Raw genomic sequence first — 56,166 nt, 5'->3', positions numbered from 1 at the left:
GCGGGGCATCGGTGCAGCCATCGCCGAGCGCCTGGCGAAAGACGGCTTCACGATCGTCGTCAACTATGCAGGCAGCGCGAAAGCGGCCGAGGATCTGGTGGCGAAGATCGAGGCGGCCGGTGGTCGCGCGGTCGCCGCCCTGGCCGATGTGAGCGACGCGAATGCGGTCGCCCGGATGTTCGACAGCGCCGAGGCCGCTTTCGGCGGCGTCGATGTGCTGGTCAACAATGCCGGGATCATGAAGTTGGCGAGCATCGCCGATAGCGACGACGCGCTGTTCGACAGCCAGGTTGCGATCAACCTCAAGGGCAGCTTCAACACGCTGCGCGAGGCCGGAAAGCGCCTGCGCGGCGGTGGCCGGATCGTCAATTTCTCGACCTCGGTCGTCGGCCTGCGCCTCGAAAATTACGGCGTCTATGTCGCGACCAAGGCGGCGGTCGAGGCAATGACCGCGGTGATGGCGAAGGAATTGCGCGGGCGTTCGATCACCGTCAACGCGGTCGCACCCGGGCCGACGGCGACCGCCTTGTTCCTCGACGGCAAGTCGCCCGAGCTGGTCGAGCGGATGGCGAAGATGAACCCGCTCGAACGGCTCGGCACCCCCGACGACATCGCCGCCGCAGTCGCCTTTCTCGTCGGCCCCGATGGTGGCTGGATCAACGGCCAGGTGCTGCGCGCCAATGGCGGCATGATCTGACGCCGATCTTCCCTTTCGCCTCTCTCCCCTAGATTCGAAGGATCATGTCATGACCAAGCAGATCATCGTCGTCACCGGTGCCTCGAGCGGCTTCGGTGCGCTCGCCGCCCGCCAGCTCGCGCTTGCCGGTCACACCGTCTATGCCGGAATGCGCGCCACCACCGGCCGTAATGCGCCGCAGGTCGAGGCCCTTGCCGCCTTCGCCGCCGAACATGGCGCCGACCTGCGCGCCGTCGAACTCGACGTCCAGTCGGACGCGTCGGTCGAGGCAGGCATCGCCCGGATCGTCGCCGAATCCGGCCGCCTCGACGTCGTCATCCACAATGCCGGCCATATGAGCTTTGGCCCGGCCGAGGCCTTCACCCCCGATCAGTTCGCCGAGCTCTACGACGTCAACGTGTTGTCGACCCAGCGGGTCAACCGCGCGGCACTCCCCCAGTTGCGCAAGCAGGGCAGGGGCCTCGTGCTGTGGGTGTCGTCGAGCAGCGCCCGCGGTGGAACCCCGCCCTATCTGTCGCCCTATTTCGCCGCCAAGGCGGCGATGGACAGCCTCGCCGTCAGCTATGCCGGCGAACTGGCGCGCTGGGGCATCGAAACCTCGATCATCGTGCCGGGCGCGTTCACCAAGGGGACGAACCATTTCACCCACAGCGGCAAGCCTGCCGACATGGCGCGCGCCGCCGAATATGAGGCCGGCCCCACCGCCGGAATGCCCGAAATCGCGTTGAAGGGCCTCGCGGCGCTCGAACCCGCCGACGCCGATGTCGCCGATGTCGCCCGCGCGATCGTCGCGGTGGTTGGCACCGACCATGGCAAGCGGCCGTTCCGCGTCCATATCGACCCGTCGCAGGACGGCGCCGAGATCGTCAACGCCATGGCCGACCGGGTCCGCGCCGAGATGTTTCGCCGGATCGGCCTCGAGGATCTGCTCACCGCACGGGTGAACTGACCGCGATACACGGACTGCAGATACCGCCGGACGGGTCGCCGTCCGGCGGTCTCGCGCGCGTCGCCCGGTCGTGCCAAGGCTTGGCCGACCTCGCCAGCCAAGGTCAGCCCTCGACCCGCTCCGACCGCGCGAAGGCATCGAGCTTCGCCAGGAAGCGGTCGCGTCGATCGGGGGCGATCCAGGCACCGTTGAAGGCGTTGCGTTCGATGCGGACCAGTTCGCTTTTGGTCAGCTTGTTCTGCGCCTGCGCCCGGATCATCACCGCGGTCAGATATTCGCTGCCCATATAGGCCGGGTCGTCCGAATTGATCGTCACGTTCAACCCGTTGTCGAGCATGCCGCGCACCACGTCGGTCGATCGGCCGCCGGTGCCGATCACCCCGGAGAAGGTCGGGCAGACGGTGAACATCAGCTTGCGCTCGCGCGCCAGCGCCATCAGCTCGGGCGACTGCAGGATGTTGCCGCCATGGTCGATCCGGTCGACCCCGATCTCCTCGATCACCTGGCGGATATTGGCGAGCGTGCCCTCCTGGTTGACGTCGCAATGCATGGTGAGCTTGAGCCCCGCCGCGCGCGCCTTGGCGAAGGTCGCCGCGAACTTGCCCGGCGGATTGCCATGCTCGTCCGAATCGAGCCCGACCCCGACCAGATATTGCTTCATCGGCAGCGCGGCCTCGAGCGTCTCGGCCGCCGACTCCGCGCTCAGGTCGCGCATGAAGCAGAGGATGAGCTGGGACTCGATCCCCAGCTTGCGCTGCGCATCGGCCTGCGCGCGGGCGATCCCGCCGATCACGGTCTCGATCCTGATCCCGCGGGTGGTGTGCGACTGCGGGTCGAAGAACATCTCGGCATAGACGATGTTCTGCGCCGCCGCCCTGGTCAGATAGGCGAAGGCGAGGTCGTAATAATCCTGCTCCTTCAGCAGGACGCTGTTGCCCTCATAATAGATCGCCAGGAAGCTCGGCAGGTCGTGATAGATATAGCTCTTCTTCATCGCCGCGACATCGGCATAAGGCAGGGTCAGCCCGTTGCGCTTCGCCAGCGCGAACTTCATCTCGGCCTCCAGCGTGCCTTCGAGATGGACATGATATTCGGCCTTGGGCAGCGCCGCGATGAACCGCGCCATGTCGGCGGCACCGTCTCCGCCAGGCGCCGCCGCCCGTGCGGGCCAGGATGCCAGCGCCGGCAGCAGCGGCGCCCACAATGCCGCACCCATCACGTCTCTTCTGCTGACCATGCTCGCCCCCTTTTGTCGTCCCCGAGAGGAGAGGCTAGCGCGGCGGGCGGGCGCTGGGAATGGCGGATTTCCGGGCGGGGCGGTTGGGTGCGGGGTAGACGCTACCCTGTCCCCGTCATGCTGACGGAGGTCAGCATCCAGACGCGCTACGCGGAGGATCAATTCGTGACCATCCGGCTGGAAACACAGCGTTGCGGATCTGGATCCTGATTTTCATCAGGATGACGAAGGATAGGTGGTCGCCTGTATTTCGTTGAGCGGTCACTTCGCTTGGAGGCCACAACCGGGACGCGCGCCCATGGAGCCCATCGGCGCGCGCCTGTTCGGTCCCGATCAATAGTCCCAGAAGCCCGCAACCCAGCGGAAGCCGTCGCCGTCCGCGGCCACCCGGCCGACCGACGGGAAGGGCAGATGCGTGGCGACGAGCAGCTCGCCGGTGGTCGCGGCATCCTGGAGCAGGCGGACGCGGACCCGGACCGACTCTTCGGGATCATGTTCGAAGCCGTTGTGCCAGTCGGGATGGTCGAAGCCGACCGGGAAGATCGCGTCGCCGGCGAAGGTCAGCCGCTCGCCGCCCGAGGTCAGGCGGACCACGCTGTGCCCCGGCGTGTGGCCGCCGGTCCGCCAGACGAGCACCCCGGGCGCGACCTCATATTCCTCGTCGAACGTCTGCAGCTGGCTGCGATACAGCTCGATGAACTGCGTCGCGGTCGCGCGCAGCACGTCGGGCACCGGCGACGGCATTTCGGTGTGCGAGAAATCGGGCGCGGCCCAGAAATCGACCTCGGTGGCGGAAACATGGATCCGCAGGTCGGGGCGCAGCCGCTTGTGCACATCGTCGACGAGCAGCCCGCCGACATGGTCCATATGCATATGGGTCAGCACCACGTCGGTGATCGCTCCGAGTTCGATGCCCGCGGCGGCGAGCCGCTGGGGAAATTGTCCGGCGCGCGGGAAGCCGGGAAACTGCCCGCCCAGCCCGGTATCGACCAGGATGACCCGGTCGCCGGTGCGCACCACCAGCACGTTGAGCGGCCAGTCGAACGCGTCGGGCGGCAGGAACATGCCCTCGAGCCAGGCGGCGCGCACCGCCGGATCGGCATTGGTCGCCATCGTCTCGGTCGGCAGCGGCAGCACGCCGTCGCTGACCACCAGCACGTCGATCTCGCCGACCCGCAGCGCGTAGCGCGACGGAACCAGCTCCTGGGAACCCGATCCACCGGGCTGCGCAATAGTGTCGAGCTTCATCTGTCCATCCTCCTGATCGCCGCTCCATCGCGACGTCATGAAGGCTAGGGGGAGGGCGGTGCGCGGTCGATTTGGGCCGCGGGATGGGATGCCCCATACAGGGGTATAGGTCCTGTCATGCTGAATGCGGATGGCGGTGGCGGCCGATTGGACGCGCACATTCGAGGTCTGCTCTGCGCGCAAAGTACCCCTTGCCCGTCACCCCGGATGTGCTCCCGCAGGCGCTAACTTGGCCGCGAGGGCGCCTCTTCTGCCCCTCTCCCGCTCTTTGCGGGAGAGGCCGGGTGAGGGTCTTCTTCTTCTTCTTCTTCTTCTTCTTCTTCTTCTTGCGCCGCGAGAAAGAAGAAGACCCTCATCCAAACCTTCTCCCGCAGGCGGGAGAAGGCTTCAGAAGAAGCTATCCGAATAAGAGAGCCGCAGGCCTTCCGGCCGTCGCCATGACGCCAGCCTACGCCGCATCCCGCGGCGGCAGGGTGAAGCGGAATTCGGCGCCGCCACCGGCGGGATTGGCCGCGGTGATGCAGCCGCCATGGGCGATGATGATCGACTGGCAGATGCCCAGGCCGATGCCCAGCCCACCCTCCTTGGTGGTGAAGAATCCCTCGAACACCCGGTCGAGATCGGCGGCGGCGATGCCGGGGCCGGTGTCACGGATCGCGAAATGCAGCACGCCGCCGGCGTCGCAGCCGGTCTCGAGGATGATCGCGTTCTCGGCGACGTTCGCGGCCTCGAGCGCCTGGATGCTGTTGATCAGCAGGTTGACGACGACCTGCTGCAACTGGATGCGGTCGCCGATCGCCCGGGGCAGGTCGCGGGCGAAGGCGGTGGTGATCCGGATGCTGCGGGTCTCGATCTCGTGGCGCAGGAACAGCATCGCCTCCTGCACCACCGCGTTGAGGTCGAGCGCGGTCTGTTCGGGCTGATGCTTGGCGGCCATGCCGCGGATCCGCTGGACGATGTCGTTGGCGCGGTTGGCGCTCGCGGCGATGCGCGTCGTCAGCTCCCGGACCTTGGGGAGGTTGGGCTCCTCGCGGCCGAGCCAGCGCAGGCTGGTTTCGGCGTTGGTGAGGATCGCGGCGAGCGGCTGGTTGACCTCGTGCGCGATTGAGGTCGTCAGTTCGCCCAGCGTCGAGATGCGCGCGGCATGGGTGAAATCGGCCTGCAGCTGGCGGAGCTGGGTCTCCATCTGCACCCGCGCGGTCACGTCCTCGAGGCTGAAGATCGTGATGTCCAGCTCGGCCGGCGGGATCGGATAGGTGACCGACAGTTGCACGTCGAGGATCCGGCCGTCGAAGGTCTGCACCTTGGTCAGCTCGCTATGGCTGGCCTGGCCGTTGGAGCGGCCGACCATCACGTTGCGCAAGGTCGCGCGATTGGCGAGGAACAGATAGCCGACCGGCCGGATCAGATCGAGCGCGCTGTCCCCCCCGAACAGCTCGACCGCCCGGCGATTGGCATCGGTCACCGCGACGGTCGTGGCGGCCAGGTCGATCAGTTCGGGATGATCGTCGAGATAGGCGCCGAAATCCTCGACGCCGTCGGCCCGCAGCCCCGCGTAGATCTTGCCCATATGGCTCGCATCGACCTGCAGCAGCGCGGTCGGCATATAATGGACCAGCTTGCGGTAGCGCGCCTCGCTGGCCCGCAGGAACAGATAGGAGCGGTCGTCGTCGGCGGTGCCGTTGACCGCCACGAAGATCCGGTCGGGCCGGTCGGCCAGCCACAAGGTCACCACCGGATCGCGCAATATCCCGTCGGAGGCGAGCTGCCGCCGATGGGTGGTGTCCGGCGTGGCGGCGACGACCGCCTCGACGATCAGATCGCCCAGGATCGCCCGGCTCTCGACCGGCCAGAATGTCGCGACTGACTGGCCGATCATCACCGCCCGGCCGCGATTGCCGCCGACGAGCCGCACGACCCGGTCGTTGACCTCGATCACCCGGCAGGCCTGGACCAGCGCGTGCAGCCGCGCGTCGCGTGCCGCCGGATTCTCGCCGGCGCCGGCAGCCCCGTCCTGCGCCAGCGCGGCGATCAATGGCCGCGCACCGGCGATGTCGATCTCCCAGCTCGCCGCCATCAGGCGGTCGGGAATATGCCAGTCGGTGCCCGGCTGCTCGCCGTCCGCGAGCGCGCGCCGTCCATATTCGACGATGTCGCGCGGGGTGCCGTCGCTGCGGAAGCGGACATATTGGCGGATGTCGACGATGACATGGCCGAAGAAGCTGCGCCGGCTGACCTGCCCCTGCCAGGTCCCCTCGCGCAGCAGCAACGGCCAATGATCGTCATCGTCAACGGTCGCTTTCGACCCGGCGGCTTTCGATATCGATTCGATCGTTCCGCCGATCATGCTGAGCGCCGGCCAGCCATAGAGCGCCTCGGAGGCGGCGTTCCAATATTCGACCTTGCCGGTCTTGTCGAAGATGACGACGCTTTCCGACGAGAGGTCGGCGATATGCAGGTCGGTGTTCACCGCCCCGGCGTCGGCTGCGCCCGGCGTCATTCCGCCGATCCTTCGGGGCGATCGGCGTCCCTGTCCCCGATCGCCCGGATCAGCTCGCTCAGCAGCACCTTGTCGGCGACCGGCTTGCCGAGCCAGGCGCGCGCGCCGAGCGCCAGCGACCGCGCGCGGCTATGTTCGTCGACCACCGAGGTCAGCACGATTGCCGGCAGATCCGATCCGCGCTCGCGCAGATGCTCGAGCAGCTCGAGCCCGCTCATCCCCGGCATGCGCATGTCGGTGATCAGGCAGTCGAACGGCGTCCGCCCGATCTCGGCGAGGAACGCCGATGCCTGTTCGAACGAATAGCAGGCAAAGCCTTCGAAACTCAGCAGGTCGGACAGGGCGTCGCGGATCGCCTCGTCGTCATCCACGATCGCTATGACGGGAACATGGGACAAGCGGCTCGATCCTCATATGGCGGCGGCCTTCGGCCCCCCATGCCGGTGTCGGCCAATAACCGGGGCCATGTAACCATACCAAGGTCTAGGCTCGGGGTGGGTGGCTGCCGCTCAAGATCCTCCCCAGCAGAGCTGGGGAGGGGGACCAGCGAAGCTGGTGGAGGGGCAGTGCAGAACCTCGCCGATCGCGATGGCGTCGAGGTCGGAAAGCCCCTCCACCAGCTTCGCTGGTCCCCCTCCCCCAACCTGTGGTTCAGGGAGGATTGGCAGGGCTCATCCGGTTGCGTGCATCCGCCCATCAGCTCCCCGGTGCCTGCCGCAGCTCCGCCGGCAATATCTCCCACGCCCGGATCAGCTCGCCGACCGTCGCCGCCTGCATCTTCTTCATGACGTTGCTGCGGTGGAGCTTGACGGTGATCTCGGCGATGCCGAGGTCGAAGGCGATCTGCTTGTTGAGGCGGCCGCGCGCGACTTCGCGCATGACCTGGCTCTCGCGCGGGGTCAGCGACGCGAAGCGGTCGACATGCTGCTGGACGATCTGCGCATCCGCGCGCTGCCGGGCGTCGCGCTCGACCCCGGCGACGACCGCGTCGATCAGGGTCTGGTCGCGGACCGGCTTGGTCAGGAAATCGATCGCGCCGGCCTTCATCGCCTGCACCGACATCGGGATGTCGCCATGTCCGGTCAGGAAGACGATCGGCCGCGATATTCCCGCGGCGGTCAGCCGCTGCTGCAGGTCGAGGCCGCTCGATCCGGGCATCCGCACGTCGAGGACGAGGCACGATGCCCGCTGCAGCAAGGGCGATTCGATCAGGTCGCGGGTCGATCCGAAGCCGCGCGCTTCCATCCCGACCGACAGCATCAGCTCCTCGATCGCCAGCCGCACCTCCTCATCGTCGTCGGCGATCAGGATGAGGGGCGTTTCCTCGGTCGTGGCGCTGCTGCTCATCCTCGGTTCCCCCTGATATCGTTGCTGGCGACCGCCCCGCCCGAAGGCCGTCTATCGGCGCTGCCGACCATCGGCCGGTACCAGCCACGGCGCCATCGTGATCGACAGCATCAGCGTCACTATCAAGGCGAACAGCGCATCGCCAAGATATTGTGCGAGCCAGCCGAACATCGCGGCGAGGATGCCACCGCCCAGCGCGGTGCCGCCGACCCGGCGCGCGATCACCGCGACCGGCAGCCGGGTCCGCTTTGCGTACGGCGAGCGACCGGCCATCACCGCCGCCGCGCGCGCGCGACCAGCGCGCCTGCTTCCTGGAGCGCGGCTTCGGAAAAGCACGCCGCCCGGACCCTGTCATATTCGTCGGCCGTGGGCGCCGCATCGCTCTCGCGGAGCAGGATGCAATAGCGCCGCAGCGCCTCGAGCCGGTCGTCGGCGAGCTGGTTGGGCGAACGGCTCCCCCCGATCCAGCTCAGCAACCGCACGACCCTGCCGGGCGCATCGATGCTGGCAGGGTGGTCGAACAGCGACAGCGCGACGACGCTCTGTTCGAGCACGGTGAGCAAGGGCCGCCTCGGCGCCGCGCTGCGGGCAGGGCAGTCGGGGAGAGTTTGCGGTTCGCAGACCGGTACCGCTTCGATCGTGTCGCCATGCGACCAGTTCTGATCATCGAGAAACATCGGACGCTCCTTCCATCGTGGAAATGGCAGTCGTTCCCCCGCCCGGATGATGGCGGGCCCATCGCCTCGCCATCATCCGGTTCGCCGCGGCCGGCTGTCGTCAGAAGTCGACGGTGCGCGCGGCGAGGACATTTTCGTAAGCCGCCAGGCGATCGGCGGCCGGCGGGTAGATCCAGACCTCGTTGATCTCCTTCTTGACCGCCTTGGCGTCGGCGCCGGTGATCTTGACCTGCGAGTCCCAGCCGCGGGTGAAGACCGCCGCGTCGGGGCCGAGGTCGAGGCAGGTCACATAGACCGGCTGGTCATAGGGCAGCGTGGCTTCGCCGAGCAGGTCGGCCGCGGCATTGTGCCCGGCAAAGGCGCCGAGCCGGCGCGCATGCTGGCACGACATCGGGGCGTAGTTCCCGGCCGCATCGGTCCGCGCCTTGGCGGTATCGCCGGTCGCGAAGATCGCGGGCGCACCGGGCACGCGCAGATCGGCCTCGACCACGATCCGGCCGAGATTGTCGCGCTCGGCCGGCAGTTGCGCGGTCAGCGGTGACGCGCGCATGCCGGCCGACCAGATCACCGTCGAGGCCTCGATCCGCTCGCCATCGCCGAGCGTCGCGCCGTCGCGGTCGAGCGCGGCGATACCGACGTTCAGCCGGGTCTCGATGCCCAGGTCGCGCAGCCGCGCCTCGATGAACGGGCGGGGTTCGGCGCCCATCGCCGGCGCCACATATTCGGAGCGATCGACGATGACGACGCGGATGCCGGCATCGTCGCCCAATATGCCGCGCAGGCGCGCGGGCAGCTCGGTCGCGAATTCGAGCCCGGTGAAGCCGGCGCCGCCGACCACCACCGTGTTGCGCGCTGCCGAGGCCGGCTGCTCCGCGAGCGCATGGAGGTGGCGATCGAGCGCGACCGCCTCGGCGAGCTGGGTGCCGGCGAAGCCGAACTCGGCCAGGCCCGGGATCGGCGGTGCGAAACCGTCGCTGCCCGCCGCGAGGATGAGCCGGTCATAGGCCAGGCTGATCCGGCTGCCGTCGGCCGCGACCACGCCGATCGTTGACGCGGCGCTGTCGATCGTCTCGACGCTGCCCTGGACATGGTTGATGTCGGTCGCGGCGAACAGGGCGCCGAGCGGGGCGACCATCTGCTCGGGATGGGGTTCGTAGAGCCGCGGGCGGATCACCATCTCCGGTGCGGGCGACACGACGGTGATCGTCAGCTCGTCCGGCGAAACGCCCTTGTCATGGCGCAGGCGCGACGCGCCCAGCGCCGCCATCATTCCGGCGAAACCCGAACCGATGATCACGATGTTCCTGGACATATATTCCTCCTCTTCATTGACATGGCTGTGAAGATCCGGTCCGCCGTTGCCGGCGCGGCGACGACCTGCCCGCAAGCGGGCATGGGCGATGCGCCGGCGAAGCCGGGCGGCGGATGGCGATGATGTGTTTCGGGTGACGCCCGACGCAGCGTCGGGCGTGCATTCGTCCGGGGTGCCGGGACGGTGCGGACTTCGTTGTCCGGCCGCCTCTTCGCCGCGATCGGTCGACCTACGCTGCCGACATGATCTTTATACGGAAAGCGGCGGCACGCTGTCGAGAATGGGACAGCCTATGCCAAGGTTCAGGTTATCCCACCGGGCGTATAGGCGCGCGTCTAATATTGACGGGGGAAATCCCTGACACCCCATTTCCGTTCGTGTCGAGCGAAGTCGAGACACGCTCCACCACCGTGAGGTGTCTCGACTTCGCTCGACACGAACGGGTAGGGATTTGCGGTCCTTGGAACAGGCGCCGCGATCAATAGACCCCGTTGATCTCGAGCGGCAGCCGCGCCTGGGGCGGTTCGAGCAGCAGTGGCGGGCCCTTGCCGAGCATCGATTCGTCGTAGCGGACCCGGGCATATTTGGCCTCGGTCGCCGCCGCCGCCGCCGCGCGGTCGCGCAGGATGGTCGGTTTCAGGAACACGAACAGCGTCCGCTTGACCTGGCTTTCCTTGCGCGACCGGAACAGCTCGCCTGCGATCGGGATGTCGCCGAGCACCGGCACCTGGCTGCGGCTGCGGATGCGGTCGTCGGTGATCAGCCCGCCGAGCACGATCGTCTGGCCGTCGTCGGCGAGCACCGTCGTCTGGATGCTGCGGCGGTTGGTGATCAGGTCGGCGGCGCCGGTCACCGCATCGACCAGCGACGACACCTCCTGCGCGACCTCGAGCCGGACGACATTGCCCTCATGGATGCGCGGCACGACCCGCAGCGTCAGGCCGACATCCTGGCGCTCGATCGTGGTGAAGGGGTTCACCGTGTTGCCGTCGGTCGCGAAACTGCCGGTGCGGAACGGGACATTCTGGCCGACGACGATCTCGGCGGGTTCATTGTCGAGCGTGGTCAGGCTCGGCGTCGACAGCAGGTTGGCGCGGGTCGACTGGCCGAGCGCCTGGACGAGGATGCTGAAATTGTCGCCGATCCGGATATTGGCCGAGGCGCCGTTGGGCAGCACCGCGCCCGCCGCCGGCGCGCCGATCGCCGCGAGGATCGTCGAGAGCGGCAGGCCGAGATTGCTGAACGAGGTCGCGCCGCCGCTCGCGCGGTCGAGCGCGGCGGCGCCGATGCCGAGCTGGATGCCGAGCTGTTCGGCCTGGTCGCCGCTGATCTCGACGATCGCCGCCTCGATCAGCACCTGCGGGCGCCGCACGTCGAGATCGGCGATCAGCGGCTCGATAGACTTGATCGCCGCCGGGGTGCCGCGCAGCACGATCGCGTTGAGCTCGGGCGCCGGCTGGACGGTCAGGTCCTCGGTCGAGAAACCTTTGGCGCCACCACCGCTCGAACTGCTGCTGCCGGTGCTGCCCGACAGGCCGCCGAGCGCTGCGCCGGCCGCCGCTGCGGTGTCGCTGCTGCTGCCGCCCAGGGTGGACGGGGTCGATCCCAGGCCGGTCATGCCGACGCTGCCGCTACCGGTGCCGCTGCCGCGGTTGAGCCGTGCCCGGCCGCCCGCGACCGCGCGCGCCGCCGGGTTGGAGACGCTCGACTGCTCGCCCATGATTCCGCGCAGCACCTCGGTCACCGCCTCGGCGTCGCCATTGTTGAGGCGGATCATCCGGGTGATCGGAACGCCGGCGCCGGGCTGGTCGATCGTCTTGGCGAGCCGCCGCGCCTCGGCGACCAGATTGGGCTGGCCGCGCACCAGCACGATGTTGCTGCGCTCGTCGGCGATCACCCGCGGGCCGCCGGTGGCGGTGCCGTCGCCCATCACCCCGGCGATCGCCGCGGCGACGTCGCGGGCATTGGCGAAGCGCAGCGAGATGCTGTCGAAGCTGGCGCCGCCGCCGCTGTCGAGCTGGCGGGCGAGCTGTTCGATCCGTCGGACATTCTCGGCATAGTCGGTGATCACGATCGCGTTCGGGGTCGGCAGCGATTCGATGCTGCCGAACTGCGCGACCAGCGGGCGGAACACCCGCGCCGCCTGCTCGCCCGAGACATTGTAGAGCCGCACCATCCGGGTGGTGACGTCCTGGCCGTTGAGCCGGCCGCCGGTGCCGGCGTCGCGCACCGCCGACGCCTGCGGGATGATCCGCCAGGCGCGGCCCGACTTGACCGCGGCGAAGCCATGGACCCGCAGCACCGACTGGAACAGGTCCCACACCCCGTCGACCGACAGCGGTTCCGCCGAGGTGACGTTGACCACGCCCTTGACCCCGGGATCGAGGATCAGGGTGCGGCCGGTGATCCGCGAGATCTGCTCGGCGACGTCGGAGATGTCGACCGCGCGCATGTTGACGACGACGTCGGCGGCTTGCGGCGCGCCGACCTGGGCGCCGATCGGCGCGCTCAGCAGCGAAGCCGCCATCAGGGCGGTCAGGGCAGGCCGCAAACGGCTGGGCGCGGGGATACGCACGGGGAAATTCCTCATCGCAAGGGGATGGTGAGAGAGACGCGCCGGTCGCCGCGGCGGACGTCGACCTGGACCGATCCGGTCGCCGCGGCCGCCGCCATCAGCTGGCGGTTGTTGGCGACCGCGCTGGCGGGATAGCCGTTGATCCGTTCGATCAGGTCGCCGGGCTCGAAGCCGGCGCGCCGGCTGTTGGCGGTGGCTTCGACCCCGACCCGATAGCCTTCGGGCGAGGGGGTGGCGCCGAGGCCCTCGAGCAGGGTCGGTAGCACATTGCCGGCGCTGGGTCCCGCACCCGGGCCAGGTGGCGGCGGGGGCGCGGCGACGATCGGCTGCATCGCCTGGATGCCCGATCCGTCGGACGGTCCGGTCGCGGGCACGCCGCTCGGCGGGGGCGGGGGCATCGACGATGCGGTCGAGGGCGCGGGGGAGGCGCTCGCGACCGAGACGCTCTGGAGGTCGAGCCGTTCGAGCCGGCCGTTGACGCGGAGCAGCACCCGGTCGAGCTCGATCGTCTCGACGGTCGCGCCACCGGGCACCGCCTGGCCGACGATATAGGTGACCGGCGCGCCGCCGGGGGCCGAGATCATCGCCGACGACGCCGCGCGGGGCACCGCGAGCATGACGCCGCGCAGCTGCAGCGGCAGGCTGGTCGGTTGCGCCGAATCGCCGCTCACCCGCCCGAACGGGGCGAGGGTCAGCGCGGGCCCGACATCGACCGCGACCGTCATCGGCGCCGCGGCCGCCGGCATCGGCGGGGTCTGGACCGAGCGCGTGCCCGCGAGCCGCCAGGTCAGCCCGGCCAGCGCGATGCCGACCGATCCGATCACGAGCAGCGTGAAGATGTCGACCGCGCGGTCGGCCTGGCGCGGGGTCATCGCGTCGTCGTCCCGAGATCGCGGAAGCCGTCGAGCGAGACCAAAGCGGTGGTCTCGCCCTCGCCGAACACCGACACCGTCAGCGCGCGCAGATCGGGGTCGTCGGTCGCCCGCTCGCTGGTCTTCACCGTCCAGCGTTCGCCGAGCATCTCGACAGTGTCGGGCGCCGGCGGCTGGCCGGGGAGCGCGAGTTCGACCAGCCGGTTCTGGGCGACGAGCTGCGCGCCGGCGCGCCGTTCGAGGTTGCGGATCGAATCGACATGCGCCTCGGCGGCGCGGATCAGCCCGGCCGAGGCGATCGCCAGCACCAGCAGCGCGACCAGCGCCTCGATCAGCGTGAAGCCGTCCTCGGCGGGCGATATGGGGTGATGGGAGGCGATCATGTCAGGGGCGCCGGCACCGGCGACACGGTGAGCCCGTCATAGACGATGACCCAGCGATCCTGCGGCGCGTTGAGGGTGACGATCGCCGGGATGCCGCTGCCCTCGACCCCGACCAGCATCGGCGGGGTCGCCTTGCCCATGTCGATCGTCATGCCGGCGGGCAGGCTGTGGCTGGCATGGCCCTCGTCCTCGCCGGGCTGCCAGGCGCGGCCGTCCCAGTGGAGGAAGCCATAGCTGTGCTTGTCCCAGGTCAGCGCCAGCGGATATTCGTCGACCATCGCCTCGTCGGCGGCCGATTGCAGGCGGGTGGCGAGGCGGCGCGCCTCGGCCTCGACGCTCGGGCCGCGGGTGGCGGCGCCCATGCCGAGCACGGTCGCCCCGGCCATGATCGCGATGATCGCGAGCACCACGATCATCTCGACCAGGGTCATCCCCAACTCGGCCCCCTGAACGCGCATCAGGGGGTGCGGTCGCTCAGATCCGCATCGACGCCCTCGCCGCCGGGCTTGCCGTCCTTGCCATAGCTCATCAGGTCGAATCCGCCCGCTGCCCCAGGGCTCTTATATATATAGGGATGGCCCCAGGCGTCGACCGGGGTCTCGGCGAGATAGCCCTCGCCCGACCAGTTGCGCGGCACGGGTTCGGTGGTCGGCTTCTTCGCCAGCGCGACCAGCCCCTGTTCGGTGGTCGGATAATCGCCATTGTCGAGCCGGTACATCTTGAGCGCCGCGGAGATGGTGCGCAGGTTGCTCTTGGTCGTGGTGACGCGCGCCTCGTCGGGGCGGCCGATGACGTTGGGGACGATCATCACCGCGACGATCGCGATGATCGCCAGCACCACGATCATCTCGATCAGGGTGAGGCCGGCCTCGCGGTCGCTGGCCGCGCAGGGGCGGCGAAGTTCGGAGCGAACTTCGGGCTCGTCATGAAATTGTTGCGAAACTATGATCATGGGCGCGCTATGAGGTCTTTCCATGAAAAGCATGTTACAGTCGCCTAGCATGAGATCATCGTTCGCGCGGCTGAAAAATATATGGGCTGCGAACGACGCGGGCATCCAGTGGATGTTGCGCAACAGTGGCGTGGTCGCGGTCGATACCGTGGCCGGAACACCGGGCGCGCCGCGCGATCTGCTGCTGGTGCCGTCCGAACACTTGTTGCTGCTCGCGGTGCCGCTGCCGCTGCCGACCCAGCGCAAGCGGATCGAGGCGCTGCCCTTCGCGATCGAGGATCGCATCGTCGACCGTCCCGAAACGATGCATCTCGCACTGGGGATCGCGGTGGGCGACGGCGTCCATCTCGCCGGCGTGGTCGATCCGGCGCGGATGGTCGAATGGATCCTGGCGGCCGAAGAGGCGGGTATTCCCGACGCCGCGATCGTTCCCGACGCGCTGGCGCTGCCGATCCCGGCCGCGGGCCGCTGGACCGTCTATCGCGACGGGCCCGATCGCTGTCTCGCCCGCACCCCCGACGGCGCGGGCTTCGCGACCGCGACCACGGCCTTCCCGGCGCTGTGGGCGGTGGCGGGCAAGCCGCCATGCGACGAGGTCGACCAGATCGATGCCGGCGCGATCGCGCTCGACCTGCGCCAGGGCGCCTTCGCCCGGCCGCGCCAGGGGATTTCGTCGGCCGCGCGCCGCGCCGCCATCGTCGCGGCGGCCGGGCTGCTCGCCCATGGCGCGATCGCCGCGGCCGACACCGTCGCGCTGCGCTCGATCGCGGCCAAGCGCGGCGCCGAGATGACCAGCCTGCTCGCGCAGGTCGCGCCCGGCGCCTATGGCGGCACCGATCCGCAGGAGGCCGCGGCGATCGCCGCCGATCGCCTGCCGACCGGCCAAGTCGCGGTCCCGGGACGGATGATGCCGCTGCTGGTGCGCGCCTCGCAGGCGATCGCGCCGTTCGGCGCCACCGTCGCCGTCCGCGCGATCCGCTATGACGATGCCGACGCCAGCCTCGCCTTCGACCTCGACGCCGCCGATCCCGAGGCGGCGCGGGGGCTGGCCAGCGCGGTGCGCAATGCCGGGCTCGCCGCGCGGCTCGACGGTTCGACTCTCATCGTTCGCCAGGGGACCGCACGCTGATGGCCTTCGACCTCGCCCGCCAGTTCCCGACCGCCGAGCGCGGCCGCCAGCAGGCGCTCATATTCTGGCAGGGGCGCAGCCGGCGCGAGCAGCTTCTGCTCGCCGGACTCGGCGCGATCCTGCTCGTCTGGCTGCTCGCGGTCTTCGTCGTCGGCCCGCTCCAGACGGCCCGTGCCGAGGCAAGTGCGAAAATCCGCACATATGAGAGTCTGAGCAATCGATTGCGGATGGCGGGGAGCCTGTCGAGCGTGCCGCAGCAGGCGAAAGGGCCACCCGCGACGATCCTGGCAAGCAGCGGGGCGCAATATGGAATTTCGCCGATGGTGACCCCCGACGGCGCCACTGTCCGGGTGGCGGTGGTCGATGCGTCCTATGACGGATTGCTGCGCTGGATCGCCGCATTCGAGCAGTCGAGCAACCTCAGAGTGGTCAAGATGCGGCTCGATCGCCGTCCGGCGACGGGCGTGGTGTCGGCCGACCTGACGGTGGCGTCATGAGCGCGCCGCGGCTGGCCTATGGTTTCGCGCGGCGCGGCGGGGTGCTGCTGCGCGAGGGCGTGGACGGCATGATCCATTGCCTTCACCGCCCCGGCGCCGGGATCGAGGCGCTGCTCGAGATGCAGCGGGTCCACGGCCCGGCGATCCGCTTCGACCCCGTCGACGAGGCGAGCTTCGACGCGGCGATCGCCGCCGATTATCGCGACACCGCCGCGGGCACGATGGATCTGTCCGAGACCGACGACCTGGCCGCGCTCGCCGACAGCGCGGCGGCGGTCGACGACCTGCTCGACAGCCGCGACGACAGCCCGGTGATCCGGCTGATCAACGCGCTGCTGCTCCAGGCGGTCAAGGACGGGGCCTCGGACATCCATGTCGAGACCCAGGAAAAAAGGCTGATCGTCCGCCTCCGCATCGACGGGGTGCTGCGCGACGTCGTCGAGCCCAAGCGCGCGCTGGCGCCGCTGCTGGTCAGCCGGATCAAGGTGATGGCGCGGCTCGACATCGCCGAGAAGCGCCTGCCGCAGGACGGTCGCGTCACCCTGCGGGTCGGTGGCTACGACATCGACGTGCGTGTCTCGACGATCCCGACCCAGCATGGCGAGCGGGTGGTGATGCGCCTGCTCGACCGCGGCTCGGCCGGGCTCGATATGGCGTCGCTGGGGATGAGCGAGCGCGACATCGACGCGTTCCGCACCCTGATCGAGCGGCCCAACGGCATGGTGCTGGTCACCGGCCCGACCGGATCGGGCAAGACCACCACCCTCTACACCGCGCTGACCTATCTCAACGACCGCAAGCGCAACATCATGACGGTCGAGGACCCGATCGAATATGAGCTGAGCGGGATCGGCCAGACCCAGGTCAACAGCAAGACCGGGCTGACCTTCGCGCGCGGCCTGCGCGCGATCCTTCGCCAGGACCCCGACGTGATCATGGTCGGCGAAATCCGCGACCAGGAGACCGCGGAGGTCGCGGTGCGATCGTCGATGACCGGCCATTTCGTGCTGTCGACGCTCCACACCAACAGCGCGATCGGATCGGTGACCCGGCTGATCGACATGGGGGTCGAGCGCTATCTGCTCGCGCCGATGGTGGTCGGGCTGATCGCCCAGCGGCTGGTGCGCAGATTGTGCGAGCATTGCCGCTGGCAGGACCGCGCGACCGAGACCGATTCGATCCTGCTCGGCCGCGCGCTCAAGGCGGGCAAGAAGATCTGGCGGTCGCGCGGCTGCGAACATTGCCATGGCGAGGGCTATCGCGGGCGGCTCGGCCTCTACGAGGTGGTGGTCGCCGACGACCGGCTGCGCGGGCTGATCCATGACGGCGCCTCCGAGGCGGCGTTGACCGCTGCGGCGCGCGAGGCCGGGCCCAGCCTGCTCGACGACGGCATCGCCAAGCTGCGCGCGGGGCTGACCTCGGTCGAGGAAGTCGCGCGCGTGGTGCGGGACGAGGCCTGATGCCGGCCTTCGCCTATCGCGCGGTCGACGCCAGCGGCGCCGCCAGCCGCGGCGTCGTCGAAGCGTCGAGCGCGGCCGCCGCGCGGCGGCTGCTGCGCGACCGCGACCTGCTGCCGACCCAGGTCGAGATCGCGGGCGATGCGGCGACGGGGCAGTCGCTCGGCGACCGGCTCAAGCGGCGCAAGATCAGCCCGCGCGCCCTGTCGACGGTGACCCGGCAGATCGCGACGCTGGTGACCAGCGACGTCAATATCGAGCATGCGCTCAAGATCGTCGCCGACCAGGCCGACGGCCAGGCGATGCGGTCGCTGCTGCTCGACCTGCGCGGCGCGATCCTCGACGGTCACAGCTTCGCCGCGGCGTTGCGCCGCCACCCCGGCACCTTCCCCGAATTCTACCGGGCGTCGGTCGCGGCGGGCGAGCAGGCGGGGCGGCTGGCGCAGGTGCTCGAGCATCTCGCCGACTTCGTCGAGAGCCGCCACCGCAACCAGCAAAAGGTCCAGCTCGCGTTGCTCTATCCGGCGCTGCTCGGGGTGGTGTCGTTCGGGATGATGGCGCTGTTGATGATCTATGTCGTCCCCGACATCGTGAAGGTGTTCGTGTCGCGCGGCGCGGCCTTGCCCTTCCTGACCCGCGCGCTGATCCTGATCTCGGACATCCTCCAGCATTATGGCCTCGCCATGCTGGTCGCGCTGCTGGTCGCGGGCTTCGCCTGGTCGCGCTGGGTGCGGGTGCCGGCCAACCGGCTGCGGGTCGACCATGCGCTGGCGACCACCCCGCCGATCGCGCGGTTCAGCCGCCAATATAATGCCGCGCGCTTCGCGGGCAGCCTCGCGACGCTGGTGCAGAGTTCGGTGCCGCTGGTCGACGCGCTGTCGGCCGCCGCCGCGGTCACCCCCAACCGCTATATCCGCGAGGAGGCGCTCGGCATCGCCCAGCGGGTGCGCGAGGGATCGAGCCTGCAGGCGGCGATGACCGCCTCGGGGATCTTCCCGTCGATGCTGGTCGCGATCGTCGCGAGCGGCGAGAATGGCGGCCAGCTCGGCCCCGCGCTCGGCCGCGCCGCCGCCGAACTCGAACGCGAGCTCGAGGCGATGGCGTCGATGCTGGTGTCGCTGGTCGAACCGGCGGTGCTGCTGATGATGGGTGGGCTGGTGCTGCTGATGGTGCTGGCGATCCTGCTGCCGATCATCAACCTCAACAATATCGTCGGGATGTGATGGGGGGCGGGCTTCCCAGATCCTCCCTAAATCGCAGATTTGGGGAGGGGGACCGCCGAAGGTGGTGGAGGGGGCGTAGCGCGTCGCCATGCCGGGGGCATGGCGAAAGCGCGAAGCCGGCTGCGCGGCAGCCGTGGGCCGCGCTATCCATGTCGCGCAAACCCCTCCACCATCCTGCGGATGGTCCCCCTCCCCACGCTTCGCGTAGGGAGGATTTTCTACAGATCCGTCTCGATCTTCATGCCGCTGCCCGGCACCGCGAAGGGCAGCACCGCGGCGCCCTGCTCGGTGGTCATCAGGCTCAGATGGCCGGCCGGATTCAGTCCGCCGACGAGCAGCGGCTGGCGCGTCTGGCCGGCGGCGGCGAGGTTGATCACCGCCATGCCGTCGGTCTGCTGCAGGTCGAGCGCGAGCGCGGGGACCGCGACCGCGGGCGCGCCGCCGGCGGCCTGGCAGACGCCGGGATCGCTGCGCACCCGGCCTTCGAGCCGCTGGTCGCTGCCGCCGAGCCTGATCTCCTTGATGTCGACCTGCAGCCGCATCGCGCAGGCGAAGCTGAAGCCGCCGACCCGCTGCAGCAGCCCGCCATCGGCGGTGCCGCTGACATCCTCGATCCGCTTGCTGCCGGGGCGCAGCAGCGCGCGGCCGGCGAGCGCCGACCCGGGGCCGGTCACCTCCCAGTCGACCGCGAAGCCGAAGGCGAACAGGCTGCGCAGCGGCGCCCAGCGCCATTCGATGCGGTTATTGGCGTCGACCGGCGCGGTTCCGTGCCACAGGGTGCCGCTGGCATCGGGCAGCGGCACCGCGACCTGCGCCGGGATCGTCGCGACCAGCGCCGCCAGCCAGGCGGCGACGCCGACGCCGGTGAGTATGAGAATGCGCCGGTTGCGCGCGTAGCGCGAGGGAACGGGCAATGAATCGGGATAGGCGTCAACTGCTGGCGGCGCTGCCGGCTGCGCTTCTGGCTGGTACGGCATCGATATTTCCATCCTCTTCGGCGTCGGCGCAGAAGGCGGCGCCCCGGATGAAGGTCAAGGCGGCGCTGCTCGCGCCGCTGACCGGCCCGGCGGCCGCGATCGGGCTGAGCATGCAGCGGGCGGCGCTGCTTGCGCAAGCGGCGGGTGCCAAGCCCGACGAATTGATCGTGCTCGACACCGGCGGCAGCGCCGACGGCGCGGCGGCGGCGGCGAAGCAGGCGGTCAAGCGCGGCGCGCGGATCATCATCGGGCCGCTCTACGCCGCCGAGACCAGCGCGGTGATCGCGACGGTCGGCGCGGGCTTCCCGCTGCTCAGCCTGAGCAACGACGAGCGGCTCGCGGGCAGCGGCGCCTTCCTGATGGGCATCACCGCCACCCAGAGCGTCAGCGCGATCCTGCGCTATGCGCGCAGCCGCGGGGTGCGGCGGGTCGCGATCCTCGGCGGCAGCTCGCCCTGGGCGGTCCAGGGCGCCGCGGCGGCGCAGGCCCAGCGTAGCGGGCTCGAGATGGTACTTGTCGCGCCCGATGCCCCCGATCTGCTCGCGGCGCTGCGCCGCGCCGGAAAAGGCGACCTGCCCGACGCGCTGCTGGTGACCGAAGGCGGCGACGCACTGTCGGCGGCGGCGCGCGCGATCCAGGGCAGCAATCTGCAACTGCTCGGCAGCCAGCAGGCGCTCGACCATCCCGCCCCCGGCGCGATCGGCGCCTGGGTCGCCGGACCCGATCCGCGCGCCGCCGGCGATTTCGCGACCCGCTACCAGGCCAAGGCCGCGGGCAGTTCGCCCGGCAGCATCGCGACGCTCGCCTTCGACGCCGCCAATATCGTCGAGCTGCTGCGCCGCGGCGGCACCGTCGACCGCGCCGCGCTGCTCGCCGCCACCGCCTTTCCCGCGGTCACCGGCCCGATCCGCTTCCAGACCGACGGCACCGCGCTGCGCGAACTGGCGATCCTCGTCGCCGGGCTCGACGGATTCACCGCCGTCGACCGTGCCTGAGCGGGTCGGCTCGTCCCTGATGATGTGGGGAATATCTTCTGAGCCTTCTCCCGCTTGCGGGAGAAGGTTGGATGAGGGTCTTCTTCCTTTTCTTCTGCACTTTTCCTGTCGCAGGCGCGAAAGGCAGAAGAAGACCCTCACCCGGCCTCTCCCGCAAGCGGGAGAGGGGCAGAAGGGGAAGACCTTCCGCGGGCACCAGCACGAAGCCGGCTTCACCCTGGTCGAACTGCTGATCTCGCTCGCCCTGTTCGCGCTGATCGCGATGGCGGGGCTGGCGCTGGTCGAGGGGCTGCTCGGGATCCAGCATCGCACCGAGGGGCGGCTCGACCGGCTCGCCGAGATCCAGCGGGCGATGTTCGTGCTCGACAATGATCTCGGACAGATCAGCGCCGGCCCGCTCGAAGGGCAGGGCGACCGGTTGAGCTTCAACCGGCCGGTCGCGGCGGTCGGCGGGCTGCCGGTGCGGGTCGGCTATGCGCTGGGCGGCGGGACGCTCGCGCGCAGCCTCGAAGGGCGCGGGCTGCCGGGCGGGGCGCAGCATCTGCTCGGCGGAGTCGCGTCGCTGCGCTGGAGCTTCTACGCCCCGGGGGTGGGCTGGGCCGACCATTGGCCGCCCAATCCCGACATGGACAAGAAATGGCCGACCGCGATCGCCGCCGATATCGCGCTGGCGCCGGGCGCCGGGCCGACCGGTTCGCTGCGGCGGGTCGTCGCGCTGCCGGCGCAGCCATGAGCAGAAAAGCGCCCGCGATGCGCGACGACGAACAGGGGATGATCCTGGTCAACGTGCTGCTGTTCGTCGCGATCGCCAGCGGCATCCTGCTGCTGATGATCTCGGTCGAAGACAGCGCGCTCGAACGCGGGCTCAAGATGCGCGAGGCGGCCCGCGCCCAGGCGGTCGCGCGCGGCGGCGAGGTGTCGGCGATCGTCGCGCTGCGCCGCGACGGGGTGGTCGCCCCCGACACCGACAGCCGCGCCGAACCCTGGGCGGCGCTCGCCGAGCGCAGCGCGCCGATCGACGGCGGCACCTTCGACCTGGCGATCGCCGACGCCCAGTCGCGTTTCAACATCAACGCGCTGATGACCGGTGACGCGACCTCGGTCGAGATGATGCGGCGGATCGCGGTGCTGGCGGGGATCCCCGAGACCGAGGTGCCGCGCGCGATCGGGCTGGTGCGGACGATGGGGCCGATCAGCGATTTGAGGCCGCTGCGGCTCGCCGGGCTGACCCCGGCGCAGATGGCGATCCTGTCGGGGCTGATCACCGCGCTGCCCTATACCGGCAAGATCAATCTCAACGCCGCAAGCGAGCCGATGCTCGCGCTGCTGATCAACGATCCGTTCAAGGCGCGCCGCCTCGTCGCGCTGCGCGACCGGCAGGGCTATGTCACCGCCGCCGACCTCGCCACGATGGAGATCACCGTCCCGGTCGGCACCGGCTTCACCTCGGACCTGTTCTGGGTCCGCACCCGGGTGCGGATCGGCGACACCAGCCAGCAGCTCACCAGCCTGATCGCGCGCAAGGATGCGCCGGGCGGGGGCAAGATCGTGACGGTTGTCGGGCGCTGGTGGGGGAGTTCGCCGCCCGATCAGGCGCCGGCCTTGCCATAAGCGCGGCATGATCGCCGGTATCAAGCGGCTTTGGCCGCAAGCCGCCGCTGCAGGAAAGCGAGCACGACCGCCTCTTCGGGCTTGAGCTCGGCGACGTCGTCGCGCAGCGCCTGCTCGACCTCAGCGCGCGCCTCGAGCACCAGCGCATCGCCGAGATAGCTCTCGAAGATTTCGGGATGGATATAGCATTTGCGGCAGACGGTCGGGGTGTTGCCGAGCCGGGCGGCGACCGACTCGATCGCGGTGCGGATGTTCTTCTTCGCGGCGGCCTCGCTGTCGACGGTCTCATATTCGGCGAGCGCCATCGCCGCGAGCACGGTGCCGGTCCAGGTCCGGAAATCCTTGGCGGTGATGTCCTTGCCCGAGATTTCCTTGAGATAGGCGTTGATGTCGCCCGAACTCACCTCATGCTGCTCGCCGGCATCGTCGACATATTGAAACAGATGCTGGCCGGGCAGGTCCTGGCTAGCCTTGACGATCTTCGCGACGCGGCGGTCCTTGATGCCGAGCTGCCACTGCTTGCCGCTCTTGCCCTTGAAGCGGAATTTCAGTTCGGATCCGACGACCGCGACATGGCGGTCGAGCAAAGTGGTGAGGCCATAGCTCTTGTTCGCTTTGGCATAATCCTCGTTGCCGACGCGGATCATGGTCGTTTCGAGCAGGCGCACGACGGTCGCCAGCACCTTCTCGCGGGGCAGACCCTTCAGCGCCATATGCGCGTCGACGCTCCTGCGGATCGCCGGCAGCGCCGCGGCGAAGTCGAGCATATGCTCATATTTGGTGCTGTCGCGGACCGCGCGAAAGGTCTCGTGATAGCGATATTGTTTGCGGCCCTTGGCGTCGCGGCCGGTCGCCTGGATATGGCCGCGCGCGCTCGGACAGATCCAGACGTCGGCATAAGCCGGCGGGATCGCGAGCTTGCGGATGCGGGCGAGCGCTTTCGGGTCGGTCACGGGCTTGCCGTTGGGCAGACGATAGCTGAAATTCTTGCCGCGCTTGTGGCGGCTGATGCCGCGCTGGGTGTCGCTGACATAGAGCAGCCCCGCCTGTTCGGCGGCCTCCTGCGGATCGACGATCGCGCCGGCTTCGGCGGCTTCGGGAAGGGCCGCAGTCATGCGTCGATCGCCTTGCGAAGAAGGGCGATCGGAGCGGGACCAGATTCAGTCAGCGTCATGTCGGTCCTTCGCCTGTGAAAGATGCGCGTGCGGCGCGTGCGGGACAGGCTCAACGCTGCGCGCGCGCTTCGGTCGCATGTCCATTTTCGTCGGTCGCAACGGGAACCCGATCGCCGCTGCAGGGTTGGAACATAACAAGAACATATGAGGCGAACATGAGCGAGACCCCGCATAATCCGAAGCTCGACGAGCATCCCGGCTCGAACACCGAAAAGGACCCCGACAACTGGGTATCGGGGGGCGATCCGATGACGGGTGCGCAGGAATCCTATCTGACGACCTTGTCCGAAGAGGCCGGGGTCGAACCGCCACCGGCGGATCTCAGCAAGGCCGATGCATCGAAACAAATCGATGCGCTCAAGGACAAGCTCGACCTGTAGGCGAATCTTCGAGAATGGAGGCCCGGCCGCTCGTGAGAGCGGTCGGGCCTCGCAGGCTCAGGCGCCCTGCCTGGTTTCGCCGACCTTCATGCCGGCCGGGCAGGCGCCGACATATTCGGCGTCGGCCGAGGACTTCACCGCCTGCTGGGCGGCAGGCGGGAGGTTGGGACCGCTCATCTTCGTCGTCAGCTCGGTCTTGTAGCGTGTCGAGAAATCGCCGCTGACCGTGCCCTGGATCGTCATGCCCATGCCGTTGGCGGTGCAGGCCATGTCGATCGTATAGCCGTCCGTGGTCGGCACGATCGAATTTTTCGAGCAGTCCTGGCCGGGCTGCGGCGGCGGGGCGAACGGATTGCTGCCCGGGGTGGGCTCGCCGAAGCAGGTGCGCATCGTCATCGGCTGCGGCATGCCCGCGGCGGTGACGGTCATCTTCCACAGCCCGGCTTTGGGCATGCGAGCGATCGCGGCTTCCTGGGTGGCCGGGACCGCGGTCGATCCGCCGGCGTTGCCGCCGGCCTGGTCGCCCTTGCCCGAGCAGGCACCCAGGGCGAGCAGCGCCGCGGCCGCCGTGCAGGTGGCCATCTTGTTGAAATACATTGTCGATCCCCTCGTTATTTCAGGCCCGCCAATGGTGTCGGCGAGCATGGGTGTAACCATCGGGGCATCGAAACGTGCCGCCCTCAAGATCCAGAGCGTGCGAACGAAAAAAAGGGCGGGCGACCTTTCGGTCCCCCGCCCTGCATTCGCGCTTCCGACGGGATCAGAAGTTCGCGGTGAGCCCCAGCGAGAAGCTGCGGCCGATGTCATATTTGTTGAGGTAGACGATGTTGCTGCCCGACTTCTGGAATTCCTTGTAACCGGTGCCGGTGAGGTTGCGGGCTTCGGCCTTGAGTTCGAATTCGGTGCCGAGCAGGGTGAAGCCCTGACGGGCGACGAAGTCGAGGCGGAAGCCGGGCTTTTCGGTGATGTCGGGCTGGCGCGCCTGGCCCTGGATCGGGCCGCGGTTGGTGACGCGCTCGCTGGCATAGTTGAGCAGCCAGGTGATCTGCGACAGCCGCTCGGTGTCCTCGAAGCTGAACTGCAGATTGGCGATATGGTCCGACTGGCCGGTGAGCGGCGCGCCGTCGCGGAACAGGGTGTTGGCCGCGACCGGCGACAGGTCGGGGCCGATCACCGTCGATCCGTCGACCTTCAGCTTCGACTTGGTGTAGGTGTAGTTGGCGATCAGCACGAGGCGCTTGGTCGAGAAGAAATCGCCCGAGATGAAATCGAGCGGGACATGCTTTTCGAGTTCGACCTCGGCGCCGTAGAGCTGGGCCTCGGGCGCATTGGCGAAACCGGTGCGCAGCACGCCGCCGCCGGCGAAGAAGGCCGCTGCCTCGATCGGATTGTCGAGCTTCTTGTAGAAGCCCGCCAGCGACACGCGCTGCCCGCGATCGAAATAATATTCGAAGCGCGCCTCGCCATTGTAGAGCTGGCTGTCGGTCAGGAACGGGTTGCCGGTGAACTGCCGGTCGCTGTCGAAATCCTGGTAGATCTGGCGCGCGAGCTCGCGGAACTGCGGCCGGGCCACCGTCTTCGACGCCGCGACGCGGAACTGCATGTTCTCGGCGAAATTATAGGTCAACGTCGCGGCGGGCAGGAAATAGCCCTTGGCGATCTTGGTGCCGCTGCCGGCATCGGGCGTGACCTGTTGGACCGCGTCCTCATAGCGGACGCCGGCCTGGAGCCGGAGGCCGCCACCGAGTTCGGCTTCGCCTTGCGCATAGGCCGCGTGAATCTCGAGCCCGGCGTCATAGGCGCGCGCGCCTTCGGCGCCCGACACGTCGCGCAGCTGGATGTTGTAGGTGTAGATATTATAGTCCGACACCAGATAGTCGGGCCGCTCCTGCGCCACCGCGAACGGCAGCGCGCCGGTCGGACGGAAATATTGGAACTGGTAGCGCGTCGACTGGCGCTTGGTGTTGGTATAGGCATAGCCGGTCGAATAGGTGCCGGTGATCGCGCCATCGAGCTTGTAGGCGAAGTCGATGCCGCCGGCATAGACATCCTCGTTGAGGTTGCTGAACGCGATATCGGCCGACTGCCCGCCCGAGGCGAGGTTGTTGACATAATCCTTGGCGACATCGCTGTACGCATAGCTGAAGCCGCGCTCATAAGGGCTTTCGCGCTGCGAATTGGCATAGGTCGCGCGCAGATCGATGCTGGCCGGGCCGAAACGCAGCTCGCCGACGAACTGGGTGTCGATCAGCTGGCGCTCGAACCAGTAGGTGTTCTGCTTGATCAGCTGGTCGGGCTGGCCGGCGACCGGATCGGCGACGCTGCGGTCATAGCCCGAGGCGAGGCGGCCCTGCTTGACGGTGTCGCGGATGAACAGGTTGGTCCAGCGGAACTTGTGGTCCTCGACTTCGGCGCCGAAGCCGAGCAGGCCGTTCACCGTGACATGGTTTTCGGTGATCACGGTCTCGAACTCGCGCTGCGGGATGCCGCCGAGATCGGGATCGAGCGAGGCCTGCTGGAGCACGTCGCGGGTGCGCCATTCATTGTCGAAGCCGAAGCCCGCGAGCACACCGATGCGGCCGCTGTCGGTGTCAAGCGAGGTGCCGGCGCTGATGTCGGCCGAGAAATTGGCCGGGATGTTGCGGTTGCGCTGGAGCAGGGTGGTGTCGGCGTTCTGCAGGCTTGCGGCGAAGCCCTGGAGGTCGGCGGCGCTGTAGGTCGATCCCTGGACGATCGGGACCGTCCCCGAATTCTTCAGCGCGCTCTTCAGCCCCTTCGGCACGTCGCGGGTGCCGTCGTCGAAGCCGAACCAGTCATAGTCGCTGCCATAATAGGTATAGCCGAGATTGCCGGTGGTCACGGTGTCGCCCGAGATCGAGCCGCCGATCGACAGGAAGGGCTCGTTCGGGATCGCCTTGGTGGTGAGGTTGATCACGCCGCCGCCGAACTCGCCGGGATAGTTCGCCGAATAGCTCTTCTGGACCAGCGACGAGGCGAGGATGCTGGTCGGGAAGATGTCGAGCGGGATGACGCGCTTGAGCGGCTCGGGGCTCGGCAGCGGCAGGCCGTTGAGCAGCGCCAGCGAGTAACGGTCGCCGAGGCCGCGGACATAGACGAAGCCATTGCCGACGACGCTGAGCCCGGTGACGCGCTGGAGCGCGCCCGCGATGTCGCCGTCGCCGGTACGGGCGATGTCGGCTGCCGACAGCACCGAGATGACCTGCGGGGTCGCCTTGATCGAATTCGGGATGTTGCGCCCGGTCACGACGATCTCGCTGCCGTCGCCGGCGCCGCCGGTGGTCGAGATCTCGACCTGTTCCTGTGGGTCGTCGGTCGTCGATGCGTCAGGGATAGCGCCGGCCGGCTTGGCGGCGGGCGGCGTTGCGGGCGCGGCGTTCTGGGCGAAGATCGCCGCAGGCGACAGCAGCGCCGTCGACATCAGCAGGATACGCCCGAGGGCGAGAGGATTGGTCATCGAATGTCCCCGTTCGGAAATGAGCGAACGGGCGGCGAGCGCTTTCGCGACCGCCGCCCGTCAAATCAGGCAAGCGCCGGTCAGTTGGTCGGGATCGCCGTGCAGGCCGCGCTGGTGCTGCCGAACGAAGCGGTTACCGAGTTGCACGCCCAGCCGGCGTACCAGGTGTCGGATGCGTCACGGACTGCACCGATATAGGTGGTGGCGACCATGAAGCTGCCGAGCGTCGAGGCGTTGAACGGGGTCACCGCACGCTCGTTGGCACCGTCGACGAAGACGTTGGTCAGGGTCGAGGTGAAGGCCGGGTTGTTGTTGGTGCCGGCGGTGAAGATCGTCTGCACCGCCGCTTCGTTGCCGTCGGCGCGGTAGGGCGCGGTGGCGCACGCCAGCACGACCGAGTTGAACACCGGCGGGCCGACATCGTCGAGGCCGGTATTGGCCGCGCGGGTGGTGGTGGTGCCGGTCTCGTCGATGTCGAGGCAGCTGCCGGTGCCGGTGACGACGCCGTTGACCATCGTATAGTCGGTGCCGCCGCGCAGCAGCATGACGTTGCCGCCCTGGACCGTCGAGCGCTGGACGAAGGTGAAGTTGGCGAGGCGGGTGTTCTGGCGCGGCAGCGCGTCTTCGTTGCCGTTCGAGTCCGCTTCGATCATCGAGTCGCCGTTCTGGGCGTCGCGCTGGACCGCGATCACGAACTGGACGAAGCCCTTATAACCGAGATCGGTATCGAGCGCGTCGTCGTCGGCGGCGGTCATGATCAGATATTTCAGATTGGCGCGGCCGCCGAAGATCTCGATGCCGTCATCCGAGCTGTTGTGGACCTGGATATGGTCGAGGGTGGTGCCGCTGCCGACGCCGCCCAGGGTCAGGCCCTGCAGTTCGTTGCCCGGGGCGATCGCGAAGCCCGAATAGCGGATCTGGACATATTGCAGCGTGCCGCTGTTGTCGTCGGCGACGGCGCCGCCATAGAGCGAGCTGGTGGTGCCTTCGATCACATTCTGGCACTGCGCGCTGCCGCCGGCGACCGCGGTGTTGCAGTCGGAGATCGGGGCGCGGCCGAGCAGGATGATCCCGCCCCACAGGCCCTGGCTGCTGTCGGTGGCGGTGCCGAGGATATTGTCGCGGGCGGTGAAGATGATCGGGCTCGATGCCGATCCGATCGCGTTGAGGCGCGAGCCGCGGTTGACGACCAGATAGTCGTTGCCGGCCGAGGCGAAGATCACGACGCCGGGCTGGATCGTCAGGGTCGCGCGGCTGCCGCCGGCGGCGGCGCCGTCACCGCCGATGTCGGTGCCGACATTGACCGGGCCGGCGAGCGAATAGACGACGCCGGGGAGCTTCTGGACGGTGTAGTCGGCGTTGATGCGGCCCGACAGTTCGCAGTTGCGCAGCGCGGCGGTGATGGTGCCGCGGTCGATCGTGCCGGTCGGGCAGCTTGCGGCCGCCTGGCCCGGGGTGGGCGTCGGGGTCGGGGTGGGGGTCGGAGTGGGCGTCGGGGTCGGCGTCGGCGTGATGATCGTGCCTTCGCCGGGCGAAGCGACATCGTCGGCGCCGCCGCAGGCCGTCAGCGCGAGCGCGCTGCCGAGCATCAGGATGGTGCGGAAATAGTTCATGATAGCCCCTTTGCTTGTCCGGGGGGCGTGCCGATTCGTCGGCCGCACCCGTCGAGGCATGCAGTTAGGGGCGGCTCATGGCCGATTTGTTACAACAGGCTTACGTCATTGTGACATACGCCGCGATCGCAATTTAGATTGGCGTTATGTGGGCCATCGTCGCTCGCGATACCATTTGGTGATCACATATTTCGCGCCGCGGCGCACCTTCATCCCGGCATGGAGGGTGAGCGGATTGGGGGCGCCGTCGCGAGCGATGTTCGCCCAGACGACGAGCTTGCCGATTTCGGGCTGGATGGTGCGGTCAAGATGGCGGAAGCGGGTGGCGCCGCCCGCGCCGGGGACGTTGAGATAGAGCATCGCCGTCCAGGTCCGCTGTCCGCTGTCGGCGCAATATTGGAGATAGTCGAAGCCGTTGGGCTCGAAATAGTCGGTATGGTCGCGAAACTCGTTGCCGACCTCGTATTTCTGGCCCTGGAGCGGTTCGCCGAAGGCGGGGTCGATGCCGAGCAGCGCCGACAGCATATCATCGAGCTCGACGGTCCGCGGATCGGACGGGGCGAGGTCGCAGGTCTTGCTGGTGCGGAAGCCGGATTCGCCACGGTCGTCGGCAATCGTCGACGGGCGGTTGTCGCGGTCGATCAGCGCGACCAGCGCGGCGCAGCGTTCGGGATCGAGGAAGTCGCGCAGCACGAACAATTCGGCCCGGGCATTGGGCAGGCGCTGCGCACCCCGGCGCAGCATCGCGTCCACCACCGGACCGATCGGATCGGATATCGTCGCCATTGCGCCGGACTCTCTATGATCGGACGCGGCCGCGCGCCATCGGCGATTTCATACGCCTGTCATAATTTGGCGACATAAACGCAAACATCGGCGCCAGAGAAATCCAACCGTTCGCGGCGCATTCCACATCGCAGGCTAGCGTTCACACAGCGTGATGAAGCAGATTCTCGTCCTCGATCAAAGCCATAAAGTCATGCGCGCGATCCAGTCGTGCAAGTCCGCGACGCCGGAGGATTATGTCGAGGTCGCCGATCTCGACGAGATCGAGCAGCGGCTCGCGGGGCATCCGGTCGACGCGATCATCATCGGACGGCTGCCGCGCGACATCGCCCGGGCCGACGCCTGCGCGCGGATCCGGCGCTCGGCGCGGGCGCGCCGGACGCAGCTGATCGTCGCGGTACCGCGCAGCGCGCCGCGCACCCGGGCGCGCTGTTTCGAGGAGGGCGCCGACGCGGTGATCGACGAACCGGTGAGCGGCGAGGTGATCGTCTCGCTGCTCGGCGAACGCCGACGGCGCTCGGATCATCGCCGGACGATGCTCGCCTTCGGCGATCTCGTGATGCGCCCCGACGAGCGCAAGGTCAGCGCGCGGGGGCTGCCGCTGGCGCTCACCCCGGCGGCTTACGGGCTGCTCCACATCTTCCTCGAAAATCCGCGCCAGGCGCTCAGCCGGCACGAACTGATCGACCGGTTGGGCCGCGGCGGGATCACCAGCGGCCGGACGATCGACTCGCTCGTCCGCCGGGTGCGCGCGGCGCTGTCCGAGGTTGGTTTCCCCGATCCGTTCGTGGCGGTGCCGCGGGTCGGCTACAGCCTGGGCATGCCGCACTGATTGCAGGGACATGGCGTAATTGAGGTTGCCACGTCCCTGCAACGGCAATCAGTTGCCGTCGGCGTCGACCATGAACCACATCGGCTTGCCGCGAGACTCCGGGTCCCATCCGGCGGCCACCGCGGCGCGAATGCCGCGGGCGAGGATGGCGTCGTTGATCTGGAGCCGGCCGCGCTGCAATCCTTTCAGCAGGCGTTTCGGCGGGGGAAATTCGAGCAAGGCTCCGCGCTGGGTGTCCTTCTGGAGCAGGGCGACGGTCATGCCCTGCCAGCCTTCGGACTCGCTCCATTGCGGCTCGCGCCGGACTTCCCATTCATAGGTGAGTCCTTCGACATCGACGGTGCCGGACAGTTTGTGGGTGTTTGACATGCGGCGTGCCTAGCATGGTTGCGGCCGCAAACCACCCCAGGCTGCCGTTCGTGCGTGTAACGCGGGGACGCTATATCGATTTGAATAGGTATAGTGTCCCCGCAATAGGCGTTCGCGATCAGGTGCGCATGAGGGGGTCGCTGATGCCGTCGAGGCCGCGTTCGAGGCGGCCGGCGAGGCGGGTTTCGAGGCCGGGAAGGACGATCGTCAGGTCGTACCAGTCGTGGCTGTCCTGCACGCTCCACAGATGGCCGACGGTCTTGCCGCCAGCGACCGCGAGCCGGAGCGGGGCGGCCTTGCCATAGAGGTCGCGGTCGAGCAGCGCTTCGGCCGGGGCGGTCGCGCGGTTGTCGAGCGCGATCGCGAGCGCGGGCCGCCTGCCGTCCTGGCGGACCTCGATCCGCGGGGCGGCGGCGGCGCGAACGACGTCGCCGGCGAAGCTGCGCAGGAAGCCGTTATGGCCGAGCACCCACAGGTCGAAGGCCCCGTCGGCATCGGCGGCCCAGACATCGTCGAGCGCCTTGCCGGCCTCGACGGTGTAGCGGCGCGGGATGCGGTCGAGGTGGCGCTTGTCGTAGACGTGGAACACCGCCGCGGCGCTGCCCTGGTTGGCGAAGGCGAGGGTGACGCTGCGCGCACCGGCATCGAAGCGGGCGTCGACCTGCTGGACATAGGGCAAGGCGCGCGAGCGGCGGATGCCGGCTTCCTGGAACAGATCCTCGGGCGCGCGCGGTGGCAGCGCCTTCGGGCGCTTGAGATGTGCGGCGAGGATGTCGACCGAATGGCTGACGTCGGGCAGCGCCGGGAAGCGGGCATCCTCGCGGCCGGCGAAATCGAAGCAGCTCGTCATGTCGCCACACACCGCGCGGTGCCACGGGCTGATCGCCGGAATCGTCACCCCGAAGCGCTTTTCGAGGAACTGGCCGACCGAGGTGTGATCGAAGGTCTCGCTGCTGACCCAGCCGCCCTTGCTCCACGGCGAGACGACGTACATCGGCACCCGCGGGCCGAGCCCCCAGGGGCGGGTGGTGCCCGAGGTCGCGTCGTCGCGCGACAGATACTGGTCCTTGTGGTCGTCGAAATATTCGCCGGCGAGGTTCATCGTCGCCTTGCCGGCCAGCGTCCCGTCGGGGTTGTAGGAGGGCGGGGCCGCGGGCGGCAAATGGTCGAACTGGCCGTCATTCTCGTCGAAGGTCTGGAAGAAGACGGTGCCGCTCCAGACGTCGGGATTGGCGGTCAGCGCGTCGAGCACGCGCGCGGTGAACTCGGCGCCCTCGATCGGGGTCGAGGTGGAGGGATGTTCGGACCATGTCATCGGCGGCAGCACCCAGGAGACCGCGGGCAGGGTGCCGTCGCGGACGTCCTTGGCGAGTTGTTCGAGCGAGAAATGGCGCATGCCCTTTTCATAGAGCGGCGAGCCCGGCTTGGCCTCGCGGAAGCCCTTGAATGCCAGCCCGCCATGCATCGCCCCGGTCCAGTTGTCGTTGGGGTCCTGGTAGATCTTCCAGTCGACCCCCGCCGCCTCGAGCACTTCGGGGATGGTATCCCACTCGAGCGCATTGCCGGCATAGCTGTAGCCGGGCTCGGGCAGCGCCCCCTTGATCCAGCAGCGCAGATTATTGGGCTCGGACCTGTCGTCGCGGCAATTGGCGCCGGTCGCCTGGACCGCCGGATCGAAATTGGAGCCCGACCAGAAGACGATGCGGTTGGGATCGGTGCCGGTGGTGACCGAGCAATGATAGGCGTCGCAGATGGTGAAGGCCTCGGCGAGCGCGAACTGGAAGGGGATGTCCTCGCGGCGATAATAGCCCATCGCATAGTCGGTCTTGAATTTGGGCCATTTGCCGAACTTGCCCTGGTTCCACGCCGCCTGCGCGTCGGCGAAGCTGTGCGGCGTGCCGGGCACCTTGAGGCCGTTGGTGTGGGCGGTGTCGAGATGGAAGGGTGGCAGGTCGCGCGCGCCGTTGCTCTGCCACCAGACCGGCCGGTCGCCTTCGAGCGGGATCGGATGGCGGTCGCCGAAGCCGCGCACCCCCTTCATCGTGCCGAAATAATGGTCGAAGGAGCGGTTCTCCTGCATCAGGATCACGACATGGCGGACATCCCTGATCGTGCCGGTGGTGCGCTTCGCCGGGATCGCCAGCGCGCGGTCGATGCTCGTCGGCAGCAGCCCGGCCGAGCCGGCGATACCGGCGGTCTTCAGGAAATCGCGTCTCGACGTCGACATGATCTTGGGCTCCGGTCGGAAGGGAGGAAAGCGGGTCAAAGCCAGGTGCGCCGCAGCCGCGCCGCGCTGTGATCGAGCAGCAGCACGACGACGAGGATCGCGATCAGGATCGTGCCGACATGGCCATATTCATACATGTCGTAGCGGCCCTTGAGCTCCTGGCCGATGCCGCCGGCGCCGACGAGGCCGATCACCGTCGCCATCCGCACGCTGCGGTCGAGGATGTAGAGGGTGTAGGCAATGAACTGCGGCATCACCTGCGGCAGGATCGCGAAGCGCCAGATCAGCAGCCGTCCCGCGCCGATCGCCTCGAGCGCCTCCTGCGGCTTGGGGTCGGCGCTCTCCATGTCCTCGGCGTAGAATTTGCCGAGGAAGCCGGCGCCGTGCAGCCCGAGCGCGAGCACGCCGGCGATCGGGCCGAAGCCATAAGCGACGACCAGGAACAGCGCGCTGATCAGCTCGGGGATCGTCCGCAGCACGCTCACCACCCCGCGCGCGGCGGTGCGGACCAGCGGGTGCGGGGCGATGTTGCGCGCGCCGAGCAGGCCGAGCGGCAGCCCCATGAGCACCGAGAACAAGGTGCCCCACAAGGCGATCTCGAGCGTTTCGAGCATCTTGACCGCGACATGGCCGAGATAGCCGAACGGCCGCACGAGCATGGTCGCGCGCTCGACATGGCCCGTCATCCGCAGGGTCGCCGGGTCGAGCCGCTCGACGCGTCTCTCGACGGTTTCGAGATGGGCGAACAGCGGCAGGTGATCGGGGTCGAAACCGGCGATGCGGCCGATATCCTCGCGGTCGGAGATCTGGATCGGCACGAGCTGGCCGACGACCCGGCCGAGCCCGTCGGCGACCTGCGACCGTTCGACGAGCCCGAGCGGGGCGAGGACCGCCTCGCCGGTCAGCAGCGCCATCCGGCCCATGTCGAGCCGCGCGCCGGTGAACCACAGCAGCGCCAGCCCGAGCAGCAGGATCGCGACATGGCGCCCGCGATACGGGCTGGGGAAGTTCCAGTCGGCGGCGGCCTTCATTCCGCCGCCTCGCATGCGCCGGGCGTTTCGACCGGCATGCCGACCGCTTCGAGGCGCGGCGCGCCATAGACGCGTTGCGCGACATCGCCATGGAAGGCGTCGGGCGTGCCGTCGAACACCACCCGGCCGGCGGCGAGCGCGACGATGCGATCGGCGAAGGCGCGGGCGAGGTCGAGTTGGTGGAGGCTGCACAGCACGGTGGCGCCCCGCGATCGCGCCTGGCCGCGCAGCAGATCGAGGATCTCGTGCGCGCTGCGCGGATCGAGGCTGGCGACGGGCTCGTCGGCGAGGATCAGCGCCGGATCGCGCATGAAGGCGCGGGCGATGCCGACCCGCTGCTGCTGGCCGCCCGACAGCCGGTCGGCGCGGCGCGCGAGATGCGCCTCGTCGAGGCCGACCGCGGCGAGCAGCGCACAGGCCCTGGCGCGGTGCGCCGCCGGCCAGGCGCCCGACAATGCCCGCCACAAGGGCATGTCGGGGGCGATGCCGGCGATCAGGTTGGTGGCGACGCTGGCGCGCTGGGCGAGCCCGAAATGCTGGTGGATCATGCCGATCCGGGCGCGCAGCGCGGCGAGGGTGGCGCGTTCGACGATCGTCCCGCCGATCAGGACGCGGCCTTCGGAGGGCCGCACCAGCCCGTTGACGGTGCGCAGCAGGGTCGACTTGCCCGCGCCCGAGGCGCCGAGGATGACGCAGAACTGCCCGGCGGGGATGGCGATCGACACGCCGTCGATCGCGCGGGCGCCGCTGGCGAAGCGGACGGTCACGCCCTCGATGCGCAGGTCGACTCCTGTGCTCATCGCTCGGCGGCCTTGCGCAATATCTCGCCCTTCAGCGCATCGTCGACCACCGCCATCTTGCGGGTGGCGGCGGCGAAGCGTTCGGGCGGGAAATGGCCGTCATAACCGTCGACCTGGCCGCCGCCATAGCCGCGGATCATCTCGGGGGTGATGCCGGGGGCCTTGGCGATATTTTCGAACGCGGCCTTGAGCGCCTCGCGCTGCGTCGCCGGCAGCCGGCTGTTGACGATCAGCGGCGGGTAGGGGATCGCTTCGCTGCGCGCGATCACCCTGACCGCGCGCACCCCGGGGGCGTTTTCGCGGACCGCCTTGTCATAGCTGTCGAACGAGAGCGCGGCGGCGTCGACCTGGCCCTGGAGCAGGGCCGCGAGGCTGCCGGCATGGCTGCCGGTCATGCGGATCGCGGCGAGGTCCTTCACCGGATCGATCCCGGCATCGATCAGCATCGTCAGCGGGAAGACGAAGGACGAGGTCGAGTTGACGTCGCCGAACGCGACCCGCTTGCCGCGCAGCTGGGCGATCGTCGCGGGCCCGCCGGGTCTGGCGAACAGGCCGGCATAATAGATCGACTGGCCGTCCTTGACCGCGACCGCGAGCAGCTCGGCGCAGTGGCGATCCTTCGCCTGGAGATAGGTGGTCGGGCCGACGAAGGCGATGTCGGCGGTGCCGTTGCACATCGCCTCGACCACCGCGCCATAGGATTGGGCGACCTTGAGGTCGAAGGCGATGCCGGTGCTGCGGGCGACCGCGTCGAACAGCGGGGTATAGTCGGCGAGCGTCCCGCTTTCGGTGCCGCCGTCGGCGGGAATCAGCAGGACGTGGAGCGCGGCCGGTTTGGGCGCGCACGCCGTTGCCCCCACCATGGCGAGCGCCATCAATCCCGCGATGAACCACCGTCGCATGCTCAACCCTCCTTCGATCGCAAACCCAGCGCGGTACGATCGTCATGTGACAGGCTCGCGTCGCAGCCCCGAAGGGGCGAGCGAGGGACGGAGCGACGCGAGCCCATGGCGTCAAAAGGTCGTGGTGTAGGAGACGTAGAGGCTCTGCGGCTTGCCCTCGAATTCATAGCCGTAGAAATAGGCCGGGCTGTTCAGCGCGATCTCGCCGCGGTTGAAGGCCGAGCCGAAGCGCTGGTTGCCATAGCCGTAGCGCTCGGCATATTTCTCGTCGAACAGGTTGACCACGCGCAGCTGGAAACGGTGCTGCTGCTTGTCGCCGAGCCACAGCGCGAGCGAGGCGTTGACCACCAGATAATTGCCGAAATTGTGGCGCAGCGCGTTGTTGACGCCGCCGGTCGCATATTCGGGCCCCTGGTAGCGCGGATAGAGGGTGGCGTGGAACATCTGGTTCGAACTGTGCCAGGCGACATTGCCGCCGATCATATATTCGGGGGTCTCGTTGATCTGCAGTTTCGATCCGGCGAGCCGGGCCTTCTGCTTGGTGTAGTTGACGTTCATCGAGAAATTCTTGCCGAGGATGACGTCGAGATCGGCGGCGATGCCGCGGATCTGCGTCGTCGCGTCATTGTTGAAATAGGTGTTCGGGGTCAGGCCCGAGGTGCTCTGGATGCGGTTGGTGATGTCGGTGCGGAACAGCCCGGCCTCGGCGTTGATCTGGACCCCGCCGAAATCGCGGCTGAAGCCGACCGCGCCATTATAGGTCTCGGTCTCTTCGGTCTTGAGGTCGGGGTTGCCGACCTGGGTCGGGCTGACCGCGAACAGTTCGTTGGTGCGCGGCAGGCTGTACGAGGTGCCGCCATTGCCGCGGATATAGAAGTCGCCGATCGGCTGGCGGAAACCGAATTTCCAGATCGTCTTCGAGTTGAAGCTCTTGGCGAAATCGGTGCGGACCGCGAGCGAGATCTTGGTGTCGGGGCTGAACGGCAGCACCGGCCGGGCATCGAGATAGACCCCGGTGATCGTCGTGCTGGTGTTGGCGATGTTGAACGCCGGATCGGAGTCGTTCTTGTACGACACCACCTGGACGCCGCCGACCAGCTCGACGATGTTCGGAAAGTTCAGGGTGTTGCGGGCGTTCAGGCCGATCTCGCGGAAGCCGCCGACCTTCGAATCCTTGCCGAAGCCCTTGTTGGGATAGGGGATCGAGCGACCGGTGGCGCTGCCGAAGGCGATCGTCCTGCCGGTCTGGCTGTCGACGCAGTTCGGCCTGATCTTGCAGATCTCGGCGAAGGTCTCGGTGTTGTTGAGCTTGGGGTTGCTCCAATAGCCGGTCAGTTCGGAAAACACATTGTCCGACCAGCGCCGGTCGATGCTCGCATCGACGATCGGGTAGCGCACCCGGTTGGGCGAGTAGGTCTCGTTGTCGGGGAAGGGATCCTGGAACTCGATCTGGGTATATTGGCCGTTGACCCGGAAATTGGTGTCCTCGTCGACCTTCCACAGATATTTGATGCCCAGATTGCCGCGGTTGAGCGGATATTTCTGGATGCCGCCGGCGGCGGCGACATTGTCGACGATGATCGCCGGATCGAAGATGCGCGGTCCGTCGGTCTGGATCGATCCGCCATAGACCATCACGCTGTGGTTGCCGTCGGCGTCGAGCGGGAAGCTGGCATTGCCCCAGATTTCGCGGGTGTTGAACGCGCCATATTGCGCGCCGAATTCGAAGCGCTTGTTGCCGTCGGGCTTCTTGGTGACGAGGCTGATCACGCCGATGCCGCCGTTCGAGCCGAAGAACAGGCTGTTGCCGCCGCGGAACACCTCGACCCGCTCGATCATGTGCGGGTCGATCGTGGTCGATCCCCAGATATCCTCGAGCGCGGGGCCGCGATCGTAGAGCGGGACGCCGTCGAGCACGACCAGCGTGTCGCGATCGCCGCCGCCGTCGAGCCGGATCGTATATTCGCCCTCGTCGGGCGAATAGCCGATATTGGCGCCCTTGATCAGGAACTGGGCGATTTCGGCGAAGTTGGTGGCGCCGGTGCTGGCGATATCCTGCGCATCGACGATCTGGACATTGTTGCCGAAGGTGATCGCCTCGGCGGCGAGTTCGGTGGTCTTCACGGTACGGCCGGTGACGAGGATCGTCGCCTCCTCGTCGGCCGCGGCGGCATCGCCCCCGGCTTCGGCGGCGATCGCCATCGAGGGCAAAGCGCTCGCCGACAGCAGGAGCGCGGTGACGACGGCACATATGTTCGAACGAGGCTGCACTTCTCGGTCCCCCCTGGGCGTGGATGCGGTTGCCATGGGCATCGGGTCGGTCCGACTCGATGCTGCGCCGCGGCAACCGCTGACGAGCCGCAGATAGGAGAGGCGTGTGACATTTGAGTGAATATCACTCAATAATATTATTACATAAAATGAGATTTATATATTGCCTCCTCACGAATCGGCTTTCCCCGGACCGTGCGAGTGAATAAAGCGCATTCCTACGACAGCAGGAGAGACGGCGTGGCCGGCGAGAAGACCAGGAACGGCGATCTGCGCCCCGTCGAAAATGCGCTGGTGCGCATCCGCATCGCCCAGCCGGGCATGGCCAAGGGCGCGCGTCGCATCGCCGACCATATCCTGGCCGATCCCGGCGCGGTCGTCGGCATGTCGGTGACCGAGCTGGCCGAGGCGGTCGGGGTCAGCGAAGGCAGCATCATCAATTTCTGTCGCGGTATCGGCTTGTCGGGCTTCCAGCATCTCAAGCTCAGCCTGGCGCAGGAGACCGTCCAGCCGGTGCAGTTCATCCATGAGGATGTCGGCCGCGACGACGACATGGACACGATCTGCCGCAAGATATTCCATTCGGGGATCCAGGCGCTGCGCGATTCGCTGTCGGTGCTCGACCCGCCGTCGCTGAGCCGCGCGGTCGATGCGGTGCGCGCGGCGAAGCGGATCGAGATCTACGGCATCGGATCGTCGGCGCCGATCGCCGAGGACACCCATTATCGGATGTTGCGGATCGGGCTCGACGCGCGGGTCGTCACCGACAGCCATATCCAGGCGATCAGCGCGTCGCGCTGCGACCCCGATGTCGCGGTGCTGACGATCTCGCACAGCGGCGCGACCCACGAGACCGTCGCCGCGACCAGGCTCGCCAAGGAGGCGGGGGCGACGACGATGGTGATCACCAACTATGCGCGGTCGCCGATCCAGGCCTATGCCGACATCGTGCTGTTCACGATGGCGCGCGAGACCCGGTTCCGCACCGAGGCGATGGCGAGCCGGATCGCCCAGCTGTGCGTCGTCGACGCGCTGATCGCCGCGCTCGCGCTCGCCGATTACGAGCGGTCGACCGAAGCGCTCAGGCAGACGTTCGACGTTCTTTCGATCAAAAGATTTTGATCGGCCCTCAAACGCCGGGCGGGGCGCATCCGCGCCCCTGGGCTTCCTCGCAATAAGCTCGGGCGCGCGTTCGCGCTTGCGGACCCTGCGGGTCCGTTGTTCGCGCTATCTCGTACGGGCTTTTTAGGGTCAGCGCACGAGATCGCCGAGGTCGAGGCCGCTGGCGCCGCCGATCAGGATCGACGCCATCCCGAACGCCTCGGCGCCGGCGCGGTCGGTGTCGGGGTTGTCGCCGATCATCACCGCCTGGTCGGGCCGCACGCCGAGCGTCGCGCAGGCCTTTTCGAACAGCAGCGGGCCGGGCTTGCCGAGGATCAGCGGGTCGACCCGGGGCAGGCAGGCGGTGATCGCCGCGAGCAGCGCCCCGGTCTCGGGAACCGGCCGGCCGGCGCGTCCGGGGTGGGTGCGATCGCCATTGGCGACGACGAGCTGCGCGCCGCCGGCCAGCGCGGCGATCGCGCGATCGAGCTTGGCATAGCTGAAGCGGGTGTCGCGCAGCAGCAGCAGCGTCCGGGCGGCCTCGTCGACCAGATCGAGCCCCTGCGTCCGGGCGAAGGCGAGCATCGGATTCGACGCGAACATCATCACCCGCGGCGCGCGCCGTCCGGCGGCCCAGCGGATGGTCTCGGTGCCCGCGAGCAATATCCGCTCGCGGGCGATCGCCAGCCCGGCATCGGCGAGCAGCGCGGCGATGGCGTCGGGCATATGGGTCGAATTGTTCGACAGGATCGCCACCCGGTCGCCGAAGGCGGCGATGAACCGCCGGGCCCCGGGCAGGATCCGGTTGCCGATCGCGACGCAGCCGTCCCAGTCGAGCAATATCCCGCGGGCATCGGCCAGCAGCTGCGGGTCGACCGTCGGGGCAGGCCTCGATCGGGGCTGCAAACCTGCCCGAATCACCGTCATTCAATTCTCAACCATCATGCCGTCGTTATATATTTCTCATTATTATGACATATCAAAGTGAGCTTTACATAGTTTTTGAAGATGGGTCGGTGGTGGCCATGCTATCGGTCCGGCCCTTGCGAATGCAGTGCAGCAGACGCCGAAAATAATTTCGAAAATCGGCCTTCGATGTCATAATCTCGTAATAATAGACAAAACGAATCGGAGATTGCGATGCGTGGATATCTGCTTTCGGGGCTGCTCATGGCGGTGGCGGCGCCTGCTCTGGCCGGCCCTTCGCCGTCGCCGACGCTGGCCGATCCCTATGGCGCGGGATCGATCGTGCGCGGTCATTATTCGGGGGTCGAGCAGCGGCTGCAGGCCGCCTATGCGCGCGGCGACCGCGATGTCGAGCTGCTGCTCAATCTCGCGGCGATCCGGCTGAAGGAGCGCGACATGGCGAGTGCGCGGGCGCTCTACGATCAGGTGCTGGCGCAGCCCAATATCGACATGGCGACGCTGACCGGGAATGCGTGGTCGCACGATATCGCGCGCCGGGCGACGGCGACGGCGTTCGCCGCCAACTGAGATCGGCTTGGGAGGGGAGGGCGCGCACCCGGCAACGGGTGCGCGCCCATTCCGGTTCGTGTTACTTCAGTTCGGCGAAGTTGAGCGGGGTCAGCGTCTTGGCGATCCGGGCTGCCTTGGCGCGGACCGGGTCGGGCGAGGCGATCAGGCCGCGCTGGGCGAGATAGCCGGTCTTGTTCCAGGCCGCTTCCTTGGTGAATTCGGCCAGATAGGGCGCGATCGCCGGGATCGCGCGGACATGGGCGAGCTTCACATAGAGGTAGAGCGGACGCGCGCCCGGATATTTGAAGCTGGCGATGCTGCTATAGGTCGGGACGACGCCGTTGATCGCGATGCCCTTGATCTGCGCGACATTGGCCTCGAGATAGCTGTAGCCGAACAGGCCGACGGTGCCGGGGTTCGCTTCGAGCTTCGAGACGATCAGATTGTCGTTCTCGCCGGCTTCGATATAGCCGCCATCCTCGCGCACCGCGGTGCAGATCGCCTTGAACTTGCCCTCGTCGCTCTTCTTGAGCGCGGCCATCGCCGGATCCTTTTCGCAGGCGCCGGTCATGATCAGCTCGCCGAAAGCGTCGCGGGTGCCCGAGGTCGGCGGCGGGCCGTAGACCTGGATCTTGAGCGCGGGCAGCTTCGGATTGACGTCCTTCCAGGTCTTGGCGGTGTTGGGCTTGCCATAAGGGGTCTTGGCGAGCGCCTTGTAGATGTCGACGTCGCTCATGCCCGACAGCGGCGAGGCCTTGGCGGTGGCGACGACGATGCCGTCGAGACCGACCTGGATCTCGGCGACCTTCGACACGCCATTGGCGGCGCAGCCCTTGGCCTCCGACGCCTTCATCCGGCGCGAGGCGTTCTCGATGTCGGGGAACTGCTCGCCGACGCCGGCGCAGAACAGCTTCATGCCGCCGCCGGTGCCGGTCGATTCGACGATCGGCGCACCATATTTCGGGTTGGCGCGCGCGAAGCGCTCGGCAACCGCGGTCGCGAACGGATAGACGGTCGACGATCCGACCGCGCGGATCTGGGTGCGCGCCATCGCCTGCACCGGCAGCATCGCCGCGCCGAGCGCCGCGCCGGCGAGGATGAGATTACGAAGATTCATGGATGATGTCCTCTGGCTGAAGCTCATGCTCCTGTCCGCGCTGCTATCGGTCGCGCGCGCCAGATCGATGACGTTCATATGACAGATCGATGACGGCTTGTTTGCTGCGGGGCGATCGCCGGTGCGCCGGGCGAGGGCGGCATCAAAAAGCTTTCGCGGCGGGCATGGTCATGCCACCTGATGTGGTTGATAGAGAAGCCGAAAGCGGGAACTGACATGCGGATCGCCGTCTTCGCCACCAAAGCCTATGACCGTCGCTTCCTCGACGCCGCCAATGCCGGTTTCGGCCATGAGCTGACCTATTTCGAGCCGCGGCTGGCGGCGGACACCGCGCTGCTGGCGGCGGGGCACGATGCGGTCTGCATCTTCGTCAACGATCGGGTCGACGCCGCGGTGATCGATATCCTCGCCGATGCCGGGGTGCGCGCCGTTGCGTTGCGCTGCGCGGGCTACAACAATGTCGACCTGCGCGCGGCCGAGGCGCGCGGCATCGCGGTGATGCGGGTGCCGGCCTATTCGCCCGAGGCGGTCGCCGAGTTCACGATCGGGCTGCTGCTCGCGCTCGACCGCAAGATCCCGCGCGCCTGGGCACGGGTGCGCGAGAATAATTTCGCGCTCGACGGGCTGATCGGCCGCAATCTGGGCGGCCGGGTGGCGGGCGTGGTCGGCACCGGCCGGATCGGCGCGCTGGTCGCGCGGACGCTGCGGCTGGGCTTCGGCTGCACGGTGCTGGCCTGCGATCCGATCGAGGATCCGGCGCTGATCGCGATCGGGGTGCGCTATGTGGCGCGCGCCGAACTGCTGGCGCAGGCCGATATCGTCAGCCTCCATTGCCCGCTGACCCCGGATTCGCATCATCTGATCGACGCGGCGATGATCGCCGCGGCACGGCCGGGGGTGCAGATCGTCAACACCAGCCGCGGCGCGCTGATCGACACCGCGGCGCTGATCGAGGGGCTGAAGACGCGGCGGATCGGCGGGGTCGCGCTCGACGTCTACGAGCAGGAGGCCGACCTGTTCTTCGAGGATCTGTCGAGCGAGATCATCGGCGACGACATCTTCCAGCGGCTGCTGACCTTCCCCAATGTGCTGATCACCGGGCACCAGGCCTTCCTGACCGAGGAGGCGCTGACCGCGATCGCGCAGACGACGCTGGCGAGCCTGGCCGATGCGGAGGCCGGGCGGCCGCTCGTGAATCGGGTGACCGTCGAGGCGGTCACGCCGCGCTGAGGTCTGTCGAGATCGTCTCATGCCGGGCTGCAAATGGCGCCGCTCTGCGCTTCCGGTGCTCACGTACATGAAGTACGCTGCGCTCCGGGTCTTGAGCGACACCATTTTCGCCGCGGCCTGAGCCCGATCTCTACAGACCTTGGAAGCGGTCTCAGGCGGCGAGCGAGGCGTTGTCGATGACGAAGCGATATTTGACGTCGCTGCGCTGCATCCGGCCATAAGCGTCGTTGATCTCGTCGATCGCGATCATCTCGATGTCCGAGACGATGCCCTTTTCGGCGCAGAAATCGAGCATCTCCTGGGTTTCGGCGATGCCGCCGATCAGCGATCCGGCGATCGCCTTGCGGCCGAAGATCAGCCCGCCGACATTGGGCGAGGGGTGGGGCTGGTCGGGCACGCCGAGCATGCACAGCGTCCCGTCGCGCTTGAGCAGGGCGGTCAGCGCGTCGAGATCGTGGCTGGCGGCGACGCTGTCGAGGATGAAGTCGAAGCTGCGCGTGTGCGCCTTCATCTGGTCGGCGTCGCGCGAGACCACCACCTCGTCGGCGCCGAGATCGAGCGCGTCCTGGCGCTTGCTCTCCGACGTCGTGAAGGCGACGGCATGCGCGCCCAGCGCATGGGCGATCTTGATGCCCATATGGCCGAGGCCGCCAATGCCGACGATACCGACCTTGGTGCCCGGGCCGACCTTCCAGTGGCGCAGCGGCGAATAGGTGGTGATGCCCGCACACAGCAGCGGCGCGACCGCGGCGAGCTGTTCGACGGGGTGGCTGATCCGGAGGACGAACTTGTCGTCGACGACGATGCTCTGCGAATAGCCGCCCAGCGTGTGGCCGGGGGCCTCGTGCGACGGGCCGTTATAGGTGCCGACGAAGCCCTTCTCGCAATATTGCTCGAGCCCCTCGTCGCACGAGGCGCAATGCTGGCAGCTGCCGACCATGCAGCCGACGCCGACGGTGTCGCCGACCTTGAACTTCGTCACCGCGCCGCCGACCGCGCGGACATGGCCGACGATCTCATGGCCGGGGACGCACGGATAGAGCGTGCCGGCCCATTCGCTGCGCGCCTGGTGGAGGTCCGAATGGCAGACCCCGCAAAAGGCGATGTCGATCTGGACGTCGTGCGGGCCGGGTTCGCGGCGGACGATGTCCATCGGCGCGAGCGGGGTGTGGGCGTCGGTGGCGCCATAGGCTTTGACCATGTGCGGGCTCCTCGAAGGGGGAAGACGATGCGCCGGGAGTGGCGGACGCCGCGGGAGATAGCGCTTATTGCGGTGCGGCATTAGCCCGGCGGCGTTGCACGGAGCGATGCATGAAATTCATCGTCGGGTGGAGGGGATGGACGTCGGCGCCTGCCCTTCTCCCGCCATTCCGGCGCCCGGATCGAGGCTTTGCCCCGTCCGAGGACAGGCATCGCCCGGAATCTCGTGCGGATAAGGCGCGGCCTTGCCTCCTGAGATCCCGGCCTCCGCCGGGATGACGATTGTTGCGCGCGAGCGCGATGCGCGTTGCTCAAAGGCCCAGCGGGCGCAGTTCGCGGAGCAGGTCGATGAGCAGCCGCAGGCCGGTCGGCACCTGCCGCCGGCTCGAATAATAGACATGATAAGCGGGGCCCGGCGAGGTCCAGTCGTCGAGCACGGTGCGCAGCGTGCCCGCCGCGAGCTCGGCGGCAATGCTCGGTTCGGCGGCGTACATCAGCCCCGCGCCGGCCAGCGCGAGGATGCGGGTGACCTTGTTTTCGCCGAGCGTGATCGGGCCGGGCACCGCCAGCGCGATCGTCTCGCCATCCTTGTCGAATTCCCAGCGATAGATGCTGTCGTCGCCGAGCCGGATCCGCAGGCAGCGATGGTCGAGCAGGTCGTTGGGGTGGCGCGGGGTGCCGAAGCGGTCGAGATAGGCGGGGGCGGCGGCGACCACCCAGCGTATGTCGGCCGACACACGCTGCGCGACCATGTCCTCGGGCACCGTCCCGCCGAAGCGGATGCCGGCGTCGAAGCCCTGGTCGATCACGTCGACCAGCCGGTTGCTGACCTCTAGTTCGATCTCGATATCGGGGTAGCGGTCGATGAAGACCGGCAGCACCGGCGCGAGCAGCAGGGTCGCGGCATCCTCGGAGATGTTGAGCCGGATCCGCCCGGCGGGCGCGTCGCGAAAGCCATTGAGGACGTCGACCGCGCGGCCGATCGCGTCGAACGGTTCGGTGATCGCCGCGCGCAGCCCCTCGCCGGCGGCGGTCAGGGTGACGCTGCGGTTGGTGCGGTTGAGCAGCCGGACGCCGAGCCGTTCCTCGAGACTCTTGAGGGCATGGCTGAGCGCCGAGGCGCTGACCCCGAGTTCGATCCCGGCGCGGCGGAAGCTGCGGTGGCGGGCGATCGCCAGGAAATAGCTGAAGTCCGCGAGATCGGAGCGGCTGAAGGACATGCGCCCTTGTGCGCCGGTTGGCCGGGGGCGGCAAGCAGGGGCGGGCATTCGATCGCTTGAGCAGGACGCGGCGAACGGGCATGGAATTGTGAGCCACTATATATCGCTTCAAGAGGACGCGATGGGCGGGGAGAGCACGATGGGCGACAGGCTGCAGGGCAAGGTGATCGTGGTGGCGGGGGCAGGCGGGATCGGCGACGAACTGGCGCGCCATTATGCCGGCGAGGGGGCGTCGGTGGTGCTCGGCGATCTCGACGGGGCGGCGGCGCGGGCGGTGGCCGCCGATATCGCCGCCGCCGGGGGCATCGCGACCGGGGTCGATCTCGACGGCGCCGACGACGGATCGATCAGGGCGGCGGTCGATCTGGCGGTCGCGACCTATGGCGGGCTCGACGGCTTCCACGCCAATTTCGCGCATTTCGCCGACGGCGCGACCGGGGCCGACGTGCTCGGGCTGCCGATCGACGTCTATGACGACGTCATGCGGGTCAATGCGCGCGGCTTCGTGCTGTGCACCCGCCATGCGGTACCGGCGATGATCGCGCGGGGCGGTGGATCGATCGTCTATACGAGTTCGGGGGCGGCCCATATGGGCGAGCCGCTGCGGGTCGCCTATGCGATGAGCAAGGCGGCGGGGCATGCGCTGATGCGCCATGTCGCCAATCGCTTCGGCGGCGACGGCATCCGCGCCAATGTGATCGCGCCCGGGGTGATCGCCCACAAGCGCTTCGAGGCGGTGGTCAGCCCCGATTTCGCCAAGGCCGCCGCGGCGCGCACCGCGATCAAGGGCCGGTTGGGCAAGCCGATCGACATCGCCGCGATGGGCGCGCTGCTGATGTCCGACGACGGCAGCTACATCACCGGACAGGTCATCAGCGTCGACGGCGGCGGCTCGATGCGGAGCTGATCGGCGAAAATACCGATCGTCACGACATGACGGCACCGTTGCGGCCGTTCGGCGTTGGGCATGTCGATCGGGATTTCGACAGGGGCGCATGAGCATCATTCCGCAGGACAGCCTCGAGGCGATCTTTCCCGGCGACAGCGAGATGAGCCGGGCGATGCGCGTGCATGACTGGGCCGCCACCCCGCTCGGCGCGCCGCAGGGCTGGCCCGAGGGGCTCAAGGTGCCGCTGGGGATGATGCTGACCTCGCGCTTCGAGATGTGGCTCGGCTGGGGCGACGATCTCTGCTTCTTCTACAACGACGCCTATGCGCCGACGATGGGGATCAAGCATCCGATGGTCGGCAGGCCGTTCCGCGAGGTGTGGGCCGAGGTCTATGACGATGTCGCCGAGCAGGTCGCGTCGGTGCGCGCGGGCACCCCGACCTGGAACAAGGCGCTGCTGCTGCTGCTCGAACGCAGCGGTTTCCCCGAGGAAACCTATCATACATTCTCGTACAGCCCGTTGCGCGGCATCGGCGGCGCGGTCGACGGGCTGATGTGCGTGGTCACCGAAGAGACCGAGCGGGTGATCAGCGAGCGGCGGCTGGCGATGCTCGGCGCGCTCGGCGACGTGCTGGTCGGGGCGGACGATCGCGACGCGGTGCGCGGCGCGATCTGCGCGGTGTTCGGCGACAATCGCCGCGATTTCCCGTTCAGCCTGCTCTATCTGCAGGATAGCGAGCGATGCTGGAACGGCTGGGCGGCCAGCGACGATGCCGCCGCTCTGGTCGGCCATCGCTGGCCGTTCGATCGGTTCGAAGAAGATCCCGCCGCCTTCCGCACGGCGATCGATCCCGGCCTGTCGCCGCCGGGCGGCAGCTGGGACCGGCCGCCGGCCGAGGTGCTGCTGGTGCCGATCGTGCGCACCGCCGGCGACCGGCCGTTCGGGGCGCTCGTGCTCGGGCTCAACCCCTATCGGCCGCACGACCGCGAGATCGAGGGCTTCGCACAACTGCTCGCGGCGCAGATCGGCGGCGCGCTGGCCAATGTCGCCACGCTCGACAGCGCCCGCCGCCGCGCCGAACGGCTGTGGACCCATTCGCGCGACCTGATGGTGGTGGTCGGCCCCGACGGCATCTTCCGGTCGATCAGCCCGTCGTGGACGCGGATATTGGGGCACCCGGTCGAGGAGGTCGTCGGCCGGAGTTTCGAGGCCTTTCTCCATCCCGAGGACCGCGCGGGCACCGAAGCGGCGCTGGGCGAGGCGTCGGACGGGCATGATCTCACCCGGTTCGAAAATCGCTATCTCACCAGCACCGGCGAGACACGCTGGCTGTCGTGGCACAGCAGCTTCGAGGATGGGCTGGTCTATGGCTATGGCCGCGACATCACCGACGAGAAGAGCGGCGCCCAGGCGCTGGCCGTGGCCGAGGACGCGCTGCGCCAGGCGCAGAAGATGGAGGCGGTCGGCCAGCTCACCGGCGGCATCGCCCATGATTTCAACAATCTGCTGACCGGTATCCTCGGTTCGCTCGAGATGATGCAGCGCAAGGCCGCGCAGGGGCGCGCCGCCGATGTCGAGCGCTATGCCGCGGCGGCGGCGGCGTCGGCCAACCGCGCGGCGGCGTTGACCCAGCGGCTGCTCGCCTTTTCGCGCCGCCAGTCGCTCAACCCCAAGCCGGTCGATGCCAACGCGCTGGTGCGCGGGATGGAGGAGCTGATCCGCCGGTCGATCGGCGAGACCGTGCGACTGGAGATCGTCGCGTCGGGCGGGCTGTGGCGGACGCGCTGCGATCCGCACCAGCTCGAAAATGCGATCCTCAACCTCGCGATCAACGCGCGCGACGCGATGCCCGACGGCGGACGGCTGACGATCGAGACCGGCAACGCCTCGATCGATGCCGGTTTCGCTTCGCGCAACCGCTTCGCCAGCCCCGGCCAATATGTCACCGTGTCGGTGACCGACACCGGCACCGGGATGAGTGCCGACGTGATCGCCAAGGCGTTCGATCCGTTCTTCACCACCAAGCCGATCGGCCAGGGCACCGGGCTGGGCCTGTCGATGATCTACGGTTTCGCGCGCCAGTCCGAAGGCTTCGTCACCATCTATTCGGAGGTCGGCAGTGGCAGCACCCTGCGTATCTATCTGCCGCGCCATTATGGCGATGCCGGCGAGGATGCCCCCATTGCGGCAACGGCCGAGGGCGGCCGCGCGGGCGAGGGCGAAGTGGTGCTGGTGGTCGACGACGAGGCCGCGGTCCGCGCGCTGGTCGTCGATGTGCTCGAGGAGCTCGGCTATCATCCGGTCGAGGCGGTCGACGGCCCGAGCGGGCTCGAACAGCTGCGCACGCTGCCGCATGTCGACCTGCTGGTGACCGATGTCGGGCTGCCGGGGCTCAACGGCCGCCAGCTCGCCGATGCCGGCCGCGAATTGCGGCCGGGGCTCAAGATATTGTTCCTGACCGGCTATGCCCACAATGCCGCGGTCGGCAACGGCCTGCTCGAACCGGGCATGGACATCGTCACCAAGCCGTTCGCGATCGACCAGCTCGCCGACCGGATCCGCGCGATCATCGAGGGGTAAGTCTCAGACTCCGGCTGGCTTTCTGCGTCGCCTGCAGGTAGCGACAACCCGGAAATTTCCTGTCTGGAGCAGCTTGTGGCCGGCGAGCCGATCGATGCCTTCGCCCTTTTTCCGCGCATGGCGAGCCGGATCGCCGGGCTGGGGCAGGCAGACGGCGAACCGGTCGCCGACATCGCCTTCCATTCGCATTATCTGCATTTCCGCCCCGGGCGCGTGCGGATATCGGTCGCCTTCGACGATCTGCGCGCCGCGCGGGGCACCATCCTGATCATGGTCAATGCGATGCCGGCCTATGATGGCGGCGCGACCAGGCCGGCTTTTGCCCGGCGGTTCGACCTGGCGGCGCTGGCGGCGCGGGGCGAGCCGATCCGGCTGTCGTTCGATGCGAGCGAGCGCTATCGCTATGCCGTCGTCGGCACGCTCAAGGACGAGGACGCGGTTTCGGCATTGGCGGTGCGGGTCGAGGGAAGCGGGCTAGCCGGGATGAACGATCCCGGCCGGCTGCGCGACGACGATCTTGTGGCGTTGCTGCTGGCGCCGCGGGCGACGGGGCCGATCGCCCGGCTGTTCGGGCGCGCCGCGCCCGACGACGGGCTGGTCATGTCCGGGCGGGCGACGCTGGCCGATCCGGTCTCGCAATTCTGCACCTCGGACCAGATCGACGAACCGGTCTATGGCGACTGGCTGGCGATATTGCACCAGCAGCGCGGCTATCACCGCAAGCAGTGGGAGCTGATCTACATCCTGCGCTGCCTCGACCATTTCGGCATGATGCGACCGGGGATGCGCGGGCTGGGTTTCGGGGTCGGGGCGGAGCCGGTTTCGGCGGTGCTGGCGGCGCGCGGCTGTTCGGTGGTCGCGACCGATCTCGATGCCGCGGACGCGCGCGCGACCGGCTGGAAGGCGACCGGCCAGCATGGCGAGACGCTCGCGGCGCTCCACCATCCCGCGATCTGCCCGGCCGATGCTTTTTTCGAGCGCGTGCAGTTCCGGCCGGTCGACATGAACGCGATCCCGGCCGATCTGACCGGCTTCGATTTCTGCTGGTCGTCCTGCGCCTATGAGCATCTCGGCTCGATCGACAAGGGGCTGCGCTTCCTCGAAAGGGCGCTCGACTGTCTGCGCCCGGGCGGGGTGTCGGTGCACACCTCCGAATTCAACCTGTCGTCGGATCGCCGGACGGTGCGCAAGGGCAGCACGGTGCTGTTCCGCCGCCGCGACATGGAGCGGGTCGCGCGCCGGCTGACCGCGCAGGGGCACCGGGTGCTGCCGTTCAGATATGACATCGGCACCGGTCCGCTCGATCATCATGTCGACATGCCGCCCTTCACCGAGAACGAGCATCTGCGGTTGCAGATCGGCGGCTATGCGACGACCTCGTTCGGGCTGGTGGTGATCAGGGGGTGATCGCGCGGACCTTCGGCGCCCGCGTGGACGCGGTTCTGATCGCAGGGTGCGCGCGGCGATGGTGCTGGCGGTAGGCGGCGCGATCGGTCGCGGTGTCGAGGTTCGACGTCGCGTCGCACGGGAAATGATCCTCGAGCGCCGACAGCAGCACCAGCCCGGCATCCTCGTCGCGCCGTTCGGGATCCTCGCCGACGAAATCGAGGAAGGCCTGGCGGATCTCGTCGCCGCCGATCGCGTCGGGCGCGCAGAAGGCGATGTCGCTGTCGCTCGCGGTGACCTGCGCGGTCAGCAGCCCGTCGACCGTGCCGCGCAGATAGGCGCTGCAGGCCAGCGCCGCGGTGCGATCCGCCATCGTGCAGATATCGGCGATGTCGCCGCCGAGCCGGATATCGTCGGCCGGTTCGTCGGCCCGCGCCGGCTGCGTCCAGCCGGCGATCGCCAGCGCACAGCCGAGCAGGGCGACGAACAGCCGCATGTCGATCGCATCCGACAGGCGCATAACTTCATTCCGATGCCCGGCCATCAACCCGCTTCCCCGTCGTCGCTCGCATTATCCTTCCATTGCCCGCCGGATATTGCACGATCAAAGATCGCAATCGTCAGCGCCCGACCATCTTGGCCAGCCTGCCCCCCGCGGCACCCAAGCTCTGCTGGTCGAATTTCAGCCGCATCGTCACGAACGGACCCTGGCGCAGGGTGCGGTTGTCCTCGAAGTCGCGGTCGCGGAAGCCCTTGAGGTTGTAGCCGACGCTGATCCAGACATTCTGCGCCGGGCTGACCCCGACCGACGGGCCGATGCTGTAGGCGATCGTCCTGTCCTTCCAGCTATGCTGGATCGCGGCGCTGACCCCGACATCGATCCGCGATCCGATATTGCGGCGCAGGTCGAAGCCGACGACGTCGATCAGCCCGGCGAAGCGATCGTCGTCGAACCTGCCGCGGACATATTTGACGCCATGATAGAGCGATGCCTCCCAGCCGATATGTTGGCCGTCGCGCGCCGAGCGATAGTTGATCGCGAGATTGTTGACGATCCGCGACGACAGCGCGTCGGCGCCGTTGGCGGTGCCCACCCCCAGAAGATTGCCCGATCCGACCCCGGAATCGCCGCGCTCGCGGCGCAGTTCGAGCCGGTCGAGCAGCGCCCAGTTTCGGTCGAGCGGGCGCCAGGCGAGCGAGAGATCGGCCGAGATCAGGCTGGCGACGGCCCGGTCGCCGCTGGCTCCGCTTTTCTGGCTGATCCGGTACCAGCGCGCGCTCGATCCCAGCGTCCGGCCTTCGCCGAGCTGGCGCAGGAGGTTGCTCGACAGGCCCCAGCGGCTGCTGCTGTCGCCGTCGCGCTGCTCGGCGCGGCCGTTCCAGCTCCAGGCGTCGCCGCGATAGGTCGCCCCCAGGCTGACCGAGCGATAATCCTCGTTGGGGTTGCCGTCCTGGCCGAGCGAGCCGACCGAGGCGACCGGCTGGAGCGGGTTGACGATGTCGGCGGTCGGGATGCGGCCCTTGACCGTGTTCGCCATGTCGACCGCGGCGTCGACGCTCCAGCGCTTGCCGACCGGCAGCGACTGGGCAAGCCCGAACTGGGCATAGGCGCGCGGCCCGTTTTCGGCGATCCGATCCTGGTTCATCGTGCTGGTGAGCTTGGCGCCGGCCCAGGGCGCGAGATCGAAGCCGGCCCGGACCGAATTGGCGGCATATTTGTCGCCCTCGGCGCGCTCATACCCCGCGATCAGCCGCACCGCGTCGGTCAATTGCCAGCTCGCGCCGACGGTGCGGCGGACCGGGAAGTCGATGCTGGCATCGGCATGGCCGAGCGCGAACTGGTTCTCGGCGGTGACGATCAGCTTGTGATCGAACAACTCGCGGCTGCCGCCGATCGCGACCAGCCGCGAGCTGCGGTCGAGACCGGCGACGCTGCGGTCCTCGGCGATCTTGATCCCGGCATGGAAGCTGGTCGTGTCGCCGCGCCATTCGGCGCGCAGATCGGCGGCATCGCGCACGGCGGTGCCGGTCAGCGCCTCTTGATGCCAGGCCGATGCGGTGAGCGCGATGCCCCGGCCGAGTTTCAGCCGTCCATCGGCGCCAAATTTGCGGGTGCCCGCCTCGACCGCGTTCAACTGGTTGAGGCCATAGCCGGCATCCTGCTGGCGGACATAGGCGGTGAGGTCGGTGCGGTCGGCATGGTGCTGGACCTCGGCGACATAAGCGCGATCGCTTGTCCCCGACGTGCCGCCCGCCGCGGCCTCGACGCGCACCGACGTGGTGCGGGTGATCCTCAGCTTGGCATCGACTCCGCCGACGGTCTTCGTGCCCTGGCTTTCGTCGCGCAGCGCGGTCGCGCCGAGCTCGATCCGTCCCTTCGCCAATGTCGCGGAGGCGCGGGCGCCGGCGACCAGCCGCTTGGCGCCGTTGCCGAACTGCTCATATTCGGCGACGATGAACACCGGATTGCCGGCGCCGTCGCGGACCGGCACCGGCGCCTTGAAGACGAGCGTTCCGGCGTCGACGTCGATGTCATAGTCGATATGGCGGCTGAGCGCGCGGGTCTCGACGATCAGTTCGGAGCGGAAGCGGTCGCGGGTCTCGATGCGGATCTTGTCGCTGTTCGGGACGATCGCACGGGCGCGCAGCCGATAGGGGCCCGACAGGCCGTTGCCCTGGATCTCGTCGCGGGCATAGAGATCGTCGCTGTTCGCGGCGAACCCGCCGATCGCGACGTCGCGGCCGTGAAATTCGCCCTTCACCCCATGCAGGGTGCGGCTGAAGCGGGTGAGTTCGGTCTGGTTGAAGCCGGTCTCGTAATCGCCGAACAGCGCGTAGAACTGGCGCCGTTCGAGCCGCAGATAGAGCTTGCCGCGGGTCGCCGCGTCATAACCCTGCCGGGTGCGGTCGCCATAGACGGTATAATAGCGGTCGGGATCGATCGTGCCGAGCAGGCCGCGGTCGGGATCGGCCTTGCGGGCGCTGTCATAGGCCATCGTCAGCAGCCACGATCCCTTGATCCGGCCCTTGGCGTAGAAGGCGATCTGGCCGTCGGTGAAAGCGTCGTGCCGGCGCAGCCCGCTGGTCCGGCGGGCCTTGCCCGAGAGGATGTCATAGCCCGCGCTGCCCGCGCCGAAGCCGACCACCACCCAGTCGCGCGCCGCCGCCTGCAGCCAGGGGCGGATCTCGACGCTGCGGCTATGTCCGTCGCGGGCGAAGTCGAAGCTCATCCGCACCGCGCCGGCCTGCGCGGTCGGCTGGAGCGCGATCAGCGCGACGCCGTCGTCGCCGGCCACCCGGCCGGTCGGCCGCGCGCCGTCGAGCCCCGACAGCGGCCTGGCCTGCTGCGCGTCGGCCTCGATCGCGGCGGCATAAGGCGGGTCGATGCGGAAGACGACCGGGGTGCCGGCACGCACCGGCTTGCCGGCACGGTCGGTCAGCCGCACCGCGATCACCGGCCGGGTGATGCCGTCGGCGACGGCACGCGAGCGATCGCGCAGATATTCGACGTTCGCCGCGACATTGGCATAATGGACGGAGCGGCGCAGCGTTGCGACGGCATGGCCGCCGCTGTCCGAGACGACCGCCTCGAGCGCATTGTCGCCATCCTTGAGCGGCAGGCCGGTCCATTTGGCGATCGCGACCTGGCCGTTGCCGTCGCCCTGGTCGCGCGCCAGCGCATCGACCGGGGCGCCGTTGAGGCGGAGCGCGATCGTCTGGCCGGGAAGATGCTTGATCACCACCCGCAGCACCGGTGCGCGCGGGTTATGGTCGGCAGCCGGGAACAGCATGTCGATTCCCGGCGCCTGGCCGTCGAGCCAGTCGATGCCGCCGCCCGCGGCGGTGGCGTCGTCGATCACCGGTCCGGTTATCGCCCGTTCGGCGGCGGCCGCCTTGGCGAGGTCGCGGCGCAGCGCGAAATCGGCGCGCTGGAGGGTGCCGCCGCTGCCTTCGACGAAGCGCGAAAAGGCCTGGCCCGCCTGGCGGGTGTCGCGCGCACAGTCGATCGGCGCGAGCTCGGCGCCGAGGCTCTGGGTGTCGACCTGGACGACATGGCGACCCGCGCGCACGCCCTCGATATGGTAGAGGCCATCGCGGTCAGTAACCACATAGGTTCCATCTTCCATCAACAGGCGGACATTGGGCACGCCCTTGCGGCGGTCTTCGGCGATGCCGCAATCGCCTTCGGTCACCCGGCCGATGATGGTCAGGGCGCGGCTGTTGAGCAGAGGCTGGATCCGCACCGAGGCGCGGCCTTCGGCGCTGCGTTCGCCGGCGGCGTTCATCGCGATCGCGCGGTTGAGCGCCTCGCCGATTGGCGCGCCGGGCTGGATCGACACGCTGTAGCGGATCTCGAGCACCGACCCCGGGCGCATGACTCCGGGATGGAAGGTCAGGCTGCGGCCGTCGCCGCCGATATCGGGTTCGCCGATGCCGCGCGCCGAGCCGCGCCGATAGCGCATGCCGGCGGGCAATATGTCGCTGATGGTGACCCCGCGCGCGGTCACCTCACCATCGCGGTTCACCAGGCGGAGCCGATATTGGACGGTATCGCCCGGCGAGGCGATCCGGGTCGAAGCCTGCTTGTCGAGGGTCAGCGCGGCGTTGATCCGGTCGACGGGAATGTCGATCTGCAGTGGATCGACCTGATCGAGGGCGAAGGTCGAACCATAGGAAGATGTGGTGACGATGAATGCCCCTTGTGGACCCTGCAGACTCGCCAGCGCGTCGGTCGACACCGACGATGGTGCGATATAATCGCCAGGTGTCTCGAATTGCAGCCGATAATGGCCAGCGGCGATCTGGGGGAAGCGATATTGGCCAGAGCCGCCGGGATAGACGGTGCCGCCGGCGTCGGTGACGCTCTGGCCGCTGATGACGGTCGACGGATAGGCGCTGACGCCATCGTCGCCGAACACGCGCGCGGGCTGGCCGGTGTCGCTGTTGATCAGGGTGATGGTGACGCCATCGACCAGCCTGCCCGTCAGGGAATCGAAAACATAACCATAAGGATCGATGAGCGCCTCGTCGCTCGAGTCGTTCGTGCCTTCGGAATCGCCATCGAAATCGACATAGATCGCCGAGCGGATTCGGGTCTGCAGGGTACAGTCTTCGCTTTGCACCGCGCCGAGCGACGATGCGATCGCACCGGTGAAGACACCGCTGTTCGCCGATGTCTCGGTGAGCGTAAGATGCTCGACATCGCCAGTCTTCGACCAGGCGGTGACCTGCGCGGTCTCGATCGCATTCGGATCGAGGTTGCCGGATGGATTGGTCAGTTCGATGATAACCGGCGAGGTACCGTTATAGTCCCGCGCTTCGTTATAGGCGCTAAGCGGCGGCTCGGCGAGACCGTCGCCATCGAGGTCAATCAGTTTGCTGGGGGCGCTCTGGCACTGGGCGATCGGCAGCTTGCCGTTGAAGCCGGCGGGCAGGCGGGTGAAGCGGACCTTGGCAGGCAGGCCGG

49 protein-coding genes (2 of these 49 running past the window's edge) are annotated in these 56,166 nt (G+C 68.2%); 17 read left to right on the top strand and 32 right to left on the bottom strand.

Annotated elements, in window-relative coordinates:
- Together AC1RM6_RS19835 and AC1RM6_RS19830 are read left to right on the top strand one after the other, a co-directional pair.
- On the top strand, positions 1-697 hold the 3' portion of the coding sequence (locus AC1RM6_RS19835) for an SDR family oxidoreductase (protein ID WP_493104388.1). It extends 47 nt beyond the left edge of the window; only the last 697 of its 744 coding nucleotides appear in the window; its start codon lies off the left edge, out of view; it ends in the stop codon at positions 695-697.
- A gap of 49 nt (positions 698-746) precedes the next feature.
- A complete protein-coding gene (locus AC1RM6_RS19830) occupies positions 747-1,646 on the top strand; it encodes an SDR family oxidoreductase (protein WP_493104386.1) in 900 nt (299 codons plus the stop codon).
- Positions 1,647-1,749: 103 nt separating this feature from the next.
- Here AC1RM6_RS19830 and add read toward each other — a convergent pair whose 3' ends face one another.
- The 14 genes from add to gspG all read right to left on the bottom strand — a co-directional run bounded on the left by add (position 1,750) and on the right by gspG (position 14,749).
- Complete coding sequence (add, locus tag AC1RM6_RS19825) at positions 1,750-2,883, bottom strand: adenosine deaminase (RefSeq protein WP_493104384.1); 1,134 nt, start codon at positions 2,881-2,883, stop codon at positions 1,750-1,752.
- Between the two features lie 333 nt (positions 2,884-3,216).
- Entirely contained in the window at positions 3,217-4,131 is a 915-nt protein-coding gene (locus AC1RM6_RS19820) for an MBL fold metallo-hydrolase (RefSeq protein ID WP_493104382.1), read from the bottom strand.
- Positions 4,132-4,355: 224 nt separating this feature from the next.
- Positions 4,356-4,487: a hypothetical protein gene (locus tag AC1RM6_RS19815; RefSeq protein WP_493104380.1), complete on the bottom strand. Its 132-nt coding sequence runs from the start codon at positions 4,485-4,487 to the stop codon at positions 4,356-4,358.
- 92 nt (positions 4,488-4,579) lie between these two features.
- Positions 4,580-6,631, bottom strand: a complete 2,052-nt coding sequence (locus AC1RM6_RS19810; RefSeq protein WP_493104378.1) for a PAS domain-containing sensor histidine kinase — start codon at positions 6,629-6,631, stop codon at positions 4,580-4,582.
- Positions 6,628-7,029, bottom strand: a complete 402-nt coding sequence (locus AC1RM6_RS19805; protein ID WP_493104376.1) for a response regulator transcription factor — start codon at positions 7,027-7,029, stop codon at positions 6,628-6,630. Before AC1RM6_RS19805 ends, AC1RM6_RS19810 begins: the two co-directional genes overlap by 4 nt.
- Before the next feature lie 298 nt (positions 7,030-7,327).
- A complete protein-coding gene (locus AC1RM6_RS19800; RefSeq protein ID WP_493104374.1) occupies positions 7,328-7,978 on the bottom strand; it encodes a response regulator transcription factor in 651 nt (216 codons plus the stop codon).
- 51 nt (positions 7,979-8,029) lie between these two features.
- Complete coding sequence (locus AC1RM6_RS19795; RefSeq protein WP_493104372.1) at positions 8,030-8,251, bottom strand: hypothetical protein; 222 nt, start codon at positions 8,249-8,251, stop codon at positions 8,030-8,032.
- On the bottom strand, positions 8,251-8,655 hold the full coding sequence (locus tag AC1RM6_RS19790) for a hypothetical protein (RefSeq protein ID WP_493104371.1): 405 nt from the start codon (positions 8,653-8,655) through the stop codon (positions 8,251-8,253). The genes AC1RM6_RS19795 and AC1RM6_RS19790 overlap by 1 nt, the downstream gene beginning before the upstream one ends.
- A gap of 100 nt (positions 8,656-8,755) precedes the next feature.
- Positions 8,756-9,967 carry an NAD(P)/FAD-dependent oxidoreductase gene (locus tag AC1RM6_RS19785; RefSeq protein ID WP_493104369.1) on the bottom strand — a complete coding sequence of 404 codons (1,212 nt, stop codon included), beginning with the start codon at positions 9,965-9,967 and terminating at the stop codon, positions 8,756-8,758.
- A 478-nt stretch (positions 9,968-10,445) separates the two neighbouring features.
- Complete coding sequence (gene gspD / locus AC1RM6_RS19780; protein WP_493104367.1) at positions 10,446-12,494, bottom strand: type II secretion system secretin GspD; 2,049 nt, start codon at positions 12,492-12,494, stop codon at positions 10,446-10,448.
- A gap of 59 nt (positions 12,495-12,553) precedes the next feature.
- Positions 12,554-13,414, bottom strand: a complete 861-nt coding sequence (locus tag AC1RM6_RS19775; protein ID WP_493104366.1) for a type II secretion system protein N — start codon at positions 13,412-13,414, stop codon at positions 12,554-12,556.
- Positions 13,411-13,797 (bottom strand): type II secretion system minor pseudopilin GspI, encoded by a 387-nt coding sequence (gspI, locus tag AC1RM6_RS19770; protein WP_493104364.1) that lies wholly within the window; start codon positions 13,795-13,797, stop codon positions 13,411-13,413. The genes AC1RM6_RS19775 and gspI overlap by 4 nt, the downstream gene beginning before the upstream one ends.
- The gene (locus AC1RM6_RS19765; RefSeq protein WP_493104362.1) at positions 13,794-14,255 is read right to left on the bottom strand and encodes a prepilin-type N-terminal cleavage/methylation domain-containing protein; all 462 of its coding nucleotides are present in this window, start codon (positions 14,253-14,255) and stop codon (positions 13,794-13,796) included. The genes gspI and AC1RM6_RS19765 overlap by 4 nt, the downstream gene beginning before the upstream one ends.
- Positions 14,255-14,749 carry a type II secretion system major pseudopilin GspG gene (gene gspG / locus AC1RM6_RS19760; RefSeq protein ID WP_493104360.1) on the bottom strand — a complete coding sequence of 165 codons (495 nt, stop codon included), beginning with the start codon at positions 14,747-14,749 and terminating at the stop codon, positions 14,255-14,257. The genes AC1RM6_RS19765 and gspG overlap by 1 nt, the downstream gene beginning before the upstream one ends.
- A gap of 112 nt (positions 14,750-14,861) precedes the next feature.
- Here gspG and gspL point away from each other — a divergent pair, with 112 nt between their 5' ends.
- Genes gspL through gspF form a run of 4 tightly spaced genes read left to right on the top strand, consistent with a single transcriptional unit; the run spans position 14,862 to position 19,055 of the window.
- A complete protein-coding gene (gene gspL / locus AC1RM6_RS19755; RefSeq protein ID WP_493104358.1) occupies positions 14,862-15,878 on the top strand; it encodes a type II secretion system protein GspL in 1,017 nt (338 codons plus the stop codon).
- The gene (locus tag AC1RM6_RS19750) at positions 15,878-16,375 is read left to right on the top strand and encodes a type II secretion system protein M (RefSeq protein ID WP_493104356.1); all 498 of its coding nucleotides are present in this window, start codon (positions 15,878-15,880) and stop codon (positions 16,373-16,375) included. Before gspL ends, AC1RM6_RS19750 begins: the two co-directional genes overlap by 1 nt.
- Positions 16,372-17,835, top strand: coding sequence for a type II secretion system ATPase GspE (gene gspE, locus AC1RM6_RS19745; protein WP_493104354.1), 1,464 nt, complete (start codon positions 16,372-16,374; stop codon positions 17,833-17,835). Before AC1RM6_RS19750 ends, gspE begins: the two co-directional genes overlap by 4 nt.
- Positions 17,835-19,055 carry a type II secretion system inner membrane protein GspF gene (gene gspF, locus AC1RM6_RS19740; protein ID WP_493104352.1) on the top strand — a complete coding sequence of 407 codons (1,221 nt, stop codon included), beginning with the start codon at positions 17,835-17,837 and terminating at the stop codon, positions 19,053-19,055. The genes gspE and gspF overlap by 1 nt, the downstream gene beginning before the upstream one ends.
- A gap of 218 nt (positions 19,056-19,273) precedes the next feature.
- On the opposite strand, the gene gspN is transcribed toward gspF, so the two are convergent.
- The gene (gspN, locus tag AC1RM6_RS19735; RefSeq protein WP_493104350.1) at positions 19,274-20,032 is read right to left on the bottom strand and encodes a type II secretion system protein N; all 759 of its coding nucleotides are present in this window, start codon (positions 20,030-20,032) and stop codon (positions 19,274-19,276) included.
- Between the two features lie 47 nt (positions 20,033-20,079).
- Between gspN and AC1RM6_RS19730 the strand changes: the two genes are divergently transcribed.
- The 3 genes from AC1RM6_RS19730 (at position 20,080) to AC1RM6_RS19720 (ending at position 22,638) form a co-directional block, all read left to right on the top strand.
- Positions 20,080-21,027 (top strand): ABC transporter substrate-binding protein, encoded by a 948-nt coding sequence (locus AC1RM6_RS19730; RefSeq protein ID WP_493104348.1) that lies wholly within the window; start codon positions 20,080-20,082, stop codon positions 21,025-21,027.
- A gap of 67 nt (positions 21,028-21,094) precedes the next feature.
- A complete protein-coding gene (locus tag AC1RM6_RS19725) occupies positions 21,095-21,760 on the top strand; it encodes a prepilin-type N-terminal cleavage/methylation domain-containing protein (RefSeq protein WP_493104346.1) in 666 nt (221 codons plus the stop codon).
- Positions 21,757-22,638 (top strand): type II secretion system minor pseudopilin, encoded by an 882-nt coding sequence (locus AC1RM6_RS19720; RefSeq protein WP_493104344.1) that lies wholly within the window; start codon positions 21,757-21,759, stop codon positions 22,636-22,638. Before AC1RM6_RS19725 ends, AC1RM6_RS19720 begins: the two co-directional genes overlap by 4 nt.
- Positions 22,639-22,658: 20 nt before the next feature.
- On the opposite strand, the gene AC1RM6_RS19715 is transcribed toward AC1RM6_RS19720, so the two are convergent.
- Positions 22,659-23,753 carry a DNA topoisomerase IB gene (locus AC1RM6_RS19715; protein WP_493104342.1) on the bottom strand — a complete coding sequence of 365 codons (1,095 nt, stop codon included), beginning with the start codon at positions 23,751-23,753 and terminating at the stop codon, positions 22,659-22,661.
- Positions 23,754-23,968: 215 nt separating this feature from the next.
- On the opposite strand from AC1RM6_RS19715, the gene AC1RM6_RS19710 reads away from it, so the two are divergent.
- Entirely contained in the window at positions 23,969-24,193 is a 225-nt protein-coding gene (locus AC1RM6_RS19710; protein ID WP_493104340.1) for a DUF3072 domain-containing protein, read from the top strand.
- Between the two features lie 57 nt (positions 24,194-24,250).
- On the opposite strand, the gene AC1RM6_RS19705 is transcribed toward AC1RM6_RS19710, so the two are convergent.
- From AC1RM6_RS19705 to AC1RM6_RS19690, 4 genes are all read right to left on the bottom strand, one after another.
- A complete protein-coding gene (locus tag AC1RM6_RS19705) occupies positions 24,251-24,790 on the bottom strand; it encodes a DUF3617 domain-containing protein (RefSeq protein ID WP_493104338.1) in 540 nt (179 codons plus the stop codon).
- 163 nt (positions 24,791-24,953) lie between these two features.
- Positions 24,954-27,668, bottom strand: a complete 2,715-nt coding sequence (locus tag AC1RM6_RS19700) for a TonB-dependent receptor domain-containing protein (protein ID WP_493104336.1) — start codon at positions 27,666-27,668, stop codon at positions 24,954-24,956.
- Positions 27,669-27,748: 80 nt separating this feature from the next.
- Positions 27,749-29,281: a beta-helix domain-containing protein gene (locus AC1RM6_RS19695; RefSeq protein WP_493104334.1), complete on the bottom strand. Its 1,533-nt coding sequence runs from the start codon at positions 29,279-29,281 to the stop codon at positions 27,749-27,751.
- A gap of 144 nt (positions 29,282-29,425) precedes the next feature.
- Positions 29,426-30,067 (bottom strand): prolyl hydroxylase family protein, encoded by a 642-nt coding sequence (locus tag AC1RM6_RS19690; protein ID WP_493104332.1) that lies wholly within the window; start codon positions 30,065-30,067, stop codon positions 29,426-29,428.
- 154 nt (positions 30,068-30,221) lie between these two features.
- Between AC1RM6_RS19690 and AC1RM6_RS19685 the strand changes: the two genes are divergently transcribed.
- The gene (locus AC1RM6_RS19685; protein WP_493104330.1) at positions 30,222-30,899 is read left to right on the top strand and encodes a winged helix-turn-helix transcriptional regulator; all 678 of its coding nucleotides are present in this window, start codon (positions 30,222-30,224) and stop codon (positions 30,897-30,899) included.
- Between the two features lie 48 nt (positions 30,900-30,947).
- Here the strand turns inward: AC1RM6_RS19685 and AC1RM6_RS19680 are convergent, their stop codons facing one another.
- The 6 genes from AC1RM6_RS19680 to AC1RM6_RS19655 form a co-directional block, all read right to left on the bottom strand.
- Positions 30,948-31,268, bottom strand: coding sequence for a hypothetical protein (locus tag AC1RM6_RS19680; RefSeq protein ID WP_493104328.1), 321 nt, complete (start codon positions 31,266-31,268; stop codon positions 30,948-30,950).
- A 118-nt stretch (positions 31,269-31,386) separates the two neighbouring features.
- Positions 31,387-33,495 (bottom strand): phosphocholine-specific phospholipase C, encoded by a 2,109-nt coding sequence (locus AC1RM6_RS19675; RefSeq protein WP_493104326.1) that lies wholly within the window; start codon positions 33,493-33,495, stop codon positions 31,387-31,389.
- Positions 33,496-33,530: 35 nt separating this feature from the next.
- Positions 33,531-34,526 carry a phosphonate ABC transporter, permease protein PhnE gene (gene phnE / locus AC1RM6_RS19670; RefSeq protein WP_493104325.1) on the bottom strand — a complete coding sequence of 332 codons (996 nt, stop codon included), beginning with the start codon at positions 34,524-34,526 and terminating at the stop codon, positions 33,531-33,533.
- Entirely contained in the window at positions 34,523-35,326 is an 804-nt protein-coding gene (locus AC1RM6_RS19665) for a phosphonate ABC transporter ATP-binding protein (RefSeq protein WP_493104323.1), read from the bottom strand. The genes phnE and AC1RM6_RS19665 overlap by 4 nt, the downstream gene beginning before the upstream one ends.
- On the bottom strand, positions 35,323-36,228 hold the full coding sequence (locus AC1RM6_RS19660; RefSeq protein ID WP_493104321.1) for a phosphate/phosphite/phosphonate ABC transporter substrate-binding protein: 906 nt from the start codon (positions 36,226-36,228) through the stop codon (positions 35,323-35,325). Before AC1RM6_RS19660 ends, AC1RM6_RS19665 begins: the two co-directional genes overlap by 4 nt.
- A 111-nt stretch (positions 36,229-36,339) precedes the next feature.
- Positions 36,340-38,499 (bottom strand): TonB-dependent receptor plug domain-containing protein, encoded by a 2,160-nt coding sequence (locus AC1RM6_RS19655; RefSeq protein ID WP_493104319.1) that lies wholly within the window; start codon positions 38,497-38,499, stop codon positions 36,340-36,342.
- Positions 38,500-38,739: 240 nt separating this feature from the next.
- Here AC1RM6_RS19655 and AC1RM6_RS19650 point away from each other — a divergent pair, with 240 nt between their 5' ends.
- Positions 38,740-39,621 carry a MurR/RpiR family transcriptional regulator gene (locus tag AC1RM6_RS19650; RefSeq protein WP_493104317.1) on the top strand — a complete coding sequence of 294 codons (882 nt, stop codon included), beginning with the start codon at positions 38,740-38,742 and terminating at the stop codon, positions 39,619-39,621.
- A 129-nt stretch (positions 39,622-39,750) separates the two neighbouring features.
- On the opposite strand, the gene AC1RM6_RS19645 is transcribed toward AC1RM6_RS19650, so the two are convergent.
- A complete protein-coding gene (locus AC1RM6_RS19645; RefSeq protein WP_493104314.1) occupies positions 39,751-40,527 on the bottom strand; it encodes an HAD-IIA family hydrolase in 777 nt (258 codons plus the stop codon).
- A gap of 213 nt (positions 40,528-40,740) precedes the next feature.
- Here AC1RM6_RS19645 and AC1RM6_RS19640 point away from each other — a divergent pair, with 213 nt between their 5' ends.
- Positions 40,741-41,094 carry a hypothetical protein gene (locus AC1RM6_RS19640; protein ID WP_493104311.1) on the top strand — a complete coding sequence of 118 codons (354 nt, stop codon included), beginning with the start codon at positions 40,741-40,743 and terminating at the stop codon, positions 41,092-41,094.
- Positions 41,095-41,155: 61 nt separating this feature from the next.
- Here AC1RM6_RS19640 and AC1RM6_RS19635 read toward each other — a convergent pair whose 3' ends face one another.
- Positions 41,156-42,193, bottom strand: a complete 1,038-nt coding sequence (locus AC1RM6_RS19635; RefSeq protein ID WP_493104309.1) for a substrate-binding domain-containing protein — start codon at positions 42,191-42,193, stop codon at positions 41,156-41,158.
- 216 nt (positions 42,194-42,409) lie between these two features.
- Between AC1RM6_RS19635 and AC1RM6_RS19630 the strand changes: the two genes are divergently transcribed.
- Positions 42,410-43,423, top strand: a complete 1,014-nt coding sequence (locus AC1RM6_RS19630; RefSeq protein ID WP_493104307.1) for a 2-hydroxyacid dehydrogenase — start codon at positions 42,410-42,412, stop codon at positions 43,421-43,423.
- Positions 43,424-43,574: 151 nt separating this feature from the next.
- On the opposite strand, the gene AC1RM6_RS19625 is transcribed toward AC1RM6_RS19630, so the two are convergent.
- A complete protein-coding gene (locus tag AC1RM6_RS19625; RefSeq protein WP_493104305.1) occupies positions 43,575-44,624 on the bottom strand; it encodes an NAD(P)-dependent alcohol dehydrogenase in 1,050 nt (349 codons plus the stop codon).
- A gap of 310 nt (positions 44,625-44,934) precedes the next feature.
- Positions 44,935-45,843: a LysR family transcriptional regulator gene (locus tag AC1RM6_RS19620; protein WP_493104303.1), complete on the bottom strand. Its 909-nt coding sequence runs from the start codon at positions 45,841-45,843 to the stop codon at positions 44,935-44,937.
- 139 nt (positions 45,844-45,982) lie between these two features.
- Between AC1RM6_RS19620 and AC1RM6_RS19615 the strand changes: the two genes are divergently transcribed.
- The 3 genes from AC1RM6_RS19615 to AC1RM6_RS19605 all read left to right on the top strand — a co-directional run bounded on the left by AC1RM6_RS19615 (position 45,983) and on the right by AC1RM6_RS19605 (position 50,720).
- A complete protein-coding gene (locus tag AC1RM6_RS19615) occupies positions 45,983-46,750 on the top strand; it encodes an SDR family NAD(P)-dependent oxidoreductase (RefSeq protein ID WP_493104301.1) in 768 nt (255 codons plus the stop codon).
- Positions 46,751-46,838: 88 nt separating this feature from the next.
- Positions 46,839-49,313: a PAS domain-containing protein gene (locus AC1RM6_RS19610; RefSeq protein WP_493104299.1), complete on the top strand. Its 2,475-nt coding sequence runs from the start codon at positions 46,839-46,841 to the stop codon at positions 49,311-49,313.
- A 75-nt stretch (positions 49,314-49,388) separates the two neighbouring features.
- Complete coding sequence (locus AC1RM6_RS19605) at positions 49,389-50,720, top strand: SAM-dependent methyltransferase (protein ID WP_493104298.1); 1,332 nt, start codon at positions 49,389-49,391, stop codon at positions 50,718-50,720.
- On the opposite strand, the gene AC1RM6_RS19600 is transcribed toward AC1RM6_RS19605, so the two are convergent.
- Together AC1RM6_RS19600 and AC1RM6_RS19595 are read right to left on the bottom strand one after the other, a co-directional pair.
- Positions 50,710-51,219 carry a Rap1a/Tai family immunity protein gene (locus tag AC1RM6_RS19600; protein ID WP_493104296.1) on the bottom strand — a complete coding sequence of 170 codons (510 nt, stop codon included), beginning with the start codon at positions 51,217-51,219 and terminating at the stop codon, positions 50,710-50,712. The genes AC1RM6_RS19605 and AC1RM6_RS19600 overlap by 11 nt on opposite strands.
- A 100-nt stretch (positions 51,220-51,319) precedes the next feature.
- Positions 51,320-56,166 carry the 3' portion of a hypothetical protein gene (locus AC1RM6_RS19595; protein ID WP_493104294.1) on the bottom strand. The gene runs 67 nt beyond the window's last position, so 4,847 of the gene's 4,914 nt are visible here — the last part of the coding sequence; the start codon falls outside the window, past its right edge; its stop codon occupies positions 51,320-51,322.

It is taken from the genome of Rhizorhabdus sp. GW822-FHT03C02 (assembly GCF_058801765.1).
This window is presented reverse-complemented; position numbering and strand designations above follow the sequence as displayed.

What these genes read in the sequence shown, in the direction of transcription:
- AC1RM6_RS19690 (WP_493104332.1), bottom strand. Translation starts at nt 30,067, where the DNA reads ATGGCGACGATATCCGATCCGATCGGTCCGGTGGTGGACGCGATGCTG.
- AC1RM6_RS19680 (WP_493104328.1), bottom strand. Translation starts at nt 31,268, where the DNA reads ATGTCAAACACCCACAAACTGTCCGGCACCGTCGATGTCGAAGGACTC.
- AC1RM6_RS19785 (WP_493104369.1), bottom strand. Translation starts at nt 9,967, where the DNA reads ATGTCCAGGAACATCGTGATCATCGGTTCGGGTTTCGCCGGAATGATG.
- AC1RM6_RS19665 (WP_493104323.1), bottom strand. Translation starts at nt 35,326, where the DNA reads ATGAGCACAGGAGTCGACCTGCGCATCGAGGGCGTGACCGTCCGCTTC.
- AC1RM6_RS19625 (WP_493104305.1), bottom strand. Translation starts at nt 44,624, where the DNA reads ATGGTCAAAGCCTATGGCGCCACCGACGCCCACACCCCGCTCGCGCCG.
- gspD (WP_493104367.1), bottom strand. Translation starts at nt 12,494, where the DNA reads ATGGCGGCTTCGCTGCTGAGCGCGCCGATCGGCGCCCAGGTCGGCGCG.
- AC1RM6_RS19640 (WP_493104311.1), top strand. Translation starts at nt 40,741, where the DNA reads ATGCGTGGATATCTGCTTTCGGGGCTGCTCATGGCGGTGGCGGCGCCT.
- AC1RM6_RS19830 (WP_493104386.1), top strand. Translation starts at nt 747, where the DNA reads ATGACCAAGCAGATCATCGTCGTCACCGGTGCCTCGAGCGGCTTCGGT.
- AC1RM6_RS19675 (WP_493104326.1), bottom strand. Translation starts at nt 33,495, where the DNA reads ATGTCGACGTCGAGACGCGATTTCCTGAAGACCGCCGGTATCGCCGGC.
- AC1RM6_RS19645 (WP_493104314.1), bottom strand. Translation starts at nt 40,527, where the DNA reads ATGACGGTGATTCGGGCAGGTTTGCAGCCCCGATCGAGGCCTGCCCCG.
- gspI (WP_493104364.1), bottom strand. Translation starts at nt 13,797, where the DNA reads ATGATCGCCTCCCATCACCCCATATCGCCCGCCGAGGACGGCTTCACG.
- AC1RM6_RS19795 (WP_493104372.1), bottom strand. Translation starts at nt 8,251, where the DNA reads ATGGCCGGTCGCTCGCCGTACGCAAAGCGGACCCGGCTGCCGGTCGCG.
- phnE (WP_493104325.1), bottom strand. Translation starts at nt 34,526, where the DNA reads ATGAAGGCCGCCGCCGACTGGAACTTCCCCAGCCCGTATCGCGGGCGC.
- AC1RM6_RS19720 (WP_493104344.1), top strand. Translation starts at nt 21,757, where the DNA reads ATGAGCAGAAAAGCGCCCGCGATGCGCGACGACGAACAGGGGATGATC.
- AC1RM6_RS19790 (WP_493104371.1), bottom strand. Translation starts at nt 8,655, where the DNA reads ATGTTTCTCGATGATCAGAACTGGTCGCATGGCGACACGATCGAAGCG.
- AC1RM6_RS19610 (WP_493104299.1), top strand. Translation starts at nt 46,839, where the DNA reads ATGAGCATCATTCCGCAGGACAGCCTCGAGGCGATCTTTCCCGGCGAC.
- AC1RM6_RS19710 (WP_493104340.1), top strand. Translation starts at nt 23,969, where the DNA reads ATGAGCGAGACCCCGCATAATCCGAAGCTCGACGAGCATCCCGGCTCG.
- gspG (WP_493104360.1), bottom strand. Translation starts at nt 14,749, where the DNA reads ATGATCATAGTTTCGCAACAATTTCATGACGAGCCCGAAGTTCGCTCC.
- AC1RM6_RS19630 (WP_493104307.1), top strand. Translation starts at nt 42,410, where the DNA reads ATGCGGATCGCCGTCTTCGCCACCAAAGCCTATGACCGTCGCTTCCTC.
- AC1RM6_RS19820 (WP_493104382.1), bottom strand. Translation starts at nt 4,131, where the DNA reads ATGAAGCTCGACACTATTGCGCAGCCCGGTGGATCGGGTTCCCAGGAG.
- AC1RM6_RS19775 (WP_493104366.1), bottom strand. Translation starts at nt 13,414, where the DNA reads ATGACCCCGCGCCAGGCCGACCGCGCGGTCGACATCTTCACGCTGCTC.
- AC1RM6_RS19810 (WP_493104378.1), bottom strand. Translation starts at nt 6,631, where the DNA reads ATGACGCCGGGCGCAGCCGACGCCGGGGCGGTGAACACCGACCTGCAT.
- AC1RM6_RS19730 (WP_493104348.1), top strand. Translation starts at nt 20,080, where the DNA reads ATGAAGGTCAAGGCGGCGCTGCTCGCGCCGCTGACCGGCCCGGCGGCC.
- add (WP_493104384.1), bottom strand. Translation starts at nt 2,883, where the DNA reads ATGGTCAGCAGAAGAGACGTGATGGGTGCGGCATTGTGGGCGCCGCTG.
- AC1RM6_RS19660 (WP_493104321.1), bottom strand. Translation starts at nt 36,228, where the DNA reads ATGCGACGGTGGTTCATCGCGGGATTGATGGCGCTCGCCATGGTGGGG.
- AC1RM6_RS19815 (WP_493104380.1), bottom strand. Translation starts at nt 4,487, where the DNA reads ATGAGGGTCTTCTTCTTTCTCGCGGCGCAAGAAGAAGAAGAAGAAGAA.
- AC1RM6_RS19635 (WP_493104309.1), bottom strand. Translation starts at nt 42,193, where the DNA reads ATGAATCTTCGTAATCTCATCCTCGCCGGCGCGGCGCTCGGCGCGGCG.
- gspF (WP_493104352.1), top strand. Translation starts at nt 17,835, where the DNA reads ATGCCGGCCTTCGCCTATCGCGCGGTCGACGCCAGCGGCGCCGCCAGC.
- AC1RM6_RS19685 (WP_493104330.1), top strand. Translation starts at nt 30,222, where the DNA reads ATGAAGCAGATTCTCGTCCTCGATCAAAGCCATAAAGTCATGCGCGCG.
- AC1RM6_RS19705 (WP_493104338.1), bottom strand. Translation starts at nt 24,790, where the DNA reads ATGTATTTCAACAAGATGGCCACCTGCACGGCGGCCGCGGCGCTGCTC.
- gspL (WP_493104358.1), top strand. Translation starts at nt 14,862, where the DNA reads ATGTTGCGCAACAGTGGCGTGGTCGCGGTCGATACCGTGGCCGGAACA.
- AC1RM6_RS19800 (WP_493104374.1), bottom strand. Translation starts at nt 7,978, where the DNA reads ATGAGCAGCAGCGCCACGACCGAGGAAACGCCCCTCATCCTGATCGCC.
- AC1RM6_RS19715 (WP_493104342.1), bottom strand. Translation starts at nt 23,753, where the DNA reads ATGACTGCGGCCCTTCCCGAAGCCGCCGAAGCCGGCGCGATCGTCGAT.
- AC1RM6_RS19765 (WP_493104362.1), bottom strand. Translation starts at nt 14,255, where the DNA reads ATGCGCGTTCAGGGGGCCGAGTTGGGGATGACCCTGGTCGAGATGATC.
- gspE (WP_493104354.1), top strand. Translation starts at nt 16,372, where the DNA reads ATGAGCGCGCCGCGGCTGGCCTATGGTTTCGCGCGGCGCGGCGGGGTG.
- AC1RM6_RS19600 (WP_493104296.1), bottom strand. Translation starts at nt 51,219, where the DNA reads ATGCGCCTGTCGGATGCGATCGACATGCGGCTGTTCGTCGCCCTGCTC.
- gspN (WP_493104350.1), bottom strand. Translation starts at nt 20,032, where the DNA reads ATGCCGTACCAGCCAGAAGCGCAGCCGGCAGCGCCGCCAGCAGTTGAC.
- AC1RM6_RS19700 (WP_493104336.1), bottom strand. Translation starts at nt 27,668, where the DNA reads ATGACCAATCCTCTCGCCCTCGGGCGTATCCTGCTGATGTCGACGGCG.
- AC1RM6_RS19750 (WP_493104356.1), top strand. Translation starts at nt 15,878, where the DNA reads ATGGCCTTCGACCTCGCCCGCCAGTTCCCGACCGCCGAGCGCGGCCGC.
- AC1RM6_RS19695 (WP_493104334.1), bottom strand. Translation starts at nt 29,281, where the DNA reads ATGAACTATTTCCGCACCATCCTGATGCTCGGCAGCGCGCTCGCGCTG.
- AC1RM6_RS19615 (WP_493104301.1), top strand. Translation starts at nt 45,983, where the DNA reads ATGGGCGACAGGCTGCAGGGCAAGGTGATCGTGGTGGCGGGGGCAGGC.
- AC1RM6_RS19620 (WP_493104303.1), bottom strand. Translation starts at nt 45,843, where the DNA reads ATGTCCTTCAGCCGCTCCGATCTCGCGGACTTCAGCTATTTCCTGGCG.